The 57,671-nt window shown below is 42.4% G+C and carries 49 protein-coding genes and 1 other RNA gene (1 of these 50 running past the window's edge); 28 read left to right on the top strand and 22 right to left on the bottom strand.

What is annotated here, in order from left to right; genetic code table 11:
* Positions 1–651: 651 nt before the first annotated feature.
* Genes ACE3G9_RS06445 through ACE3G9_RS06460 form a run of 4 tightly spaced genes read right to left on the bottom strand, consistent with a single transcriptional unit; the run spans position 652 to position 4,164 of the window.
* A complete protein-coding gene (locus ACE3G9_RS06445) occupies positions 652–1,386 on the bottom strand; it encodes a BON domain-containing protein (RefSeq protein WP_449218731.1) in 735 nt (244 codons plus the stop codon).
* 5 nt (positions 1,387–1,391) lie between these two features.
* Positions 1,392–1,982 (bottom strand): phosphoheptose isomerase, encoded by a 591-nt coding sequence (locus ACE3G9_RS06450; protein ID WP_417880279.1) that lies wholly within the window; start codon positions 1,980–1,982, stop codon positions 1,392–1,394.
* A gap of 3 nt (positions 1,983–1,985) precedes the next feature.
* Positions 1,986–2,369 (bottom strand): YraN family protein, encoded by a 384-nt coding sequence (locus tag ACE3G9_RS06455; protein ID WP_417880278.1) that lies wholly within the window; start codon positions 2,367–2,369, stop codon positions 1,986–1,988.
* Entirely contained in the window at positions 2,338–4,164 is a 1,827-nt protein-coding gene (locus ACE3G9_RS06460) for a penicillin-binding protein activator (protein ID WP_417880277.1), read from the bottom strand. Before ACE3G9_RS06460 ends, ACE3G9_RS06455 begins: the two co-directional genes overlap by 32 nt.
* Before the next feature lie 61 nt (positions 4,165–4,225).
* On the opposite strand from ACE3G9_RS06460, the gene rsmI reads away from it, so the two are divergent.
* The 16 genes from rsmI to lpxC all read left to right on the top strand — a co-directional run bounded on the left by rsmI (position 4,226) and on the right by lpxC (position 22,479).
* Complete coding sequence (gene rsmI, locus ACE3G9_RS06465; RefSeq protein WP_417880276.1) at positions 4,226–5,092, top strand: 16S rRNA (cytidine(1402)-2'-O)-methyltransferase; 867 nt, start codon at positions 4,226–4,228, stop codon at positions 5,090–5,092.
* 60 nt (positions 5,093–5,152) lie between these two features.
* Positions 5,153–5,586: RNase P RNA component class A (gene rnpB / locus ACE3G9_RS06470), an RNA gene on the top strand.
* A 207-nt stretch (positions 5,587–5,793) separates the two neighbouring features.
* A complete protein-coding gene (rsmH, locus tag ACE3G9_RS06475; RefSeq protein ID WP_417880275.1) occupies positions 5,794–6,744 on the top strand; it encodes a 16S rRNA (cytosine(1402)-N(4))-methyltransferase RsmH in 951 nt (316 codons plus the stop codon).
* A gap of 13 nt (positions 6,745–6,757) precedes the next feature.
* On the top strand, positions 6,758–7,078 hold the full coding sequence (gene ftsL, locus ACE3G9_RS06480) for a cell division protein FtsL (protein ID WP_417880274.1): 321 nt from the start codon (positions 6,758–6,760) through the stop codon (positions 7,076–7,078).
* Positions 7,075–8,832: a penicillin-binding transpeptidase domain-containing protein gene (locus ACE3G9_RS06485; protein ID WP_417880273.1), complete on the top strand. Its 1,758-nt coding sequence runs from the start codon at positions 7,075–7,077 to the stop codon at positions 8,830–8,832. The genes ftsL and ACE3G9_RS06485 overlap by 4 nt, the downstream gene beginning before the upstream one ends.
* Positions 8,833–8,837: 5 nt before the next feature.
* The gene (gene murE / locus ACE3G9_RS06490) at positions 8,838–10,352 is read left to right on the top strand and encodes a UDP-N-acetylmuramoyl-L-alanyl-D-glutamate--2,6-diaminopimelate ligase (RefSeq protein ID WP_417880272.1); all 1,515 of its coding nucleotides are present in this window, start codon (positions 8,838–8,840) and stop codon (positions 10,350–10,352) included.
* On the top strand, positions 10,349–11,749 hold the full coding sequence (murF, locus tag ACE3G9_RS06495) for a UDP-N-acetylmuramoyl-tripeptide--D-alanyl-D-alanine ligase (protein ID WP_417880271.1): 1,401 nt from the start codon (positions 10,349–10,351) through the stop codon (positions 11,747–11,749). The genes murE and murF overlap by 4 nt, the downstream gene beginning before the upstream one ends.
* Positions 11,746–12,828: a phospho-N-acetylmuramoyl-pentapeptide-transferase gene (gene mraY / locus ACE3G9_RS06500; protein ID WP_417880270.1), complete on the top strand. Its 1,083-nt coding sequence runs from the start codon at positions 11,746–11,748 to the stop codon at positions 12,826–12,828. Before murF ends, mraY begins: the two co-directional genes overlap by 4 nt.
* 21 nt (positions 12,829–12,849) lie before the next feature.
* Positions 12,850–14,190 (top strand): UDP-N-acetylmuramoyl-L-alanine--D-glutamate ligase, encoded by a 1,341-nt coding sequence (gene murD / locus ACE3G9_RS06505; protein WP_417880269.1) that lies wholly within the window; start codon positions 12,850–12,852, stop codon positions 14,188–14,190.
* Positions 14,191–14,254: 64 nt separating this feature from the next.
* On the top strand, positions 14,255–15,481 hold the full coding sequence (gene ftsW, locus ACE3G9_RS06510; RefSeq protein ID WP_417880268.1) for a cell division protein FtsW: 1,227 nt from the start codon (positions 14,255–14,257) through the stop codon (positions 15,479–15,481).
* Entirely contained in the window at positions 15,468–16,532 is a 1,065-nt protein-coding gene (murG, locus tag ACE3G9_RS06515; RefSeq protein ID WP_417880267.1) for an undecaprenyldiphospho-muramoylpentapeptide beta-N-acetylglucosaminyltransferase, read from the top strand. The genes ftsW and murG overlap by 14 nt, the downstream gene beginning before the upstream one ends.
* 10 nt (positions 16,533–16,542) lie before the next feature.
* Positions 16,543–18,009 carry a UDP-N-acetylmuramate--L-alanine ligase gene (gene murC, locus ACE3G9_RS06520; RefSeq protein WP_417880266.1) on the top strand — a complete coding sequence of 489 codons (1,467 nt, stop codon included), beginning with the start codon at positions 16,543–16,545 and terminating at the stop codon, positions 18,007–18,009.
* 138 nt (positions 18,010–18,147) lie between these two features.
* Positions 18,148–18,924, top strand: a complete 777-nt coding sequence (locus tag ACE3G9_RS06525) for a cell division protein FtsQ/DivIB (protein WP_417880265.1) — start codon at positions 18,148–18,150, stop codon at positions 18,922–18,924.
* The gene (gene ftsA / locus ACE3G9_RS06530) at positions 18,921–20,198 is read left to right on the top strand and encodes a cell division protein FtsA (protein WP_417880264.1); all 1,278 of its coding nucleotides are present in this window, start codon (positions 18,921–18,923) and stop codon (positions 20,196–20,198) included. The genes ACE3G9_RS06525 and ftsA overlap by 4 nt, the downstream gene beginning before the upstream one ends.
* Positions 20,199–20,231: 33 nt before the next feature.
* Positions 20,232–21,449, top strand: a complete 1,218-nt coding sequence (ftsZ, locus tag ACE3G9_RS06535; protein WP_417880263.1) for a cell division protein FtsZ — start codon at positions 20,232–20,234, stop codon at positions 21,447–21,449.
* Between the two features lie 106 nt (positions 21,450–21,555).
* Complete coding sequence (gene lpxC, locus ACE3G9_RS06540) at positions 21,556–22,479, top strand: UDP-3-O-acyl-N-acetylglucosamine deacetylase (RefSeq protein ID WP_417880262.1); 924 nt, start codon at positions 21,556–21,558, stop codon at positions 22,477–22,479.
* Between the two features lie 78 nt (positions 22,480–22,557).
* Here the strand turns inward: lpxC and ACE3G9_RS06545 are convergent, their stop codons facing one another.
* Positions 22,558–23,019 (bottom strand): DUF721 domain-containing protein, encoded by a 462-nt coding sequence (locus ACE3G9_RS06545; protein WP_417880261.1) that lies wholly within the window; start codon positions 23,017–23,019, stop codon positions 22,558–22,560.
* Between the two features lie 358 nt (positions 23,020–23,377).
* Here ACE3G9_RS06545 and secA point away from each other — a divergent pair, with 358 nt between their 5' ends.
* Positions 23,378–26,113 (top strand): preprotein translocase subunit SecA, encoded by a 2,736-nt coding sequence (gene secA, locus ACE3G9_RS06550; protein WP_449218732.1) that lies wholly within the window; start codon positions 23,378–23,380, stop codon positions 26,111–26,113.
* 83 nt (positions 26,114–26,196) lie between these two features.
* A complete protein-coding gene (mutT, locus tag ACE3G9_RS06555; protein WP_417880259.1) occupies positions 26,197–26,595 on the top strand; it encodes an 8-oxo-dGTP diphosphatase MutT in 399 nt (132 codons plus the stop codon).
* Between the two features lie 346 nt (positions 26,596–26,941).
* Here mutT and yacG read toward each other — a convergent pair whose 3' ends face one another.
* From yacG to nadC, 8 genes are all read right to left on the bottom strand, one after another.
* Positions 26,942–27,145 carry a DNA gyrase inhibitor YacG gene (gene yacG, locus ACE3G9_RS06560; protein WP_449218733.1) on the bottom strand — a complete coding sequence of 68 codons (204 nt, stop codon included), beginning with the start codon at positions 27,143–27,145 and terminating at the stop codon, positions 26,942–26,944.
* A gap of 48 nt (positions 27,146–27,193) precedes the next feature.
* Positions 27,194–27,925 carry a cell division protein ZapD gene (gene zapD / locus ACE3G9_RS06565; protein ID WP_449218734.1) on the bottom strand — a complete coding sequence of 244 codons (732 nt, stop codon included), beginning with the start codon at positions 27,923–27,925 and terminating at the stop codon, positions 27,194–27,196.
* A gap of 35 nt (positions 27,926–27,960) precedes the next feature.
* On the bottom strand, positions 27,961–28,584 hold the full coding sequence (gene coaE / locus ACE3G9_RS06570) for a dephospho-CoA kinase (RefSeq protein WP_449218735.1): 624 nt from the start codon (positions 28,582–28,584) through the stop codon (positions 27,961–27,963).
* Between the two features lie 3 nt (positions 28,585–28,587).
* Entirely contained in the window at positions 28,588–29,481 is an 894-nt protein-coding gene (locus ACE3G9_RS06575; RefSeq protein WP_449218736.1) for a prepilin peptidase, read from the bottom strand.
* A gap of 42 nt (positions 29,482–29,523) precedes the next feature.
* Positions 29,524–30,756, bottom strand: coding sequence for a type II secretion system F family protein (locus tag ACE3G9_RS06580; protein ID WP_449218737.1), 1,233 nt, complete (start codon positions 30,754–30,756; stop codon positions 29,524–29,526).
* Between the two features lie 87 nt (positions 30,757–30,843).
* Positions 30,844–32,532: a type IV-A pilus assembly ATPase PilB gene (pilB, locus tag ACE3G9_RS06585; RefSeq protein ID WP_449218738.1), complete on the bottom strand. Its 1,689-nt coding sequence runs from the start codon at positions 32,530–32,532 to the stop codon at positions 30,844–30,846.
* 19 nt (positions 32,533–32,551) lie between these two features.
* The gene (locus ACE3G9_RS06590) at positions 32,552–33,022 is read right to left on the bottom strand and encodes a pilin (RefSeq protein WP_449218739.1); all 471 of its coding nucleotides are present in this window, start codon (positions 33,020–33,022) and stop codon (positions 32,552–32,554) included.
* A gap of 509 nt (positions 33,023–33,531) precedes the next feature.
* On the bottom strand, positions 33,532–34,452 hold the full coding sequence (nadC, locus tag ACE3G9_RS06595; protein WP_449218740.1) for a carboxylating nicotinate-nucleotide diphosphorylase: 921 nt from the start codon (positions 34,450–34,452) through the stop codon (positions 33,532–33,534).
* Positions 34,453–34,702: 250 nt separating this feature from the next.
* Here nadC and ampD point away from each other — a divergent pair, with 250 nt between their 5' ends.
* The 5 genes from ampD (at position 34,703) to lpdA (ending at position 42,869) form a co-directional block, all read left to right on the top strand.
* On the top strand, positions 34,703–35,251 hold the full coding sequence (gene ampD, locus ACE3G9_RS06600) for a 1,6-anhydro-N-acetylmuramyl-L-alanine amidase AmpD (RefSeq protein WP_417880249.1): 549 nt from the start codon (positions 34,703–34,705) through the stop codon (positions 35,249–35,251).
* Positions 35,252–35,718: 467 nt separating this feature from the next.
* Complete coding sequence (gene pdhR, locus ACE3G9_RS06605) at positions 35,719–36,486, top strand: pyruvate dehydrogenase complex transcriptional repressor PdhR (protein WP_417880248.1); 768 nt, start codon at positions 35,719–35,721, stop codon at positions 36,484–36,486.
* Between the two features lie 51 nt (positions 36,487–36,537).
* Complete coding sequence (aceE, locus tag ACE3G9_RS06610; RefSeq protein ID WP_449218741.1) at positions 36,538–39,201, top strand: pyruvate dehydrogenase (acetyl-transferring), homodimeric type; 2,664 nt, start codon at positions 36,538–36,540, stop codon at positions 39,199–39,201.
* Between the two features lie 80 nt (positions 39,202–39,281).
* A complete protein-coding gene (aceF, locus tag ACE3G9_RS06615) occupies positions 39,282–41,168 on the top strand; it encodes a pyruvate dehydrogenase complex dihydrolipoyllysine-residue acetyltransferase (protein WP_449218742.1) in 1,887 nt (628 codons plus the stop codon).
* A gap of 273 nt (positions 41,169–41,441) precedes the next feature.
* Positions 41,442–42,869, top strand: coding sequence for a dihydrolipoyl dehydrogenase (lpdA, locus tag ACE3G9_RS06620; RefSeq protein ID WP_237296008.1), 1,428 nt, complete (start codon positions 41,442–41,444; stop codon positions 42,867–42,869).
* 165 nt (positions 42,870–43,034) lie between these two features.
* On the opposite strand, the gene ACE3G9_RS06625 is transcribed toward lpdA, so the two are convergent.
* On the bottom strand, positions 43,035–43,643 hold the full coding sequence (locus ACE3G9_RS06625) for a TetR family transcriptional regulator (protein WP_449218743.1): 609 nt from the start codon (positions 43,641–43,643) through the stop codon (positions 43,035–43,037).
* 294 nt (positions 43,644–43,937) lie between these two features.
* Between ACE3G9_RS06625 and hpt the strand changes: the two genes are divergently transcribed.
* Positions 43,938–44,468 carry a hypoxanthine phosphoribosyltransferase gene (gene hpt / locus ACE3G9_RS06630; protein WP_417880243.1) on the top strand — a complete coding sequence of 177 codons (531 nt, stop codon included), beginning with the start codon at positions 43,938–43,940 and terminating at the stop codon, positions 44,466–44,468.
* Positions 44,469–44,619: 151 nt separating this feature from the next.
* Here hpt and can read toward each other — a convergent pair whose 3' ends face one another.
* Entirely contained in the window at positions 44,620–45,291 is a 672-nt protein-coding gene (gene can, locus ACE3G9_RS06635) for a carbonate dehydratase (RefSeq protein ID WP_417880242.1), read from the bottom strand.
* A 94-nt stretch (positions 45,292–45,385) separates the two neighbouring features.
* On the opposite strand from can, the gene ACE3G9_RS06640 reads away from it, so the two are divergent.
* Complete coding sequence (locus ACE3G9_RS06640) at positions 45,386–46,339, top strand: ABC transporter ATP-binding protein (RefSeq protein ID WP_449218744.1); 954 nt, start codon at positions 45,386–45,388, stop codon at positions 46,337–46,339.
* Positions 46,339–47,109 carry an ABC transporter permease gene (locus ACE3G9_RS06645; protein ID WP_417880240.1) on the top strand — a complete coding sequence of 257 codons (771 nt, stop codon included), beginning with the start codon at positions 46,339–46,341 and terminating at the stop codon, positions 47,107–47,109. Before ACE3G9_RS06640 ends, ACE3G9_RS06645 begins: the two co-directional genes overlap by 1 nt.
* A 111-nt stretch (positions 47,110–47,220) precedes the next feature.
* Here ACE3G9_RS06645 and panC read toward each other — a convergent pair whose 3' ends face one another.
* The 7 genes from panC to sfsA all read right to left on the bottom strand — a co-directional run bounded on the left by panC (position 47,221) and on the right by sfsA (position 53,260).
* A complete protein-coding gene (panC, locus tag ACE3G9_RS06650; protein WP_417880239.1) occupies positions 47,221–48,102 on the bottom strand; it encodes a pantoate--beta-alanine ligase in 882 nt (293 codons plus the stop codon).
* Positions 48,103–48,131: 29 nt separating this feature from the next.
* A complete protein-coding gene (gene panB / locus ACE3G9_RS06655) occupies positions 48,132–48,926 on the bottom strand; it encodes a 3-methyl-2-oxobutanoate hydroxymethyltransferase (RefSeq protein ID WP_417880238.1) in 795 nt (264 codons plus the stop codon).
* 35 nt (positions 48,927–48,961) lie between these two features.
* The gene (folK, locus tag ACE3G9_RS06660) at positions 48,962–49,447 is read right to left on the bottom strand and encodes a 2-amino-4-hydroxy-6-hydroxymethyldihydropteridine diphosphokinase (protein WP_417880237.1); all 486 of its coding nucleotides are present in this window, start codon (positions 49,445–49,447) and stop codon (positions 48,962–48,964) included.
* Positions 49,444–50,832: a polynucleotide adenylyltransferase PcnB gene (pcnB, locus tag ACE3G9_RS06665; protein WP_449218745.1), complete on the bottom strand. Its 1,389-nt coding sequence runs from the start codon at positions 50,830–50,832 to the stop codon at positions 49,444–49,446. The genes folK and pcnB overlap by 4 nt, the downstream gene beginning before the upstream one ends.
* 122 nt (positions 50,833–50,954) lie before the next feature.
* Positions 50,955–51,833 (bottom strand): tRNA glutamyl-Q(34) synthetase GluQRS, encoded by an 879-nt coding sequence (gene gluQRS / locus ACE3G9_RS06670; RefSeq protein ID WP_417880235.1) that lies wholly within the window; start codon positions 51,831–51,833, stop codon positions 50,955–50,957.
* Positions 51,834–51,930: 97 nt separating this feature from the next.
* Positions 51,931–52,380 (bottom strand): RNA polymerase-binding protein DksA, encoded by a 450-nt coding sequence (gene dksA / locus ACE3G9_RS06675; RefSeq protein ID WP_417880234.1) that lies wholly within the window; start codon positions 52,378–52,380, stop codon positions 51,931–51,933.
* A gap of 136 nt (positions 52,381–52,516) precedes the next feature.
* Positions 52,517–53,260 (bottom strand): DNA/RNA nuclease SfsA, encoded by a 744-nt coding sequence (gene sfsA, locus ACE3G9_RS06680; protein WP_449218746.1) that lies wholly within the window; start codon positions 53,258–53,260, stop codon positions 52,517–52,519.
* Positions 53,261–53,346: 86 nt separating this feature from the next.
* Here sfsA and hrpB point away from each other — a divergent pair, with 86 nt between their 5' ends.
* On the top strand, positions 53,347–55,881 hold the full coding sequence (hrpB, locus tag ACE3G9_RS06685; RefSeq protein ID WP_449218747.1) for an ATP-dependent helicase HrpB: 2,535 nt from the start codon (positions 53,347–53,349) through the stop codon (positions 55,879–55,881).
* Positions 55,882–55,976: 95 nt separating this feature from the next.
* On the top strand, positions 55,977–57,671 hold the 5' portion of the coding sequence (mrcB, locus tag ACE3G9_RS06690; RefSeq protein ID WP_449218748.1) for a penicillin-binding protein 1B. 678 nt of this gene lie beyond the right edge of the window; 1,695 of the gene's 2,373 nt are visible here — the first part of the coding sequence; the start codon lies at positions 55,977–55,979; its stop codon lies beyond the right edge, outside the window.

Below are 57,671 nucleotides of genomic sequence, written 5' to 3' on the forward strand. Positions count from 1 at the left end.
CCACTCCGCCACTTATATCTCTTAGATAAAGAGTAGAAACCTGATTCGAAAGAATCAGGTTTTTTTTCGTCTGTTGAAAATAAAATCTATAAGAGCCAATATTGAGAAGTGGTTATTCAGTTGGTAGTTGTTGGTTAAAGCAAGCTGGCTGTCAGTTTGCTTTAACCTAGTAAGGTATTAGGGAATGTTTAAAATTCTTCTATTCCGCCATGACTATTCTCTAATTCTAAAAAATACACAGACCAGATTCGAAAGAGTTAGTTGTCACAAAGAATGATTATTCTCTGGTTTAACTGCAACTCCAGAATTCATTGCCTAGATAGTACTACTAGGTGCTGATTTATTGCAGATCGTTTTTTGCTACTCAACTCTAACCTTTGACTATGAGAATTAAGTTATTAAGTGTTGATACAGAGGGCCGTATTTTATCTGTTCTACTCCTTGTGAATAGAGAGAATATCAAATAGCAGGATGACTTATTCATTAATAAATTCAGATACAGCGTTTAATATAGAACCACTTTTAAACAAGGGGTGAGATTATTAAAGGATTGACAGAGGGCTGGATAAATGAATATTTAACTCTAAAAAAGCAGAGTAATCAGTACTCTGCTTTCGTTATATGCGAATTAAACTTGTTTGAAGGGCTAATTTACGGCGTAGTTAACACATCCATTTCATTAATAGGCGTATCTACGTCTTCGATTATTGGTGTAGCTGCGCCATTACTATCGTTTATCGGATCTAATTCTGTTGTAGTACTCTTATCTGTTTCTAGCGTACTACTCGTCGCATCGGGCTCATTGCTATTTGAAGTTGGAGCGGGTTTAGATTCTATGAGTGGTGAGCTTACGTAATTGAACGCTTTGATTACTTTGGAAACATCTTCTATTTTACTGGCAACATCCGCCGCAATTTGAGCGTCTTCTTTCGATATGTTACCAATTAAAAATACTTCTTTATTTTCAGTGGTTACTTTTATGTTGTATTTATCTAGTCGGTCATCTGATAGAAGTGCACTTTTTACTTTAGTGGTTAACCAAATATCATGACTGATTTGCTGGAATGATAGAGGTTTTGCGATGCGAATTTGGTTATAAACTTTGTCTACATTTGGTAAGTTTTTTACGTAGCCTTCGATGGACTGTTTATTCTCTTCATCAATGGATTGCCCTAAAAGTAAGATGTGTCCTGTACTCGTGATTTCGGAAGTTACGCGAACCTTTCCTCTATACTGGGGGGCTCGATTTAATGCATTAATGTTTGATTGTATGTTTTTTTCTTGCCATTGCTGTTGCTGAGAAGGCTCAGAAGAACTACCTGTTGAGGCACAACTAGTAACTAAAAATAAGCTAATGAAGTATAAAATAACAATGTGTTTTTTCATATTACTTATCCGTCGTGAGAGGGAAATATTACTTGATCGATTAAGTCACATAAACAATGAAGCGTTAACATATGAACTTCGTGAATTCTTGCTGTTCTATGTGATGGAATACGTATTTCCACATCAGACTCACCAAGTAATCCTGCAAGTTCACCGCCATCTTTACCAGTAAATGCAATGATGGTCATATCCCGAGTGACAGCCGCTTCAACGGCTTTGATAATATTGCTGCTGTTTCCACTGGTAGAAATAGCAATCAACACATCACCGGCTTGGCCGAAAGCTCTTACCTGTTTAGAAAAGATCTCTTGATAGTGATAATCATTGGCTATAGCTGTTAGCGTCGAAGTATCTGTTGTTAAAGCCATTGCTGGAAGGCTTGGTCGTTCTGTTTCGAAACGATTCAGTAAACAAGAGACAAATTGTTGTGCGTTAGCTGCAGAGCCGCCATTACCACAACAAAGGATTTTATTACCGTTCAATAAGCTACTCACCATTGCTTGTGCTGCATGAGTGATGGCATCGGGGAGAGATTCTGCAGCAGCAATTTGAATCTGAATGCTTTCTTTAAAGCTATCATTAATGCTATCTAGCATGCTTTATCCTTGAGTAATTGCATTTTTTATCCAATTGATATCCTCACCATTTTTATGAATAGCAATGACATCAAAACGAAAGGAGGTTTTTTCGATTGGCAGTGATTGTTTCTTAAGCCACACCATAGCGGTTTTTATCAGCTTTTGAGATTTTTGGTAGGTTACCATTTCCGCTGCATGACCAAATGATGATGAGGCTCGATATTTAACTTCGACAAACACAATAGTTTGTCCATCTTTCATAATTAAGTCGATTTCGCCAAATCGGCAATTCATATTTCTTTCTAACACATGAAGCCCTTGGCCGATCAGATATTGATTGGCCAAGCTTTCATATTGAGAACCGATTTCTCGCTTATTTTTGATCTTCTGACTGAAAAGCTTCATGCTCAGCCCAACTTAGATCTCTTTGTACCACACATTGATCATCAATACTTAAAGTACCTGTTTGACCTTGGTACTGATAGCTTTGAATAACCTTCATTGTTTGAAGTTGAGTAAGCAAGCTATATGAGTCCATACCTAATGCATGTAGACGCTTTTCAGTGTTACTGCTTTTGGGCCATAAGTTATCGTACTCGGTCAATTCAGCATTATCTTTATTCAACAGCATTGGAATGTCGCTAAATATAATACCACTGACATCTTGATAGGCACGAGCTTTACCATTATTACTACTAGAGTTGGAGAACAGTTTAGGTGGCTTAGCATCTGGGTTAATAGCAACTTCAATAAATGGCTTTAGCAGCGTTAACTCTGAGCGGTTTGCTATAATGTAAACAGAATCAATATCTCTACGACTGCGAGCTTCGGTTTCCATTTCCATATTACTGATTTGTCTAATCTGGTTGATGCGAGCTTGGCTATCAGTTAGGCCAAACGCATCTTTAACATTTTTTTGCAATTCAGCACGATTACCAAATGGCGTTGATGCTACTGGCGTATTGCTTAATTCATTCCATTTTTCTGTAAATGCTTCAGTAATACGTTCACCAAGTTTCCCTTTAGGTGCCAGTACTAGTGGGTATTTAAAACCAGTTTCAAAAATGTGCTTAGCCGCTTGTGCCCCTTCTTGTTCTGGCGATAGCGTTAAGTAACAAACTTGAGAACCTTGCTCTAATTTATCTGGGAAGTTTAGCGCCAACATAGGAATATTGTTGTTATTGATATCTTGTAATTGCTCAATGTTATCTTTGATCAATGGGCCTACGATGAAATCAGTATTATTGGTTTTTAGCTGAGCATAAATATCTTGCAGGCTCTGTGTTGACGTATCGTAAACCGTCATCTTTAGAGAAGGGGCTTTATCTGCATCATCTGTCATTGCATGAATAAAGCCATCGCGGATTAACTTTGCAGGCATTTCATATTTACCAGAAAGAGGTAGGAGTACTGCGACATTTTCCGGCGTTGAAATATCGAGTTCTAAAATGCGTTGCACATCTTCAGGAGTGTGAGTCACGATTGGGTGGTTAATATTGATACTAAACCATTGCTGAAGTTCTGTTTTCAAACCACTTGGGTTGTTTAGCTGTGTCTTCATTTGAGTGGCGACATATAACCAACCTTGTAATTCAGTTTCACTTGGGTGAACTTCGAGTTGAACAATGGTCTCCTTAGAATATTTCTTTAAGTTTTCCCAAATTCTCTTATCGGTTGATTCTTGCTTATTGACAGGTTGAAACTCTTTGTAAGCAATCCATTCACGATCGGCATTGAAAAAATCTCGAATATCTTCAAACAGTTTAGCACGTTGCTGATGATAATTACGCCATTGAATGTCTGCTAATTGCCACTGCTGTTGGAAGTTTAATTCTTTTAATGCAGCCTCTGAGTCAACAGTCGCAGCTGTAATTTGCGATTTTGCTAATTGCCATTCTGCTTGCTGCATATCATTTAGAGGAAATTGAACGATGCGTTTTAGCAGGCTTTGGCCTTGGTTGTAATTTTTTTCAACTACAGAGGCTTTTAGCGCCATAATGTACAAATCAGTCTGCTCAGTAGATGGTTGAGTATCATTCGCCTCGTCAGTATAGCTGAGTGAGGTTTGTGCCGGTGGGGCGGTAATATCAACTTTATCTGACTCAGATGTAAGTGATGAACACGCTGATACTAATAACATCAAGGCGATAGAAGTAAATAAGCGTGGTACACTGAAGATCTTATGATTCATAATTTGCATGCGTTATATTCTTTATGTGAAAGATTGACTCTATATTAATCGCTCAAGTGACGGTAAACAAATGATAGATAACAAAACTGCTCTTTTAGATTCCCCAGCGCTATATATTGTTCCTACCCCAATTGGTAATTTAGGGGATATCACTCAACGATCATTAGATATTTTAAATCAAGTTGACCTGATTGCTGCTGAAGATACAAGGCATAGTGGTCGTTTATTCTCTCATTTTGGCATATCAACCAAAACTTATGCATTACATGATCATAATGAGCAACAAAAAGCACAAGTATTAGTTGAAAAAGTGTTAGCGGGAGAGTCGATCGCATTAGTTTCTGATGCGGGGACTCCTCTAATTAGTGATCCAGGGTATCACCTAGTGACTAAATGTCGTCAAGCGGGGGTTAAAGTTGTGCCATTACCAGGTGCTTGCGCCGTGATCACGGCTTTAAGTGCTTCAGGATTACCGTCGGATCGCTTTAGTTTTGAAGGCTTCTTACCGGCTAAAAGTAAAGGTCGTAAAGATAAGTTATTAGAAATTAGCAAAGCCGAGCGTACTTGTATCTTTTACGAATCGCCTCATCGAATTACAGATAGTTTGGACGATATGCTGGCAGTGTTAGGGCCTGAGCGTGAAGTCGTGCTTGCACGTGAATTAACCAAAGCATTTGAAACGATTCATGGTGCGCCGCTAAGTGAGTTGATCGAGTGGATCAATGAAGATGACAACCGTAAGCGCGGAGAAATGGTCATTCTTATTCATGGTTATCGAGAAGATAAATCTACCGATGCGCTTCCGGATGACGCTTTAAGAACCTTAAAAATTTTGACTCAAGAATTGCCACTGAAAAAAGCAGCAGCTTTAGTCGCGGAAATTCACAATTTGAAAAAGAATGCTCTATATAAGTGGGGACTGGATAACCTAGATTAATATATTTCTATATGTGCCGATTCGCTTGTCTTCTAAGGTGATGTGCGTATAATCCGCGTCGGAGTTGACTGGATAGTCGCTGCTTCGTTGATGTCCTTACTGGTTTTTGCCTAGGTAGAAACCAGTGGGAGACTGTCGGAGGGGAGGAAAGTCCGGGCTTCAAAGAGCAGGGTGCCAGGTAACGCCTGGGGAGCGTGAGCTCACGACAAGTGCAGCAGAGAGAAGACCGCCGATGACGCTATTCTTCATTTCTTCGGAAGTAAGAAGCGAACAGGTAAGGGTGAAAGGGTGCGGTAAGAGCGCACCGTGCGTCTGGCAACAGTTCGTAGCAGGGTAAACTCCACCCGAAGCAAGACCAAATAGGCCCTCACATTGCGTTGCTCGCGTAAGGGGGCGGGTAGGTTGCTCGAGCCAGTGAGCGATTGCTGGCCTAGACGAATGGCTATCACCGCGCAAGCGGAGACAGAACCCGGCTTATGATGTCAACTCCACCTATTTAAATAAACCCATCGCAGTTTACTGTGGTGGGTTTTTTTATGAATTTCTTCATTCGTTGTCTTCCTTTTGACGTGCTATTAACGATTCTAGTTAGAATTAGCTTAAACTAAGCCAAATAAGCGCAAATTTCCGCTGATTTCTTGCGTTGCGCGCCTGACATGAATATCCTAAGCCATTCATCTTAAATTGAGTTATTGAACCCTATGACCGACACCTTCCAACACGTTTCTGTACTCCTTAATGAATCTATTGAAGGATTGAATATAAAGCCAAATGGTATTTATATTGACGGCACATTTGGTCGAGGAGGTCATAGCCGTACGATTTTATCTCAACTCGGTCCTGAAGGGCGCTTATATAGTATCGATCGAGATCCTCAAGCGATTGAAGAAGCAAAAAAAATAGATGATCCCCGCTTTACCATTATTCATGGTCCTTTTTCTGGTATCCAATTTTATGCTGAGCAATATCAATTGGTTGGCAAGGTTGATGGCGTATTATTTGATCTTGGTGTCTCATCACCACAATTGGATGATGCTGATCGCGGCTTTAGTTTTATGAAAGACGGGCCATTAGATATGCGAATGGATCCGACAACTGGTCAATCAGCTGCAGAATGGCTAGCAGAAGCGGAGCTTGATGATATTACCTGGGTACTACGAGAGTTTGGTGAAGAAAAGCACGCCCGTCGTATTGCTCGTGGTTTAGTTGAATATCGCGAAAATCCGGAACATGAACCACTGATGAGAACTAGCCAATTGGCTAAGCTTATCTCAGATGTTGCACCAAAGAATTTTAAAGAAAAAAAGCACCCTGCAACGCGAAGTTTTCAAGCAATTCGGATTTATATTAATAGTGAATTGGAAGAAATCGACTTCGCTTTAAAAGGGGCGATGAATATCTTAGCGCCAGAAGGTCGTCTTTCTGTGATTAGTTTTCACTCTTTAGAAGACCGCATGGTGAAGCGATTTATGCGCCGTGAGAGCCAAGGTCCTCAAGTACCTCATGGTATTCCTATGACGGAAGATCAAATTAAAGCTTTAGGTTCTGCCAATATGAAAACGGTAGGTAAAGCAATTAAACCGTCTAAATCAGAAGTTGAAGTTAATACACGTTCACGCAGCTCAGTATTACGTATTGCTGAAAAACTATGATCATTAAAATACTATGAAAGATAAACAACCACCCACTCTAATTCGTAGTATCTGGACTGATCTTATTTCGGTAGGTCGAGTTCCATTGGTATTACTGCTGCTTATTTTTGTAAGCTCTATAGCGGTAGTGTTAACCACTTATAATACTCGTAATCAAATTACTCTGCGTGATGAATTATTAGAAAGTCGCGAGCAGCTTGATAGTGAGTGGCGTAACTTGATATTAGAAGAGAACGCTCTTGCTGAGCATACTCGAGTTCAGAAGGTCGCAATCAAAGATCTTGATATGAAACGTCCTGATTCGGATAAAGAAGTGGTTGTGAACCTTAAATGAAAAAGCCGACAAATAAAAAAACGGTAAAGAACAAGAAAACCGTTAATAAAAAGAAGTCATCTCAATCCTCCGATATTTTGATCCCTTGGCGATATAACCTAGTCATAGTCTTTATCGTATTAGCTTTATTTGTGCTGGTAGCGCGAACGGCGTATATCCAAGTGATCGAACCTGATCAACTTATTCAACAAGCTGATATGCGTTCAGTGCGCGTAAAAGCAATCGCAACCGCTCGTGGTATTATTTCTGACCGAAATGGTGAGCCGTTGGCGGTGAGTGTTCCTGTGCAAGCAGTTTGGGCGGATCCTGCCACTATAATTAAAGAAAATGGTCTTGATGAACTTGATCGTTGGTATGCACTTGCTAACGTACTTGGGCTCGAACAACAAGGCTTAGTGGATAAAATTCGCCAGAATAAACGTAAGCGCTTTATTTACTTACAGCGCCAAGTTAGTCCTGCAATGTCTAAATATGTTCGAGAATTGAAACTGCCAGGTATTGGCTTGAAAGATGAATCTCGTCGTTTTTACCCAGCCGGGGAAGTCAGCGCGCATGTCGTTGGCGTGACTGGTATTGACGGACATGGCCTTGAGGGTATGGAGCGGAGTTTTGATGATTGGTTAACGGGAGAAGCGGGTAAGCGAACCATTCGAAAAGACCGTTTTGGACGTGTTGTTGAAAATATTTCATTAAAAACACAAGAGCCTGGTAAACCTTTACAACTCACTATTGATCAACGTTTGCAGGCAATTGCCTATCGTGCGATTAAGCAAGCAGTAGCCGATTTTCGAGCCACTTCAGGAACCGCCGTTCTAGTCGATGTTAAAACCGGTAATGTACTCGCGATGGTCAATGCGCCTTCCTATAACCCGAATAACCGCGAACAATTGCAAAGTTTCCGCATGCGTAACCGTGCGCTTACCGATTCTATTGAACCGGGTTCAACTATGAAGCCATTTGTGATTTTGGCGGGCTTAGATAAAGGTATTATTGATGATAAAACGGTTATCGATACTGGCAATGGCATCATGCGAATTGGTGGCAGCCGAGTTCGAGATTCTGAGCGCGCGGGTAAAGCTGATTTAACCACTATCTTAAAGAAATCAAGTAACGTAGGTGTGGCAACCATTGCGTTAAAAATGGATGTGCGTGAAATTCTTGGTATGTATAGCGGAGTAGGCTTTGGTAATGTTTCTGGCCTACGCTTACCGGGCGAAGTAACCGGTATATTCCCAGATCGCCGTCGTTGGTCTCCATTTGAGCAAGCGACCTTAGCCTTTGGTTATGGTATTTCAGTCACACCATTACAGCTCGCGCATGCTTACGCGACGCTAGGTAATATGGGGGTGAATAAGCCGCTGCATATCTTAAAAGGAAGTACATCCGGTCGTACCTTTAGAGCGGCGGATGCAGATGCGGCTCGCAAAGTAGTCGATATGCTTGAGCAGGTTACTCATAAAGGTGGTACGGCGCGCTCGGCTAAAGTACCGGGGTATCGTGTTGGTGCGAAAACAGGTACATCACGTAAAGCAAAGGCGGGGGGATACAGTGATCAATACGTTGCCTTAACGGCTGGTCTTGCGCCAATTAGTGATCCTCGCCTTGCATTAGTTGTAGTCGTCAATGAGCCACAAGGTGATAAGTTCTATGGTGGTTCGGTTGCTGGGCCTGTTTTTGCAGAAATTATGAAAGGGGCGCTGCAAATTATGAATGTCACGCCAGATGCGACACCTGAATCTGAGGCTGGGGAATAAAATATATGGTTCGATTACTTTCTGATTTGTTGAAACCTTGGATTGCATTAGATTCTGAATTTGCCATTAATGTCGCGGAGTTGCAGCTTGACAGTCGTAAAGTGTCCGCTGGCGATATATTTGTTGCCATTCAAGGTCATGAGGTTGATGGCCGGGCCTTTATTGATAAAGCGATTTCTTCTGGTGCGGTTGCGGTTATTGCAGATGCTAGTCAGGAAAACCCTCATCAACATATTGAATGGCGTGCTAGTGTACCAGTTATTTACTTATCAGAAATTGGATCGCAGCTTTCACATCTTGCGACCTGTTTATATCAGTTTGAACCAATGCAATTAATCGGTATTACAGGCACCAATGGAAAAACCACTATTTCGCAGTTGATTGCCCAGTGGGTAGGCTTGCTTGGTAAAAAGGCTGCAGTGATGGGAACAACAGGCAATGGATTTTTGAATGATTTAAAACCTGCGGTCAACACTACGGGCAATGCAATTGAAATTCAGCAGACATTAAGCCAATTGCAACAACAAGGTGCTGAATATACGGCATTAGAAGTTTCCTCTCATGGTCTTGTGCAAGGACGTGTTAAAGCGCTGCCTTTCGCTGCTGCTGCATTTACTAACTTAAGCCGTGATCACCTTGATTATCACGGCAGCATGGAAGAATACGCAGAAGCCAAATTCAGTTTGTTTTCTCAACATGACTGCCAGCATCAAATTATTAATGCAGATGATGAGGTTGGCCAACAATGGCTTCAACGTTTACCGGATGCAATCGCCGTTTCTTTAATTAAGCCGCAGCTTTCTTCGAGAAGTCCAGATTCGACACATCCGGCTTCAACACATGATTGTTTGTGGGCCAATGAGGTTCACTACTCAGATGCTGGCATCAGCTTATCGATTGATGGTCATTGGGGAGCAGCCGATTTGCAAGTCCCGTTAATTGGTGCTTTCAATGCCAGTAATTTGCTGGTGGCGTTAGCAACCTTGCTGAGTCTAGGGTTTGAGTTAAATCAGTTAGTTCAAGTCGCACCTCAATTGAGGCCTGTAATCGGTCGTATGGAACTTTTTCAAGCGTCTAAACCGCAAGCTAAAGTTGTCGTAGACTACGCACACACACCAGATGCGTTAGAAAAAGCCTTGATGGCACTACGCGTACATTGCCAAGGAAAACTTTGGTCAATCTTTGGTTGTGGTGGGGAGCGTGATTCCGGTAAACGCCCAATGATGACGGAAATATCTGAGCGCCTTGCTGATGAGTCGATCATTACTGATGATAATCCACGCTCAGAAGATCCGGCTAAAATTGTCGCCGATATGTTGCAAGGGGCGATAAACCCAGAACAGATTCATGTGATCCACTCTCGTTATCTAGCGTGTCAATATGCTCTTCAACAAGCTGGTGAGGGCGATATTATTTTATTAGCAGGCAAAGGACATGAAGACTATCAAATCATTAATGGCCAAAACGTACATTATTCTGACCGCGAAACCGCACAAGTTTTATTAGGGTTACCTTTATGATCCCATTTTCTTTACAGCAACTTGCACTGATAACCTCGGGTTCTCTTCTCGGTAACAATACCGATATTACTTCGGTGACTACAGATACTCGCAACATTGAATCCGGTGCTTTATTTGTTGCCTTAGTTGGCGAGCGATTCGATGCTCATGATTTTTGTCAGCAAGCGGTAGATTCTGGTGCCAATGCTTTATTAGTTTCTAAGAAGCTCGATCTCGATATTCCACAAGTTGTTGTCGCGGAGACTCAAAAAGCACTCGGTCAACTTGGACAATGGATGCACCAACAATCAAAGGCGAAAACCTTAGCGCTGACAGGAAGCTGCGGAAAAACCACCGTCAAAGAAATGTTGGCCGCTATTTTAAAGCAAAAAGGCCAAGTACTTGCTACAGCGGGTAATTTTAATAATGAAATAGGTGTTCCGTTAACGCTGCTACGTACCCAAGAAAATGACGATTATGCGGTGATTGAATTAGGCGCGAACCATTTAGGTGAAATCGCTTATACCACTAGCTTGGTTCAACCTGATATTGCGTTAGTCAATAATGTTGCCGCCGCACACTTAGAAGGTTTTGGCTCAATTGATGGCGTGGCAAAAGCGAAAGGTGAGATATACCAAGGTCTATCAGCTGGTGGCGATGCTGTCGTTAATCTAGATAGCAATGGTTTATCTCATTGGCAATCTATCTTGGCTGATAAAAGCGTTATCACTTTTTCGGTCGATAATTCGGATGCAGATTTTTATTCACAACAAATTGAAGTTAACCAGCGTGGTGAAGCTTCATTTGTGTTGATGAGTCCTCTCGGTGAAAAGTTTGTGAGCTTACCTATGATCGGCAAACACAATATTAGCAATGCTTTGGCTGCTGCCGCGATGGCGATTCAAGCGGGAGCGACGTTAGATGAAGTGGTCAGTGGTTTACAAGTACCAAGCCATGTTAAAGGACGAGTGGAAGCGATGGATTTAACCGAGGAAGTACGTGTGATTGATGATAGCTATAATGCGAGCGTACCCGCGATGAAAGCCGCCGCCGATTTATTAGCAAACTATCAAGGCACCCGTTGGTTGATTCTTGGTTATATGGCAGAGCTTGGTGATGAAAGCCAAGCATTACACCGAGAAGTAGGCGAGCATGCGGCACAATATAATTTTGACTATGTCCTCACTTTTGGAGAGGATACCGCGATTATTAGCCAGCTTTGCCAACAAACCGATGATTTATCGACTTGTGGTAAACATTTTACTACCCATAGCGCTATGATTGATTTTATTAAGCAGCACTTACCTAACCCAAAACTAGAAATGCAAGCAGACCAAAAACATACTTTACTGATCAAAGGAGCACATAGCTCTAAAATGTGTCAGGTTGTTGCTGCTTTGAAGGAGAACTACGCATGATCATTTGGCTCGCAGAACTGTTACAGCCATATTTATCCTTTTTTCGATTGTTTGAATATCTCTCTTTTCGGGCTATTTTGAGCATTTTGACTGCTTTGGGGTTATCTCTTTGGATAGGACCTAAACTTATCCAGCGTTTACAGCTTTTACAAATTGGTCAAGTCGTGCGTAATGACGGTCCTGAATCTCACTTTAGTAAACGTGGCACCCCAACGATGGGCGGTGTGATGATACTAGCAGCGATCACTGTGACCGTTTTCCTATGGGCAGATTTATCTAACCCTTATGTTTGGGCGGTGATAGCAGTATTGCTTGGTTATGGTGTCGTTGGTTTTGTTGATGACTATCGTAAAGTTGTGCGCAAAAATACAGATGGCTTGATTGCTCGCTGGAAGTATTTTTGGCAATCAGTCATTGCACTAGGTATAGCGTTTGCTTTATATGCAATGGGCAAAGATACTTCAGCGACTCAACTAGTGGTTCCTTTCTTTAAAGATGTGATGCCACAACTTGGTTTGATGTATATCGTGCTGACTTACTTTGTAATTGTAGGTACCAGTAATGCGGTGAACTTAACCGATGGTCTAGATGGCTTAGCGATCATGCCTACGGTATTAGTTGCAGCAGGCTTTGGTGTTATCGCTTGGGCGACGGGTAACGTCAATTTCTCTGAATATTTGCACATTCCTTATATTCCTTATACCAGTGAGCTTGTGATTGTTTGTACTGCAATAGTTGGGGCTGGTTTAGGCTTTTTATGGTTTAACACCTATCCAGCACAAGTATTTATGGGCGATGTTGGTTCATTAGCGTTAGGTGGAGCTTTAGGGACGATTGCGGTTTTGGTTCGTCAAGAGTTTGTATTGGTGATCATGGGTGGGGTATTCGTGATGGAAACCCTATCGGTTATCTTGCAAGTCGGTTCTTATAAATTACGTGGCCAGCGTATTTTCCGTATGGCACCGATTCACCACCATTACGAATTAAAAGGCTGGCCGGAACCTCGCGTTATTGTGCGTTTTTGGATCATCTCTATCGTATTGGTATTAATTGGCTTAGCGACACTGAAAATACGTTAATTTTTTATAGGATATTACTTTATGTCACACTCATTATTAGCAAAATGGCAAGGGATACAACGTGTCGTTGTGGTTGGCTTGGGTGTGACGGGGTTATCCGTTATTCGATATTTACAAAAACTGCCACAGGATTTATCGATAAAGGTTATTGATACTCGTTCCGAACCACCTGGTGTGGAATTGTTGGATGCTAGCGTTGAAGTACATACTGGTAGTTGGCAGCTTGATTGGTTATTGGAAGCAGACTTAATTGTGACTAATCCGGGAATTGCATTAGCTACTCCAGAGATTCAACAAGCGCTGGCAAACAATATTCCGGTAGTTGGTGATATCGAGTTATTCGCATGGGCAGCCAATGCGCCAGTGGTGGCTATCACTGGTTCAAACGGCAAAAGTACGGTCACCGATTTAACAGGCGTTTTGGCAAAATCTGCCGGGTTAACGGTGGGTGTCGGTGGCAATATCGGCGTGCCAGCTTTGGATCTACTTGCAGATAATGTGGATTTGTATGTGTTGGAACTCTCTAGTTTTCAACTGGAAACTACATCGTCATTGAAATTGGCCGCGGCTGCTTATTTGAATCTTTCTGAAGATCATATGGATCGCTACCAAGGCATGGAAGACTATGCTGAGGCGAAGCAACGTATTTTCTTACATGCCGATAAAGCGATTGTTAATCGTGCTGAACCAGAAACCTATCCCAAAAATGATATCCCAGTTGTCAGTTTTGGCTTTGATGAGCAAGACTTTGGCTTGGTGTGGTTAGAAGCGCAAGAATATATTTCTAAGCAAGGTCAACCAATTGTCGCGGTTGAGGATTTAAAACTTGTCGGTAGACACAATGTCGCCAATAGCTTGGTCGCTTTAGCCTTGCTAGATAGTGTTGATGTTGAATTATCGAAGGTTGTGCCTGCGTTGAAAACTTACTCAGGGCTAACACATCGCTGTCAGTTAGTTGTGGATAATAATGGTATTAAATGGATCAATGATTCTAAAGCAACCAACGTAGCCAGTACGTTAGCGGCATTATCGGGGTTGCAATTAACAGGCAGTCTGCATCTGTTGGTTGGTGGCGTTGGAAAAGGCGCGGATTTTTCTGAATTAGCGCCAGTGTTGAAAAACTTAAATGTTCAATTGCATTGCTTTGGTCAAGATGGTGACTCGTTTGTTTCGTTGCACCCTTCGGCACAACGTTGGGAAACAATGGAGCAAGCAATAAACTCGTTTCATCATGAATTAAAAGCGGGTGATTTAGTGATGCTATCGCCTGCTTGTGCCAGTTTTGATCAATTTAAAAACTTTATGGCCAGAGGAGATGAATTCACTCGTTTGGCGCAACATTATATGAAATTATCGTCTTAATAATTTTCTCATTGCTCATTTATCGGATTGAAGGCTGACCGTGGTTAAAGCAAAAGTGCAAAATATGGGTAAAGGATTTCAAGGGTGGATGAGTCAACCTTCTCCTGATGTACTTTACGATCGTCAATTGGTTTGGTTAGCATTTAGTTTAATGTTAATTGGTCTGGTGATGGTCACGTCAGCATCTTTTCCTATTAGTACTCGTCTAACTGGTGAACCATTTCACTTTATGGTGCGACATGGCATATTTTTATTTCTCGCTTTAGGTGCCGCGACGATAGTGGTACAAATTCCGTTAGAACGTTGGATGAAGCATAGCATGCACTTACTTTTGCTCTCTATGTTCTTATTGTTGGTGGTATTGCTGGTTGGACATTCCGTTAATGGTGCGTCTCGTTGGATCCCATTAGGCTTATTTAATTTACAGCCTGCGGAAGTGGCGAAGCTATCATTATTTATTTTTATGTCTAGTTACTTAGTTCGTAAGCATGATGAAGTGAAAAGCTCATTTTTTGGTGGCTTTATCAAACCCATTATTGTATTTGGTTGTTTGGCGGTATTACTGCTCGCTCAGCCCGATTTAGGTACAGTGGTGGTCATGTTGGTGACGTTATTCGGTATGTTATTTATTGCGGGAGCAAAGCTAAAACAGTTTATCGCTCTGCTATTGGTCGGTATCGGCTCAGTAGCCTTATTGATTTTGGCTGAACCTTATCGTATGCGACGCGTAACCTCATTCATGAATCCATTTGAAGATCCTTTTGGTAGTGGTTATCAATTAACCCAATCCTTAATGGCATTTGGTCGTGGTGGTTTATTTGGTCAAGGGCTAGGTAACTCGATTCAGAAGCTAGAATATTTGCCTGAGGCACATACTGACTTTGTCTTTGCGGTGGTGGGAGAAGAGTTAGGCTTTATTGGCGTGACATTGGTCTTATTGATGATTTTTGCTTTGGTATATAAAGCATTATCGATTGGTAAGAGGTCGCTTGAATCGGGCCATTTATTTGGTGGTTTTTTAGCGACTAGTATTAGTATTTGGTTCGCGTTTCAAACCTTAGTTAACGTCGGTGCGGCGGCCGCGATTGTACCAACTAAAGGTTTAACATTACCTTTGATCAGTTATGGTGGTTCTAGTCTTATTATTATGATGACGGCGGTAGCACTGTTGTTACGTATTGATTATGAGCGTCGCTTGGCAGAGTTGTCAGCTAGAACTAAACCGGTGAGTGAAAAGAAACCCCAACCAGATCAAACCCAACAAGAATTAAGTGATAATGAAAAAGAATAAACGTTTATTAGTAATGGCTGGTGGTACTGGTGGACATGTCTTCCCTGGTTTGGCTGTAGCGAAAAAGTTGCAACAGCAAGGTTGGGAGATTCGCTGGTTAGGCACACCTGATCGTATGGAAGCAGATTTAGTACCAAAGCATGGTATTGAAATTGATTTTATTCATGTAAAAGGTCTGCGTGGTCAAGGGCTTGCTAAGCTAATTAAGGCACCTTTTCAAATTGTTAACGCCATTATGCAAGCGAAAAAACATATTAAAGCTTGGCAACCTGATGTGGTTTTAGGCATGGGCGGCTATGTAAGTGGCCCGGGTGGTGTTGCCGCTTGGATGTCTGGTATTCCAGTGGTTCTGCACGAGCAAAATGCCGTTGCCGGTTTAACCAATCAATGGTTATCTAAAATAGCCAAACGAGTGATGCAAGCATTCCCAGGTGCATTTCCCAATGCTGAAGTGGTGGGAAATCCTGTGCGCCAAGATGTCGTCGAGATTGCTGAGCCAAAACAACGCTTAGAACAACGTGATGGACCTATCCGTATTTTGGTTATGGGGGGGAGCCAAGGTGCTCGAATACTGAATACAACGTTACCTCCAGTGATGAGAGCTTTGGGTAATGATTACGAGATACGTCATCAAGCGGGTAAAGGGCAACAACCAATGGTTGAATCACTGTATCAAGAGAACCAAGTGATTAACGCTCAGGTTACCGAGTTTATTGATAATGTGGCACAAGCGTATGAGTGGGCGGATTTATTAGTATGTCGCTCAGGTGCTTTGACGGTTTCTGAAGTTTCTGCTGCTGGTGTTGGGGCTATTTTTATTCCTTTTATGCATAAAGATCGCCAACAAGCACTGAATGCTGATCATCTTGTTCAATGTGGAGCCGCTTTAATGATTGAACAGCCAGATTTGACTGAACAAGTTTTAATGGAACAAATACAACAACTGGATCGGGCTCAGTTACTTGCGATGGCAGAAAAAGCACGATCAGCTGCCATTACCGATGCTGACACACGAGTTGCTGAAGCGATTATCGCTGTAAGCCAAGATTGAGAAATAATTGATGTTAACAAAACAAAATCCCAACCTATCTGAACTGCGTTCTATCGTACCTGAAATGCGCCGAGTAAAGTGTATTCATTTCGTGGGTATTGGTGGTGCTGGCATGAGCGGTATTGCTGAAGTTTTACTTAATGAAGGTTATGACATTAGCGGTTCAGATTTGAATGAAAATACTGTAACTGAGCGTTTGAAGGCAAAAGGGGCGACAATATACATTGGTCATCAAGCAGCGAATATTGAAAAAGCTAGTGTAGTGGTGGTCTCGACTGCGATTTCAACTGATAATCCTGAATTGATTGCGGCTAAAGAGTTACGTATTCCGGTGGTACGTCGTGCCGAAATGCTTGCTGAATTGATGCGTTTTCGCCATGGTATTGCCGTTTCCGGTACTCATGGTAAAACTACAACTACAGCGCTTGTCACACAAATTTATTTTGAAGCGGGTCTCGATCCTACCTTTGTTAATGGCGGATTAGTGAAAAGTGCTGGAACTAACGCACGCTTAGGCTCTAGCCGTTACTTAATTGCTGAAGCTGATGAAAGTGATGCATCCTTCCTGCATTTACAACCAATGGTGAGTATTGTAACCAACATAGAAGCCGACCATATGGACACTTATGGTGGTGATTTTGAAACGTTGAAGCAAACGTTCATCGATTTCCTGCATAATTTACCTTTTTATGGTCAAGCGATCATGTGTATTGATGATCCTGTTGTCAGAGAGTTGATACCACGAGTCAGCCGCCAAGTGATTACTTATGGTTTCTCTGAAGATGCGGATGTTCGAATTGTTAACTATCATCAAAAAGGCCAGCAAGGTAAATTTACCGTAGTCCGTCAAGAGCGTGCTGATTTAGACATTACGTTAAATATTCCAGGTAAACATAATGCGTTAAATGCTGCTGCTGCTATTGCGGTAGCTACTGAAGATAATATTTCAGATGATGCGATTGTACGTGCTTTAGTGAGCACTCAAGGCACTGGTCGTCGATTTGATCATCTAGGTGAGTTTGATACGGGTAATGGTCAAGCTATGTTGGTGGATGACTATGGTCATCATCCCAGTGAGGTTGACGTTACTATTCAAGCGGCTCGCTCAGGTTGGCCAGATAAACGCTTAGTCATGATTTTTCAACCACATCGCTATAGCCGCACACGCGACTTATATGATGATTTCGCGAATGTTCTAGAAAAGGTTGATGTGTTGATTATGCTTGATGTTTATTCTGCAGGTGAAAAACCGATTGCAGGAGCAGATAGCCGTTCTTTATGTCGTACAATTCGCAGTCGTGGCAAAGTCGATCCAATTTTTGTGGATTCATCGAATAAACTCCCCTCAACCTTGGCTAGTTTATTAGAAGACAATGATTTGGTTTTAACTCAAGGGGCGGGTGATGTTGGCCGTGTCGCAAAAATCTTAGAGGATTTTCAACTGGATATTGACAAAATGAAAGTCATTAGTGAGTAAAATAGCTACAAGTTGTCTTGGCACTCAGGCCTTCGGTCAGTATAATCCCTGTTAATTGTCGTTATTTTCAGGGATGTACCATTAGTTAACCTCAGATTATGGGCATTTAATGAATATTTTAGAGTCTAACTGCTCATTATGAATATCACCGCGGAAGATTTGGTTGAAGGCAATACTCAATCATCATCGAAACAGCATTGGGTCGGTGGTGCTTTTTTATTATTAGTCGTGATTGGTATCGGTACTTTAATTTATTCAACTTTTAGCTGGATGACCGATGACCAGCGTTTACCTCTTTCGCGTTTAATGGTCGAAGGGGATTTGCATCACGTAAGTCCTAAACAGGTACAAGGTGCTTTAGCCAGGCTACCACATATGGGAACATTTATGACCCAAGATGTGGACCAGTTACAGCAAGCATTACAAACCTTACCTTGGGTTGCTCAAATTTCGATCAGAAAACAATGGCCTGACTTAGTTAAAGTCTATATTGTTGAATACCAAGCGATTGCGATTTGGAATGGTAATTCGCTATTAAGCCCGGAAGGTCATATTTTTAATGGTCACCCAGAAGACGCTCCTGAAAATACGGTGAATCTTTACGGACCAGAAGGTTCTAGTGAGCAAGTCTTGTCAGTTTGGCAAAAAAGCACGCAAAAATTAAAGCCGCTAGGTCGTACTATTACATCAGTTGTATTAAATGATAGACGTGCATGGCAATTAATATTAGATAACGGTATTCGTTTAGAGCTCGGAAAAGATGCTCGTGAAGATCGTTTGAATCGTTTTATTAAACTTTATGGTCGGTTGGGCGATAAAGTAGAGCAAATTAGCTACATTGATCTTCGATATGATACTGGGGCCGCCGTTGGTTGGATTCCAGATGATGATTCAGCACAAGAGAGAAATAAATGACGAAGACCGCAGAAGGTAACATAGTCGTTGGTCTTGATATTGGCACAGCTACTGTATCCGCGTTAGTAGGTGAAGTGCTTCCTGATGGACAAATTAACATCATAGGAGCCGGAACTAGCCCATCTCATGGTATGGACAAAGGTGGTGTTAACGATCTTGAATCGGTTGTAAAATCCGTTCAGCGCGCTATCGACCAAGCCGAATTAATGGCAGAATGCCAGATTACGAGTGTCTATCTTTCTCTTTCAGGTAAGCATATTGCTAGCCGTATAGAAAAAGGTATGGGGGCGATTTCAGAAGAAGAAGTTTCTCAAGAGGATATGGATCGTGTTATCCATACTGCTAAATCGATTAAAATCGGTGAAGAGCAGCGTATTTTGCACGTCATTCCTCAAGAGTTCACTATCGATTATCAAGAAGGAATTAAAAACCCTTTAGGTTTGTCTGGTGTTCGTATGGAAGCGAGTGTTCACTTGATTTCTTGTCATAATGACATGGCAAGAAATATCATCAAAGCGGTAGAACGCTGTAATTTAAAAGTGGAACAGCTGATATATTCAGGCTTAGCATCAAGTAATGCGGTTATCACTGACGATGAGCGTGAGCTTGGTGTCTGTGTGATCGATATCGGGGCGGGTACAATGGAGCTATCCATCTGGACTGGTGGTGCGCTACGTCACACAAAAGTATTTTCTTATGCTGGTAATGCCGTAACAAGTGATATTGCCTTTGCATTTGGTACACCTGTCAGCGATGCTGAAGAGATAAAAGTTAAGTTTGGTTGTGCGCTTAGCGAGCTAGTAAGCAAAGACGATACTGTTAACGTACCAAGTGTTGGTGGTCGTCCTTCTCGAAGTTTACAACGTCAAACTTTGGCAGAAGTGATAGAACCCCGATATACTGAGCTTATGGGCATGGTTAATCAAAGCATTGATTCTGTTCAAGCAAAGTTACGTGAAGATGGAATTAAACACCATTTAGCGGCAGGTATTGTGCTAACCGGTGGAGCATCACAGATTGAAGGATTAGTGGAGTGTGCAGAACGCGTATTCCGCAACCAAGTAAGAATTGGTAAACCCCTAGAAGTCAGAGGGTTAACTGACTACGTTAAAGAGCCATATCATGCAACAGCGGTTGGATTATTACATTACGCCAAAGACAGCCAGTTTTATGATGAGGGTGAATATCAACACACAGCACCAAAGCAGCGCTCTGGTAGCTCGTTTACGGATATCATTCAAAAGCTACGTAATTGGATACAAAAAGAGTTTTAACCTGAGGCGAACAGGAAGAAACGGAGAAAACACATGTTTGAACCGATGATGGAAATGTCTGACGATGCTGTAATTAAAGTCGTTGGAGTTGGAGGCGGCGGTGGCAATGCCGTAGAACACATGGTGCGAGAGTCCATCGAAGGGGTGGAGTTCATCAGTGTTAATACGGATGCCCAAGCGCTACGTAAAGTAAGTGTCAGCAATGTTATTCAAATTGGTGGCGATATCACTAAAGGTCTAGGTGCCGGAGCAAACCCTCAAGTAGGTCGTGACTCAGCATTAGAAGACCGTGAAGCAATTAAAGCGGTTTTAGCTGGCGCCGATATGGTGTTCATTGCAGCTGGTATGGGCGGTGGTACCGGTACCGGTGCAGCGCCTGTGATTGCAGAAGTAGCTAAAGAACTTGGTATCTTAACCGTAGCGGTCGTAACTAAACCGTTTAGCTTTGAAGGCAAAAAGCGTATGGCTTTTGCTGAGCAAGGTATTGAAGAGCTTTCAAAGCATGTTGATTCATTGATCACCATTCCAAATGAAAAGCTACTGAAAGTACTTGGCCGTGGTATTACATTGCTTGAAGCCTTTGCTAAAGCGAATGATGTATTACGTAATGCCGTTCAAGGTATTGCTGAGCTGATTACTCGTCCTGGTATGATGAATGTTGACTTCGCCGACGTACGTACGGTGATGTCTGAAATGGGGCATGCCATGATGGGGAGCGGTGTCGCTACTGGTGAAGACCGTGCAGAAGAAGCCGCTGAAATTGCTATCTCAAGCCCATTACTAGAAGACATCGATCTTGCTGGTGCGCGTGGTGTGTTAGTTAACATCACTGCTGGCCTAGACATGCGTTTAGAGGAATTCGAAACCGTAGGTAACACCGTTAAGGCATTTGCTTCAGATAATGCAACGGTTGTTATTGGTACTTCTCTTGATCCTGACATGAGTGATGAAATCCGCGTAACAGTTGTTGCAACGGGAATTGGTAACTCTCATCAACCTGATATCACTTTAGTTAAAGGTAGTTCAGCGAAACCAGTTTCAGCACCTCAACCTGCAGTTCAAGCGTCCGCTCAATCATCAGCTAAGACTGAGGAAGAAGTGCCACAGCCCATGCTTCGTACTAACAAAGCACCGGCGACAAGTTCCTCATCAAGCTCTTCGAATGAAAATTCAAATACGGTGAAGAAGCCAGATGAAAATGACAGTGGTTACCTTGATATCCCTGCATTTTTAAGACACCAAGCTGATTGAGTTTTGCACAATTAGTTGAAGTATGTCTAAAATGTGATAAGATATCTGACCAGTCAAATATTGGCTGTGATATGTAGCGTAAAAGCGTAAATTAGAGGCAAATTAGATGATCAGACAACGTACATTGAAAGAAATGGTGAAAACGACTGGTGTGGGTCTCCACTCTGGACGTAAAGTCACGCTTACGCTACGTCCTGCACCAGCTAATACCGGTATAATTTATCGTCGTACAGATATGAATCCCCCTGTGGATTTTCCTTCTGATCCAAACTCAGTACGTGACACTATGTTGTGTACTGCGTTAGTAAACGATGAAGGCATTCGTATTTCTACCGTTGAGCACTTAAATGCAGCTCTAGCCGGTATGGGAATCGACAACATTATCATCGAGGTTGATGCACCTGAAATTCCAATTATGGATGGCAGTGCTAGCCCGTTTGTATATCTGCTGCAATCAGCAGGTGTCGAAACTCTAAATGCACCAAAACGTTTTATTCGTATTAAAAAGCCAATTCGTATTGAAGATGGTGATAAGTGGGCAGAGCTTGTTCCTTATGACGGTTTCCGTATGGATTTTGAAATTGAGTTTGATCACCCTGCTATTGATTCTGAACAACAACATATGTTGTTTGATTTCTCTTCACAGGCGTTTATCAAAGATATTTCTCGTGCTCGTACCTTTGGTTTTATGCGCGATATCGAATATTTACAGTCACAGAATCTATGTTTAGGTGGTAGCTTTGACTGTGCAATCGTTCTTGATGAATACCGTATCTTGAATGAAGAAGGCTTACGTTTTAGTAATGAATTTGTTACGCACAAAGTATTAGATGCCATTGGTGACTTATACATGTGTGGCCATAGCATTGTTGGTGAGCTTCGTGCTTATAAAACAGGCCATGCTTTGAACAACCAGTTATTGCGTGCAGTTCTAGCTGACCAAGAAGCTTGGGAATGGGCTACGTTTGAAGAAGCTGCCGGTTCGCCAGTTGCATTTGGTGAAGTTATGCCGAATACAGTATTAGCTTAAGATCGAATTAAGTATTAAAAAAGCCAGACTGAAAGTCTGGCTTTTTTATTACCTAAAATTTATCAAAACAAAAAAGAGTTATTTGCTTTTTGGTTGAGCAAGTTTCGCTAGGCTTTCCATTCGATGCTTCAGCTTCGGTGGTGCTAAAGAGGCGGCCATTAGGATAGATTGAGCTGCTTCCTCACTTAAAGCATGTTGCTGATAAGTCACTTCTTTTTCTTTGAGAGATTCACTACGATATAACTCAGGGTTTACTTTAAACTCTATTCCAGCCAAACGAGAAAATCCTGCTGCTCTTAGCTCAGATAAAATTCTGATTCGCTCATAGTTGAGTTTCATTTGGAAAGAAGCATTCGCCACTTCGATCAGTAATTGATTTTGACGAACATTGGCCGCTCGACAATGAGCTAATAGGTTCTTCGGCAAGATACTTTTTAGTGTTTGGTTGATCGATAAAATTTCAGAAACATGCTGAGAAAAGGCCTTTAACTGGCTATCACCAATCAGATCTTGTGTTAGTTTTGGGCGGTGGTCTCGCATAAAATATCTCATCATATTAAAGCTTAATCATTATACTCAAGTCGCTTGAGTATATATTATGCGTTATGAAAAATTATTAATGTCAAAAAATATTATTTTTGATTAAAAATAATGAGGATGAACGCAAACAACAGTGTTTGTAGATAGAAGATAGGTGCATAATCCCATACTATATAACCAAGTGAATTCTGTATCTTGAAGTCACTTGGCTATATAACCACTTGTCTTTTAGTCTTGAAAATGGGCTTGATTGGCACCATATGACAAGTAGACCAAATTTATCTCAGTATTCTTAGAATTAAACTGTGAGAAGCTGAAAGCAGAGATCCGAAAGATCAGGAAGAGAGATTCGTAAATAATGTTAACTAAGTTACTGACTAGTGTCATCGGCAGCCGTAATGATAGAACGTTACGCCAGCTGAGAAAGATCGTAAATCAAATTAATAGCTTTGAACCAGAATATGAAGCATTAACTGATGAACAACTTCAACATAAGACCATTGAGTTTCGTGAACGTTACACCAATGGTGAATCATTAGATAAACTGTTACCTGAAGCTTTTGCAACGGTACGTGAAGCGTCAAAGCGTATTTATGGCATGCGTCATTTCGACGTTCAGCTTATCGGTGGTATGGTTCTTAACGCAGGTAAAATTGCAGAGATGCGTACCGGTGAAGGTAAAACGTTAACCGCGACTTTATCAGCTTATCTTAATGGGATTTCAGGCAAAGGCGTTCATGTTATTACTGTGAATGACTACTTAGCCAAACGTGATGCTGAGACTAACCGCGAGTTATTTGAATTCTTAGGTATGACGGTTGGTATTAATGTACCAAACATGATCCCATCTGAGAAAAAAGCCGCTTATCAATGTGATATTTTGTACGGAACGAACAACGAGTTCGGTTTCGATTACTTACGCGATAACATGGCGTTTCGTCCAGAAGACCGCGTACAACGCGAACGTTTTTTTGCGGTAATCGATGAAGTCGACTCCATCCTAATCGATGAAGCGCGTACTCCGCTGATTATTTCTGGTCCTGCAGAAGACAGCTCTGAATTATACACCCGCATTAATACTTTAATTCCATATCTAGAGCGTCAAGACGAAGAAGATACGGAAGAGTATCGCGGTGATAAGCACTACACCATTGATGAAAAAGCCAAGCAAGTACACATGACTGAAACTGGTCAAGAGTACGTTGAAGAGCTACTGATCAAAAATGGCTTAATGGAAGAAGGGGAGACGCTTTACTCTCCAGCTAATATCAGCTTGTTACATCACGTCAATGCGGCACTTCGTGCTCATGTGTTGTTTGAAAGAGACGTTGATTACATTGTAAAAGATGATGAAATTATCATTGTAGATGAACATACCGGCCGTACTATGCCGGGGCGTCGTTGGTCTGAAGGTCTTCATCAAGCGGTAGAAGCAAAAGAAGGCGTTAAGATTCAAAATGAAAACCAAACCTTAGCGTCGATTACCTTCCAGAACTACTTCCGTTTATATGAGAAGCTTTCTGGTATGACAGGTACTGCGGATACTGAAGCGTTCGAATTCCAATCCATTTACGGTCTTGATACGGTGGTTATTCCAACTAATCGTCCAATGATTCGTAATGATATGCCAGATGTTGTGTATCGCACCGAAAAAGAAAAATTTGATGCAATCATTGAAGACATCAAAGAGCGTGTTGCCAATGGTCAGCCGATCTTAGTTGGTACGGTTTCGATTGAAAAATCTGAACTACTTTCTAATGCGTTAAAAGCGGCAAAAATTAAGCATAACGTGTTGAATGCTAAGTTCCACGAACAAGAAGCTGAAATCGTTGCTCAAGCCGGTACACCTGGCGCGGTGACTATTGCAACCAATATGGCGGGTCGTGGTACCGATATCAAGTTAGGCGGTAGCTGGGAAAACCAAGTTGAGAAACTAGAAGAATCTCAAGGTACTCCAGCAACGGAAGAACAAATCGAGCAAGTGAAAGCCGAGTGGCGAAAAGTACATGATGCGGTTCTAGAGTCTGGTGGTTTACACATCATAGGTACAGAGCGTCATGAATCACGCCGTATTGATAACCAATTACGTGGTCGTTCTGGTCGCCAAGGTGACGCTGGTTCTTCACGTTTCTATCTATCAATGGAAGATTCACTACTACGTATCTTTACTTCTGAGCGTATGGCTGGCTTGATTCAGAGCGGAATGGAAGAAGGTGAAGCGATTGAAAGTCGTATGCTATCTCGCTCAATTGAAAAAGCGCAGCGTAAAGTAGAAGGTCGTAACTTTGATGTACGTAAGCAATTGCTTGATTACGATGATGTGGCCAATGATCAACGTAAAGTGGTGTATGAGCTTCGTGATGAGCTAATGGCATCAGAAGATATCAGTGAAATGCTTGAGCAGAACCGTACGGACGTTTTAAGTTCAGTATTTGAGCAGTACATTCCGCCGCAATCACTTGATGAAATGTGGGATGTAAAAGGCTTAGAAGAGCGTTTACACGCTGACTTCGATTTACCACTACCGATTCAAACTTGGTTAGATGAAGACGATAAGTTATATGAAGAAGTCTTGCTTGAGCGTGTGATCAGCGAAGCGAATACTATCTATAAGCAAAAAGAAGAAGCGGTTGGTGCGGAAGTACTACGTAATTTTGAACGTCAAGTAATGCTACAAACACTTGATAACTTATGGAAAGAACACTTAGCGGCGATGGATCATCTGCGTCAAGGTATCCATTTACGTGGTTATGCACAAAAAGATCCAAAGCAAGAGTTTAAGCGTGAATCGTTTGAGTTATTTGGTGAGTTATTAGATAGCTTGAAGTTTGATGTGATTTCTACCTTAAGCCGTGTTCGCGTACAACAACGTGAAGAAGTTGACCGTATGGAAGAGCAACGTCGCATTCAAGCAGAAGAGGCAGCACGTAATCAGCAGTTCCAACATGAATCAACTGAAGGCATAGAAGAAGAGGCCACCGACGCTGATTCTCCAAACCAACCAAGTGTTCGAGAAGAACGTAAAGTTGGTCGTAATGAGCCTTGTCCATGTGGTTCGGGTAAAAAGTACAAACAATGTTGTGGTAAGATCTAACCATTATATTGAGTAATGCAACAAGGCCGCAGCGATTGCGGCCTTTTTATTGCTCACTTTTTAAACTTATTTGGAGAATAGCAATGAAACGAGTTCACATTGTGGCCGCGATTATTTTAAATGCACAGCAAGACCAAATATTTATTACTAAGCGCCCTGAGAACCTGCATAAAGGTGGATATTGGGAATTTCCCGGGGGTAAGGTCGAGCTTGGGGAGTCAGCTGAGCAAGGCTTGATTCGCGAGCTACAAGAAGAAATTGATATTACCGCCACTGAGATGTCATTGTTTGAACATTTCGATTTTGATTACCCTGAAAAAAGCCTAACCTTTGATTTCTTTAGCGTGACGGATTTTGCAGGCCAGCCGTATGGTAAAGAAGGGCAGGAAGGCAAATGGGTCGCGATCAGTGATTTGAATGGATACAGCTTTCCAGAAGCTAATGAACCAGTGTTGGAAAAGGTTATTAAACGTTTTGGTTAATGATTCGAGCTTGTTCGAGTCTCGTTGCTCGGGAAAGAGCGAAAAGCGTGATCGTTTCTCGTAATCCGGCCGTTTCACCTCTCGTGGCTCGGAAAAGAAAGCGAGTACCTAGTTTCAAGAGAGTACATTAACAAAAAACGTCATCCTGAAAAGCGACGTAGGAGCGCAGTTCAGGATCTCCTACCACAGTTTGAGTCTCAACATACTGTAGCAGATTCCGTATCTTCTTCGCTTAGGCTCATGTACGGAATGACATTATTTATACATCGAGCAACGAAAAAGAGATCGCAGTACTCACCGCGATCTCTTCAAACCTAGAAACTAGGGACTAGAAACTTAATTCCTTTTAACCTTCCGACCACCCATCAGAATCCGACATATCAGGCGCGCCCGGAATGGCTTTTTCTTCATCGGCCCATTCACCAAAGTCAATCATTTGGCATTGCTTACTACAAAAAGGGCGGTAAGCACTCACTTCCCCCCAAACAACGTCAGTTTGGCAAGTTGGGCATTTAACTACAGTAATTTTCTTGGGTTGTACTTGTGTCATATTAATGAGTAACCTGAACTGCGAACATGAAATATTAGGCTATATATTCTAACAGACTGCCAACTTAAACTCGACGTCCTGACTATATGCCTTTGCTGTTTCAAAGCTCATGAATTTAACCACAAAACGGTTCTTATGGCCGGATATCATAGGGTAAATCCCCAATTCTGATGGTATTTCCAGGCGTAGAATATTGGCCTCATTGGCATCGCTTTGAAAAAATCCATTATGCGCAATCTGAGATTTAAAATGACCGTTGCCACGTAATAGCTTTAACAGTAATTCTAGTGCGTGATGCAGTGGCGTTAAGGTAGAAAGCCATTTATCGATATCTAGTAAACGTTTATCTAACGGCAGGTTTTGCCAATAGTGTAGTGAGGGTAAATCAAAGCAGCAGTGGCCACCGGGTAAATTAAAACGCTGTCGAATAGCACTTAAAAAGCGGTCCTCTTTTAGCGATTGCCCAAAACGTTCTGCGGCCATCACTTCACGGAAGCAAGAATCGAGTTGCGTTAGAATATTGTCTAATAGTCTTTGATCGACGCCGGGTACATTCGCCCAAGTCTTAACGGTGATTTTTTGTTTTTCGAGCTCTTTGGTGAGCTCAGATTTAACATGGATTTGTTCAAACAGATCCATCAAATTAAACAGTGAGCGAAATAAAATCTGATCATCTAGTGGGGATTCAAACTTAGCAGATTTATGCAACTGAGTCATAAGCGATTCGACTCTAAGATAAATTCGTACTTTTTCGGTTAACGGGTGTTCGAATTTAAGCATAATGCCTTCAGGTAATGGAGATACTTGTACTATTTTTACAGAAAGTGACTGGATAATGCTAGGTACTTTTTGTGTAAAACTGTGATTTGAGATAAAAGTTTTTGCTTTGCTTGCTCAGTGAGCGGAGCATCATTGTTAATGACATCATCGGCTGCTGAGAGACGTTGTTCACGAGATGCTTGAGAGGCCAAGATTGAATGAACTTGCACTTCTGACACACCATCACGTTGGCAAGTGCGAGCAATTTGCGTTTCTGGGGTAACATCCACGACTAGCAAACGGTCGATCATGGTTTGCCAGTTATTTTCCACCAATAGTGGCACTACCAATAAAGCATAGTCTGACGTTACTTCGGTTAGCTGTTGTTTAATACGCCGACGGATCATTGGATGGAGTAAATTATTGAGCCACTCTTTTTCATCGGGATGATTGAAAATACGCTCTCTTAATGCCGCGCGATTAAGTTCTCCATCAAGGGTTAATATCTCTTGACCAAAATGTTCAGCAATCGCTTGTAACCCAGGGCTTTGCGGCTCAACGACTTCTCTTGCCACAATATCAGCATCGACAATATTAATTCCAAATTGATCGTGGAATAGGTTAGCGACAGTGGTTTTACCGCTGCCAATGCCTCCCGTTAAGCCAACTATCATGGTCATGATTTACATTCCTAGTATATTAGTTAGGTACCAAGACGTTAAGTCATTACCCCAGATTAAACAAAACCAACCGGCAATTGCGAGGTAAGGGCCAAATGGAAAAGGTTTCTCTATGCCTTTCTTTTGTAAACGTAATTGGATAATACCAAAAATTAATCCAACGACCGAAGATAACAATATGAGTAAGGGGAGTTGTTGCCAACCTAGCCAAGCACCGAGCGCAGCTAATAATTTGAAATCACCGTAGCCCATACCTTCTTTGCCAGTGAGTAATTTAAATGCCCAGAAAATTGACCATAAACATAGATAACCAGCCATTGCGCCAATTATTGCATCTTGCAGTGAGATGGGACTAATCTCAAATAAAGACAGCGCTAAACCTGCCCACATTAAAGGTAGTGTCAGTGGATCGGGTAATAACATAGTATCAAGATCAATAAAAGTGGCTGACACTAGAGTAAAAGTGAAGAACAGTAACGCCAGGCTATACCAATCGGCAGCAAAATTAACGCCGATCACCACACATAAAATCGCGGTAAGGAGTTCGATGGCTGGATAGCGAAAGCTGATAGGGTTAGCGCATTTGTGGCATTTACCTTTGAGCATTAACCAGCTAATAACTGGGATATTATCGATGGCACGAATTTGCGTGTTACATTTTGGGCAACGTGAACGCGGTACATTGAGGTTAAATGGCTTATTGAGTTCGGCAAGCGCTTGTTTGATCTTTGGATCTTTTTTCAGTTGCGGAAAACACTCTATGCACTCTTGCTTCCACTCTCGTTCCATCATAATGGGTAGGCGATGGATCACCACATTTAAAAAACTGCCAATTAATAAACCAAAGATACCAGCTGCAATTGGAAAGAGAGCAGGGTAATAATCAAAGATCACCATGAGATACGATAATGTCCAATAATCAAATAAATAATATGGGCTCTAGAATACACTAACTAGCTTAAAGATTGGCAGATAAAGTGACACGACTAATCCACCGACGACCACGCCAAGGAAAACAATAATCATGGGCTCAATAATTTTACCTAGGTTATCGACGGTATTATCAACTTCAAATTCATAAATCGCCGCAACCTTGTTAAGCATATCATCGAGGTTACCGGATTCTTCGCCTATCATCACCATTTGCAAAACCATTTCTGGGAAAGCATCGGCATTACGCATCGCAATGTACATCGGCATCCCCGCGGCAGTATCTTTATGCACTTGCTCGATAGCCACTTGATAGTGCAAATTACCTGCGGTTTTCGCGGTGGTCAGTAGGCTTGTTAAAATTGGAATACCAGCGCTAAAGCTGGTGGCTAATGTACGACTAAATTTGGCAATGGCTGCCTTAGAAAATACCCCACCGAGAACGGGCATATTGAGTGCCAAACGACTGGTTTTAAGCTGAAAACTAAAAGAGCGTTTACGTGCTTCTTTTATTGTAAAGATAAAGCCAAATAACGTGAGGATCATGATAAATAAATAGCTCTGAATAAAGTGAGATAAATGGATCACTTGCTGGGTAAACCAAGGCAGTTCCGCCCCAAAACCTTTAAACATGGCTTCAAATTCTGGAATCACCATCGTTAGCATCAAAATTGATACGCTGGTGGCCACCAAAATAACCATCGTAGGGTAGATCATCGCCTTAATAACTTTCGATCTTAATTCTTCACTTTTTTCACGATAGGTCGCGAGGCGATCAAATACATCGGCCAAGTTACCGGTTTGCTCACCTGTGGCCACAAGATCACAATAGAACTCATCAAAGAAAGGACTACTGGCCAACATAGCTTTGGAGATTGGCGTACCGGCTTCTACCTGAGTACAGATCTGTGAGAGCACCGATTTCATTTCGGCTTTTCGTTGGCTATCTGAGATCAATTTAATTGCCTGAACAATCGGAACGCCGGTGCCGAGCATGGTGGCCAATTGTCTGGTGAGTACCGTAATATCTTTACGTTTTACCTTGTGGCTCATTTTGGCAAAGATCGACACACTGCGTCGTTTGAGTTTCTTTATTTGGACGCGTTGTTCCTTAAGTTTGGCGCGCACCTCAACTTCGTTGATCGCCAACATTTGGCCGGATACTTTTTTACCAGAGCTATTTACCCCACGCCATTGAAAGTTTTTTAGTGCGGGCGCTTTAAGAGTCGATGCTTGTGCCATGAGATTCTGTCCTTGTTTGGCATTCCAAATTTGTCGAAAGCTTTATTTATTAAAAGTTTTATTGGTCGAGTTTCTTGGTATAAAGGTTTAGAAGTACAGCACGCGCTGCAATTCGGCAAAACTAGTAACGCCTTGTTTTAAGTTCTCAATGCCCGATTGGCGTAGTGTCGCCATACCTTGTTTTACCGCGATCATTTCAATGTCATTAGCAGAAGATTTCTTGATCACCGCACTCGCTAATTCGGTGGTAAACGGCATTACTTCATAAATCCCCACTCGCCCTGAATAGCCGCCAGTGCATTCCGGACATCCTTGTTTAGAGGCTTTATAAATCACCACATCGTGCGAGATATGAAATTTTTCACGTAGCGCATCAGGAAAATCATCGGGCTTTTTGCAATGGTTGCATAAACGACGCGCCAGACGTTGAGCAATGATTAAACTTAGTGAGGAAGCCAAGTTAAATGCTTCAATTCCCATATTAGATAAACGCACGACGGTTTCAGCGGAAGAGTTAGTGTGTAGCGTCGAGAGAACTAAGTGACCAGTTTGTGCCGCTTTTACCGCAATTTCAGCAGTTTCTAGATCGCGGATCTCACCGACCATCACGATATCGGGATCTTGACGTAAGAAAGCGCGTAAGGCAGCCGCAAAGGTAAAGCCAATCTTAGGTTTGACTTGTACTTGATTGATGCCAGTTAAGTTGATTTCAACTGGATCTTCAGCGGTCGAAATATTTTTATCCGGAGTATTTAAAATCCGTAGGCCGGTATACAAAGAAACGGTTTTACCGCTCCCGGTTGGGCCGGTCATTAAGATCATGCCTTGCGGTTGTTGTAGGGCATCTAGATACAATTGCTTTTGCGCTTCGCTATAACCGAGCTTATCGATATTTAGGTTAGCAGCGCTGCTATCGAGCAAACGCAATACGATCTTTTCCCCCCACAAAGTTGGTAGAGTGGAGACTCGCATATCGATTGCGGTATCAGCATTAAGGCGGATCTTGATTCGTCCATCTTGCGGTAGGCGACGTTCAGCAATATCCAGTTTCGATAAGATCTTGATCCTAGCAGCAAGGCGTCGACCTAAATGCGGCGCAGGGCGGTTGGTTTCTACCAAGATCCCATCACAACGTAGACGAACTCGGTAGAGTTCTTCATAAGGTTCAAAGTGAATATCCGATGCGCCTTTACGTACCGCATCGAGTAAAATTTGGTTGATAAAACGGCTAACTGGCGCTTCATCTTGGCTAAGATCTTCCGTTTCTTGAATTTCATCACTGCCAACTTCAACCAAGTTCGCCAGCTCATCTTGGGTGATATCTTTGCCTTGCGTGGCATCCGAGTTAACCGCTCGACCATACAAACGGCGAATTGCCCCTTCGAGCTCTTTACAATCTGCGAGAATAAATTCGATTTGTTTACCGGTTGCAAAACGAAAATCGTCTTCAACATTGGTATTAGTCGGGTCGGCGACCGCAAGCAATAAACTGTGAGAATCTACCTGTAGTGGCAGCACTTGGTGATTAATGATTAAATCACGCATCCCCAGTTGTTCACATACTTGGGTAAAGCTGTAATGTTCGAGATTGGCTTGAGGTAGGGCAAATAAATGGCAAAGCTCGACTAGAAGTTGATCGCTAGAAATAAAACCGGCGTCCACGCAAGCCACGGGGACGCTTTTATTATCATTAAGAACACTGCTCACCACCATAAGCTCTTGATCGTTAGTCAAAAGCTCCGCTTGGCGTAATATGGAGGCGAGGTTGGTGTTCATGATATTTATGTTTGACTAATTAAATACCTTTGCAGTTTTTAGGTAAAATACCATCAGACTGTTTAATATTTGTAGAGGTACATGTCCATTCACCATCAGTTTTACGATTTAAAGTTAGATTTTGTTTTGCAGTTAAATTACTAGCCTCTGGTACATCTTTAAATGTAAATATAATACTGCCCGTAGCCCCACTTGTTGTTGCATCAGGGGAGAATGCAGCAGCCCCTAATGGTATAGATGATGGAATGCCTAAATCACTCTCTTTTCCAGCAGCAGGAAACTCTCCATAGGAAACTGCATAAGCTTCAACATTTGTTTTTGCTCCGGTAAGTGTAGCTAAAACAGAAGCTACTTCAGACTTAGCAACATATTTTTGGTATTGCGGCATAGCAATCGCCGCCAGCACACCGATAACCGCAACTACGATCATCAATTCAATTAGCGTAAAACCTTTTTGTGGTTTTTTCTTACCTTGTTGTAATTGTTTCATTTTCATCTCCATGAATAATTGAGTGGTATTACCACACCAAGGTTAGAGCGGTTGATAAAAAAGAAAATTATCCTGAGGAGCCTATTCGAGCCAGTTTGAAAACTGAGTCATTGATTACATTAGAAAAACAAATTATTGCGAGGAATATTGAATTATTGGGTGATGTGAGATGATTTTTTGACCATACCCTGACGTAAGGGAAATATGAATTTAGTATGAAATTGGGAAAGGAAGTGGGAGGGAGGTCACGGGATTTTTCGATGCTCGTGACTAGGACGTTTCACTTCTCGTGGCTCGATGAAGATAGTTTTGGGTCCCTAGTTCCTAGTTTCTAGGAAGAGCGGATAGGTATCGCATTGTTTTTATACGCAACAATCATTTCGAATTCACTTTTGCTTTTCCAAGCAACGAGAAGCGGAGCGCCCGAGAAACGAGACACGATACAAATCCAAAAACACCTCAATCGTGAAAGCGATCGAGGTGCTAAATTTTATGATGTCAGGATCGCGTTAGCTAATCACCCTCATCGACAAATCCATCGCCCTTACATGCTTAGTCAGTGCGCCGACTGAAATGTAATCCACACCAGTTTTGGCATATTCATTTAAGGTTTTAAGGGTTATATTACCAGAGTTTTCTAAGGCGGCTTGGCCGGTGGTTAAACCGTTTTCTTTACCGATTTGTTGGTTGATTTCCACTGCGGTAACCATCATTTCTTTAGTGAAGTTATCTAACATGATAATGTCCGCGCCAGCGCGAATGGCACGCTCTAATTCTTCTAAAGATTCGGTTTCCACTTCAACGGGTTTTCCTGGGTTTAACTGTTTAGCGGTTGCGATGGCTTTTTCGATACCGCCACATGCGATGATATGGTTTTCTTTAATTAGGTAGGCATCAAACACGCCGATACGGTGATTAAAGCCACCACCACAAGTTACCGCATATTTTAATGCACTACGAAGACCGGGAATGGTTTTACGAGTATCCAATAGGCGACATTCTGTTCCTGCCAACTCTTTAACGTATTCTGCCGTTAAGCTCGCACAGCCAGACAGGGTTTGAATGAAGTTCATCGCATTACGCTCGCCCGTTAGTAGCGCGCGAGATGGGCCGGTTAGTGTGCAAAGGGTTTGGTTGGGTTCTACCGTATCACCATCTGTCACATGCCAGTCGATTTGCACTTGGCCACCAAGTTGTTCGAATACTTCATCCGCCCACGCTTTGCCACAAAATACCCCGTGTTCACGAGTGATAATGGTTGCTGTATTGGTCGCTTCAGCCGGAATTAAACTAGCGGTAATATCCGCATTAGGATCGAGCGTGCCACCCAAGTCTTCTTTTAAAGCATCACTGACCATACGAGTGATTTCAGTTGGTAATTGTTGCTTTAGATATTCAAGGCGAGATTGAGAATCGTGAGTGGTTTTCATGAGGCAAGATCCGTTGAGGTTGTTAGAGGGGGTATGATACTGCAAGGGGAAACGATTTTCGAGCGCTTCGCTCTAGGACGTTCCACTTCTCGTTTCTCGAATTGTTTAATGAGATCTTACTTATAGGTAGAACCCGCTTTTATCTTTACCTAGCCACGAGACGCGTAGCGCCCGAGTTACGAGCTCCCTCGCTTGACTTAAACCTTGATTACTACAGAATAACGCCATCGAATAAATAAGGTTGCCGACTATGCACATCACTCCCGACTCTTGGCTGTCTGATACCAAACATGTGCCATCACCATTTTGTGACGCTCGCCCTGATCACACACCGATTTCTTTACTGGTGGTGCATAATATTAGCTTGCCGCCGGGGCAGTATGGCGGGCCTTATGTGGAGCAATTCTTTACTGGGAAGTTAGATCCTAATGAGCATCCGTTTTTTAACGTGATCCATAAAATGGGGGTGTCGGCGCATTGCTTTATTCGTCGTGATGGTGAAATCATTCAGTTTGTACCATTTAATGCTAGGGCTTGGCATGCGGGGAAATCGAGCTTTTCTGGAGTAGAGCGTTGTAATGATTATTCGATTGGCATTGAACTAGAAGGAACTGATTTAGATAGCTACAGCCAAGCGCAGTATCAATCTTTAGCAGCAATTACCAAGTTAATTATGCAGCAATATCCTGAGATTACCTTACCGAGAATAACGGGCCACCAATATATTGCTCCGTTAAGAAAGTCCGACCCGGGGCTAGGATTTGATTGGCGTTACTTTCGTCGCCTATTAAGGTATTGATTTCACTATTATTTATTAATAACTCATTACGCTTAGCGATTTTCCTACTTTTGATTATTTTCATATTTCTAATAAAATTATCAGCACGACAAAGTCTCTTTGATTTTGGGGGCTTGAGTGCTGGTGTTGTCATTTTCTAGTAATAAAATTTCGCTACAAACACATTCAACAATATTGATTTTCTTTTACCTCTAATGAGGTATTTTAATGGCGATCAACGTCACGCTTTTAACAAATTATTCCCATCTTACTTAATGAAATGACAATTTGAATGTCGACTATTTAAATGGTCTTACCAATCTTATTAGTGTTTTAGTGTGATTATGTTATGTGGTGGTTAACGCAGCTTGTATATTTGATGTGGGTCAATTTTGTCTGGACACTTGTGTTTGCATTCGGTAAAATTTTTGTTGCACATGGTAATTGGTCTTACCAATTTACAATAACGAGTGAGAAATGAATTAATCATGGCTTATCAAAGGATCCGTCAGCCAAAGCTTTCCGATGTCATTGAACAGGAAATCGAACGGCTGATTTTAGAAGGCACACTTTCTCCCGGGCAACAACTGCCTCCAGAGAGAGAACTAGCAAAACAATTTGATGTGTCTCGCCCCTCGATTCGTGAAGCGATTCAGCGTTTAGAAGCAAAACGTTTATTAACTCGTAAACAAGGTGGCGGTACGTTCGTCACTGATACTTTATGGACTTCTTTTTCCGATCCTTTGCTAGAGTTATTGTCGACGCATTCAGAAACACAACTCGATTTACTTGAATCTCGTCATGCAATGGAAGGTATTTCGGCTTATTTCGCTGCCTTACGTGGTACTGAAGAAGATTTTGAGCGCATATCTCAATGCCAAAAAGAAGTTGAAAAAGCGATTGAAAATAAAGATGTGGTGCAGGAATCAAGCGCAGTAATGGCAGTGTTAATTGCGATTTCTGAAGCGGCTCACAATGTTGTTTTATTGCATATTGTGCGTAGCCTAGCCCCTTTATTGCAGCAAAACGTATTACAGAATTTAGAATTACTTCATCGTCGTGATGAGGTGGTAGAAAAGGTGAGTCATCACCGTGCCAATATTGTGCAAGCGATTTTAGAACGTGAACCAGAAAAAGCACGTAAAGCCTCGCATGCCCATTTGGCTTATATCGAAGAGACCTTGTTGGATTTGACTCGAGAAGAGAGTCGCCGTGAGCGTTCACTGCGCCGAATTCAACAAGCTAACGAATCATAAGATTGGCTAAAAGCTAGTTAATCTGTCAAACCAACAAAAGGATAGATCGCCATGTCTGAAGTCATTAATAATGACGTTGATGCACTGGAAACTCAAGATTGGTTACAAGCCCTTGAATCAGTGGTACGTGAAGAAGGTGTCGAGCGCGCTCAATATCTATTAGAGCAAGTGTTAGATAAAGCCCGTTTAGACGGTGTAGATATGCCAACAGGCATCAACACTAACTATGTAAACACCATTCCGGCAGCACAAGAGCCGGCATATCCTGGTGATACTACGTTAGAGCGTCGCATCCGTGCGATCATCCGTTGGAATGCGGTAATGATCGTATTGCGCGCATCAAAGAAAGACTTAGAGTTAGGTGGTCACATGGCTTCTTACCAGTCTTCTGCTGCGTTCTACGAAGTATGTTTTAACCACTTCTTCCGTGCGCCAAATGAAAAAGATGGCGGCGATTTAGTTTACTATCAAGGTCACATTTCTCCAGGGATCTACGCACGTGCTTTCCTAGAAGGTCGTTTAACTGAAGAGCAACTTGATAACTTCCGTCAAGAAGTGGATGGTAAAGGTATCCCTTCATATCCTCACCCTAAACTAATGCCTGAATTCTGGCAGTTCCCAACGGTATCTATGGGGTTAGGCCCAATCGCCTCTATCTACCAAGCGCGCTTCTTGAAGTACCTTGAAGGTCGTGGTCTGAAAGATACTTCAGAGCAACGTGTTTATGCATTCTTAGGTGATGGTGAGATGGATGAGCCAGAATCACGCGGTGCGATTTCTTTCGCTGCTCGTGAAAAGCTGGACAATCTATGCTTCTTAATCAACTGTAATTTACAACGCCTAGATGGCCCGGTTATGGGTAATGGCAGCATCATTCAAGAACTTGAAGGTCTATTTAAAGGCGCAGGTTGGAATGTAGTTAAAGTGATCTGGGGTAACAATTGGGATTCACTACTGGCTAAAGATACTTCAGGTAAATTGCTGCAACTGATGAACGAAACCATCGATGGTGATTACCAAACATTCAAATCGAAAGATGGTGCTTACGTACGTGAACACTTCTTCGGTAAATACCCTGAAACTGCAGCACTTGTTGCCGATATGACGGATGACGAAATCTTCGCGCTTAAGCGTGGTGGTCACGAGTCTTCTAAGCTATATGCCGCTTACAAAAACGCGCAAGACACTAAAGGCCGTCCAACGGTTATCCTAGCTAAAACGGTTAAAGGTTACGGCATGGGTGATGCGGCTGAAGGTAAAAACATTGCACACCAAGTGAAGAAAATGGACATGACACATGTTCTTCACCTACGTGATCGTTTAGGTCTACAAGAACTTCTATCTGATGAGAAAGTGAAAGAGCTTCCTTACCTAACGCTAGAAGAAGGTTCGAAAGAGTACGAATACCTACACGCTCGCCGTAAAGCTCTACACGGTTACACTCCTCAGCGTCTACCGAACTTTACAGAAGAGTTGAAAATTCCAGAGTTGGGTGAATTTGACGCATTGCTTACTGAGCAAAAACGTGACATTTCAACCACAATGGCGTTTGTTCGTTCATTAAATATCTTGTTGAAAGACAAAGGTATTGGCAAAAACGTTGTACCAATTATTGCTGATGAAGCTCGTACTTTCGGTATGGAAGGTTTGTTCCGTCAAATCGGTATCTACAACCCGAATGGCCAAACTTATACTCCAGAAGACCGTGGCGTCGTGTCTTACTACAAAGAAGCGACTTCAGGTCAAGTTCTACAAGAAGGTATCAATGAGCTAGGTGCTATGTCTTCATGGGTTGCTGCGGCAACATCATACAGCACTAACAATTTGCCAATGATTCCATTCTACATCTACTACTCAATGTTCGGCTTCCAACGTGTGGGCGACATGGCGTGGATGGCAGGCGACCAACAAGCTCGTGGCTTCCTACTAGGTGCTACAGCAGGTCGTACAACGCTTAACGGTGAAGGTCTACAGCACGAAGATGGCCATTCGCACATTATGGCGAACACGGTTCCTAACTGTATTTCTTACGATCCTACTTTCGCTTATGAAGTGGCAGTTATCATGCAAGACGGTATTCGTCGCATGTACGGTGAGCAAGAGAACGTTTACTACTACCTAACCGTAATGAACGAGAACTACCACATGCCAGCAATGCCAGAAGGCGCTGAAGAAGGCATCCGTCGTGGTATCTACAAGCTAGAAACTTACGCTGGTAGCAAGTCGAAAGTTCAGTTAATGAGCTCAGGTACCATCATGAATGAAGTTCGTAAAGCAGCGCAGATCCTAAGCGATGACTACGGCGTAGCGTCTGATGTTTACTCAGTAACGTCTTTCAACGAACTGACTCGTGATGGTCAAGAAGTTGAGCGTTACAACATGCTTCACCCAGAAGCGGAGCAAAAAGTACCTTATATCTCAACAGTACTAGGTTCAGAACCTGCTATTGCTGCGACGGATTACATGAAGAACTACGCAGACCAAGTACGTGCATTCGTACCTGCTGAGTCTTACAAAGTATTGGGTACGGATGGCTTCGGTCGTTCTGATAGCCGTGAAAACCTACGTCGTCACTTCGAAGTGAACGCGCATTATGTTGTGGTTGCTGCTCTAACTGAGCTAGTTAAGCGTGGTGATATTGAAAAATCAGTGGTTGCTGAAGCCATTGCTAAATTCAACATCGATGCAGACAAAATCAACCCACTGCACGCTTAATTCACGAAACGCATAAGAATGAAGGTGCGTAGCATGACAAAATACATGCTGCGCACTTCAATCAAATAAAGGAAAGAATAATGACAATCGAAATTAATGTACCTGACATTGGTGCCGATGAGGTTGAAGTTACTGAGATTCTAGTAAACGTTGGTGACAAGGTTGAAGAAGAGCAGTCTCTTATTACTGTTGAAGGTGATAAAGCTTCAATGGAAGTCCCAGCACCACAAGCTGGTGTAGTCAAAGAAATTAAAATCAATGTAGGTGATTCAGTTTCAACTGGTTCATTTATTATGGTCTTTGAAGCCGAAGGTGCAGCAGCGGCTCCAGCAGCAGAAGCACCAAAAGCAGAAGCGGCTCCAGCGGCAGCACCTGCAACTTCTGAATTAAAAGAAGTACACGTTCCTGATATCGGCGGTGATGAAGTTGAAGTAACTGAGATCATGGTTGCTATCGGTGACAGCATTGAAGAAGAGCAATCTCTACTGACGGTTGAAGGCGACAAAGCTTCAATGGAAGTTCCGGCTCCTTTTGCGGGTGTTCTTAAAGAACTTAAAGTCAACACTGGCGATAAAGTGACAACTGGCTCACTTATTATGGTATTTGAGGTGGCTGGCACTGGTGCTCCAGCGGCACCGGCAGCAGAAGCCGCTCCACAAGAAACAGCAGCACCTGCGGCATCAGCAGCGAAAGAAGTGAACGTTCCTGATATTGGCGGTGATGAAGTTGAAGTGACTGAAGTAATGGTTGCGGTTGGTGATACTGTTGAAGAAGAGCAATCTTTGATCACAGTTGAAGGCGACAAAGCTTCTATGGAAGTTCCAGCACCATTTGCAGGCGTAGTAAAAGAAATCAAAATCAATACTGGTGATAAAGTATCAACGGGTTCATTGATTATGGTCTTTGAAGTCGCTGGCGCAACACCGGCACCACAAACGGCTGCTCCAGCTCAAGCTGCGGCACCTGCATCGGCTTCCACTCCAGCTCCAGCAGCGGCTCAAGCGCCAGCATCAACGGGAGATTTCCAAGAGAACAATGAGTACGCTCATGCTTCTCCTGTCGTTCGTCGTTTAGCGCGTGAGTTTGGTGTAAACCTAGCAAAAGTGAAAGGTACTGGTCGTAAGAGCCGTATCTTGAAAGAAGACGTACAAAACTTCGTAAAAGATGCGTTAAAACGTTTAGAGTCTGGTGCAGCAGCATCGGGCAATGGCGATGGCAGTGCACTTGGTCTTCTACCTTGGCCAAAAGTGGACTTCAGCAAGTTCGGTGAAACTGAAGTACAGAAACTGTCTAAGATTAAGAAAATCTCTGGTGCTAACCTACACCGTAACTGGGTAATGATCCCGCATGTTACACAATGGGATAACGCAGACATCACTGCTCTAGAAGCGTTCCGTAAAGAGCAAAATGCAATTGAAGCTAAGAAAGACACTGGCATGAAGATCACTCCACTTGTGTTCATCATGAAAGCCGTCGCTAAAGCACTAGAAGCATTCCCAGCGTTTAACTCTTCACTTTCTGAAGATGGCGAAAGCATCATTCTTAAGAAATACGTAAACGTTGGTATCGCAGTTGATACGCCAAACGGTCTTGTTGTTCCTGTATTTAAAGACGTGAACAAGAAAGGTATTTACGAGCTATCTGAAGAGCTGGCTGTGATTTCTAAGAAAGCACGTTCAGGTAAGCTGACTGCTTCTGATATGCAAGGTGGTTGTTTCACCATTTCAAGCCTTGGCGGTATTGGTGGTACAGCGTTTACTCCAATTGTTAACGCACCAGAAGTTGGTATCCTTGGGGTATCTAAATCTGAAATGAAGCCAGTATGGAATGGTAAAGAATTTGAACCACGCCTACAGCTTCCACTTTCTCTATCTTACGATCACCGCGTGATCGATGGTGCAGAAGGTGCACGTTTCATTACTTATCTAAATGCTTGTCTATCAGACATCCGCCGTTTGGTACTGTAATGAAATAAAATAGGGTGGCTCAGCGGCCACCTTATTTTTTGAACAAGATTTTACTGTTACGTGAATAAACGGTGTTTATTTTTCACGTAATATGACTCAAGTAAAAAAGAATGTTGTCTAGCTCACAGGCTAACGTGAATCACTTTTCAGACTGTTAACAAGTCGATAAACTGGCTGTAATTCTGAAATAGATAATTCACTCCCGTTTATTCATCGTTGTACAAATGGGAACCGTCAGCTTGTCAGGGATTAAATGACTATAACGAGGTCAAAATGAGCAAAGAAATTAAAGCACAAGTCGTGGTACTTGGTGCAGGTCCTGCTGGTTACTCAGCAGCATTCCGTTGTGCAGATTTAGGTTTAGAAACGGTTCTTGTTGAACGTTACAGCACATTAGGTGGCGTATGTCTAAACGTGGGTTGTATCCCATCAAAAGCATTACTTCACGTTTCTAAAGTAATTGAAGAAGCTAAAGCTATGGCGGAACACGGTGTAGTATTCGGTGAGCCTCAAACTGACATCGATAAAATCCGTGTATGGAAAGATAAAGTAATTACTCAGCTAACTGGTGGCCTTGCTGGTATGGCTAAACAACGTAAAGTAACCGTTGTGAATGGCTTTGGTAAATTCACAGGTCCTAACACGCTAGAAGTGGAAGGCGAAGAAAAAACAACGCTTACTTTTGATAACGCAATCATTGCAGCAGGCTCTCGTCCAATTAAACTGCCGTTTATCCCACATGATGACCCACGTATTTGGGACTCGACTGACGCGCTAGAATTAAAAGAAGTACCTAAGAAGCTTCTTGTCATGGGCGGTGGTATCATCGGTCTAGAAATGGGTACGGTGTACCATTCTCTAGGTTCTCAAATCGATGTAGTTGAAATGTTTGATCAGGTGATTCCAGCAGCGGATAAAGACGTTGTTAAAGTGTTCACTAAGCAAATCAAAGACAAATTCAACCTAATGCTTGAAACTAAAGTAACCGCGGTTGAAGCGAAAGAAGACGGTATCTACGTTTCAATGGAAGGCAAAAAAGCACCAGCAGAAGCTGAGCGTTACGATGCCGTGCTTGTTGCGATTGGCCGTGTTCCAAATGGTAAGTTAATGGACGCAGAAAAAGCTGGTATCGAAGTTGATGAGCGTGGCTTCATCAATGTGGATAAGCAAATGCGTACTAACGTTCCTCATATTCACGCGATCGGTGACATTGTAGGTCAACCAATGCTGGCTCACAAAGGTGTGCATGAAGGTCACGTAGCGGCTGAAGTAATTTCTGGTAAGAAGCATTACTTCGATCCGAAAGTGATTCCATCCATTGCTTACACTGAGCCAGAAGTAGCATGGGTTGGTAAGACTGAAAAAGAAGCAAAAGAAGAAGGTATTAAATACGAAACTGCTACCTTCCCTTGGGCTGCATCAGGCCGCGCCATCGCCTCTGATTGTGCTGAAGGTATGACTAAGCTTATCTTTGATAAAGAAACTCACCGCGTAATCGGTGGTGCAATTGTCGGTACTAACGGTGGTGAATTGCTAGGTGAAATCGGTCTTGCGATCGAGATGGGTTGTGATGCAGAAGATATCGCATTAACGATCCACGCTCACCCAACGCTACACGAATCTGTTGGCCTAGCGGCGGAAGTATTTGAAGGTACGATCACCGACCTTCCAAATGCAAAAGCAGTAAAGCGTAAGAAGTAATATATCCTGGCTCGATATTAAGTCGAGTTGAGATAAAGGAGAGCCGCACAGGTTAGACTGTGCGGCTCTTTTGTTTTTGTTAGCTTTTTATTACTTAGCCTTGAGCCTAGATAAACAAATAACCTAAACCAAATAATAGTCAGGTAGTCTTATTAACCAATACTTCTAGCGCTTATAAATACACAACATATCTAAGAAGCTAGTGATCAGCTTAGTTAAGTACTGTTTGTCTGGCGTGCGGTTGGCTTGAATAAAGAGGGAATAGCATAAGCCATGGAAAAGCTTAGCAATATTACCTGGGTTATGTTTTTCTTCTAATTCGCCATTTTTAATTGCGTTAGAGAAAAGGTCACGGAAATACTGTTGATGTTTTCCATGAGTTGCCACAAATAATGGCCAGACATCATCTCGAGTGGAAGTGCTCCATTCAAACCAAATCTTAATCCATTGAGTATCATTTAATACGGTATCAATTAATTGATGGCAAAGGTTGTCTAGATTTTGTCTTACTGGAAGTGAATGATCGATATTTTGATTTAAAAAATCGGCAAAGTGTTGTTCGACGTCGCTTAATACCGCTTCAACCAGATCTTCGCGAGTGGGGAAGTAATTAAAAACGGTGGCGACAGATACTTGAGCTATTTCGGCAATATCCGCATGTCCACCGCGGCCAATACCACGTCGCGCGAATACTTCTATACCAATTTCTAATAATTGTAATTTTCTTTTTTCTGGGTTTAATCGAGTCCTTGGGTGTTTTGTAATCATATCCATATTAAGTCCTAAAATGAGCCTATTCAAATGTTCCCCCACTTACTTGAGTCCGGTATCAAATGTGCGAGATAGCTCTATAAATAATTATCGTAATGGTTCTTATATTTATTATATGAATGAGTCTACCGTGGTTAAATAATGTGTCAATCTGATTAAAACATCATCAATAAAAAGATTGTCACGGGTAAAAGTTAACGTTAAGGACTGGTAGTGCTAGAATAGATAGCTTGACGTCAAAGTTTTGCTGATTGAGTAAAACTTATTTTGCTGCAAAATCTAAATATTGAGAAAAGTATGAAACACACTGTAGAAGTAATGATCTCTGAACAGGAAGTGCAAGATCGAGTGAAAGCGCTAGGCAAGTCTATTGCTGAGCATTATCAAGGATCCGAAAATTTGGTGATTATTGGCCTACTACGTGGTTCGTATGTATTTATGGCAGATTTGTCTCGTTCAATCGAAGTTAATCACCAAATCGATTTTATGACCGCTTCTAGCTATGGAAACGGTATGACTAGTACTCGTGATGTTCGAATTTTAAAAGATCTTGATGATGATATTAAAGGTAAAGATGTCCTTTTAGTTGAAGATATCATCGACACTGGCAATACGTTAAGTAAAGTGTGTGAAATTTTAGAAATTCGCGAACCAAACTCAATTGAGATATGTACTCTTCTAGATAAGCCATCGCGCCGTGAAGTGCACGTTGATGCAAAATGGATCGGCTTTGAAATCCCAGATGAGTTTGTAGTTGGTGTTGGTATCGATTATGCACAAAATTATCGTCACTTACCTTATATCGGTAAGGTAATACCACAAGAGTAATAGGAAGAATAAGTTGACTATTCTTGCCAGTGATTTTCACTATGAATCAAGATCATTGGTAGACTGAAACAAAAGTCGGTATTCTTGTTGTAACAAAAAAGAGCGGCCAAATCGGTCGCTCTTTTATTGAGTATTTACTCGTTTGATTGAGTTATATATTTAGTTTTTCTGGATTATCTTCATTTAATATTTTAGCCAGAGAAGCTTGGTGAGAGATCTCAAGTGATTCCCGACTGTGGCAGCGAACGCCTAAGTCATTAAGTACACCATCAGCAATACCGTATACCCAACCGTGAATTTGAATGTTTTGACCGCGTTCCCAAGCTTGTTGAAGCACGGTAGAGTTACCTAGGTTGTAAACTTGTTCAGCAACGTTGATTTCACACAGTTTATTGGCCCAGTCTTCTTTCGGGAATTGAGCAAGCCAGTTACGGTGTTTTAGGTATAAATCACGAATATGTAGCAACCAGTTGTTGATAAGGCCAAGTTTTGGATTATCGATAGAGGCTTGCACACCACCACAACCGTAGTGGCCACAAATGATGATATGTTTAACTTTTAGTACATCGACTGCATATTGAACGACTGATAAGCAGTTGAGGTCGGTATGTATAACTTGGTTTGCCACATTGCGGTGAACAAACAATTCACCCGAGTAGAGTCCAGTAAGACGTTCTGCGGGTACTCGACTATCTGAACAACCAATCCATAGGTATTCAGGGTGTTGTGATTCTTCTAATTTAGCAAAAAATTCAGGGCGTTCTGATTTTATCGACTGAGCCCAAGTCGAGTTATTATCAAATAACTGTTTAATGTCTGGCATGTTATCTTCCTCATTGATCTGCCTAACTATACACAAGACTGATAAAAATCAAATCCGATTTGTGATCAAATTATCAATTCAGGGTAAAAATATTATGTATGCATTAGAAATTCAATCGTTACGTAAAGTCTATGCGGGGGGTGTCGAAGCGCTAAAAGGGGTTTCACTCAACGTTGAGCAAGGCGATTTTTACGCACTACTAGGCCCAAATGGCGCAGGTAAATCGACTACCATCGGCGTGATCAGCTCGTTAGTTAATAAGACTTCAGGACAAGTAAAAGTGTTTGGTTACGACATTGACACCGATCTAGTCAAAGCTAAGCAACAACTCGGTTTAGTGCCACAAGAATTTAATTTCAACCCATTTGAAACGGTTGAGCAAATAGTGATGCAACAAGCGGGTTATTATGGCGTGTCACTCTCTTTAGCCAAAGAACGCGCTAAAAAGTACCTCTCGCAGCTTGATCTATGGGAAAAGCGTAATGAGCGTGCGCGTAACTTATCTGGCGGTATGAAGCGTCGCTTGATGATTACTCGCGCATTGATGCATGAGCCTAAATTGCTGATTCTCGATGAACCAACTGCTGGGGTAGATATTGAGTTGCGCCGTTCAATGTGGGAGTTCTTGAAAACAATCAACCAAGAGGGGGTGACGATTATTCTGACGACTCACTATCTAGAAGAAGCGGAAATGCTGTGTCGCAATATCGGCATTATTAACCGAGGTGAAGTGATAGAAAATACCTCGATGAAAGCTTTGTTAAATAAACTGCATGTCGAAACCTTTATTCTTGATCTGCAAGATTGCGAGCAAGTGCCTGTACTTAAAGATGTTAATATTACGCATTTTTCTCCCAATACCCTAGAAGTGGAAATTGATAAGGCTCAGGGCTTAAACCGAGTATTTGATCAACTGACGGCTCAAGGCGTACAGGTATTGTCGATGCGTAATAAAGCTAACCGATTAGAAGAATTATTTGTCACTATCGTACGTAATGGTGAAAAGACAAACGCTGAGAAAAAACAAGCACAAGGAGCAACCCTGTAATGGCAGAGTTATATTGGACGGCATTTAAAAGCTTAGTCACCAAAGAGGTTCGTCGTTTTATGCGTATCTGGGTACAAACTATTGTACCACCAGCGATTACGATGACCTTGTACTTTATTATTTTTGGTAACTTGATTGGCTCACGTATTGGTGAAATGAACGGCTTTAGTTATATGGAATATATTGTGCCAGGTCTGATCATGATGTCGGTAATTACCAACTCTTATTCTAATGTGGCTTCATCCTTCTTTAGTGCAAAATTTCAAAAGAACATTGAAGAGTTGCTGGTGGCACCTGTACCTCATCATATTATTATTTGTGGTTATGTAATGGGCGGGGTCACTCGTGGCTTAATGGTTGGTGTTATGGTGACCGCAGTATCGATGTTCTTTGTCGATTTACACATTCATCATTGGTTTATCATTATCTCGACGGTCTTTTTTACTTCAGTAGTGTTTGCATTAGGTGGACTGATTAATGCGGTATTTGCTGATAGTTTTGATGATATCTCGATTATTCCGACCTTTGTGTTAACACCACTGACGTATCTTGGTGGGGTGTTTTATTCGATTAGCTTACTACCTGAATTTTGGCAAGGCGTGTCGAAAATCAACCCAATCGTCTATATGGTCAATGCCTTCCGTTATGGTTTCCTAGGGGTTTCCGATGTTGGTATCTACACCTCATTTGGTGTATTAATGGTGTTTATCGTAGTCCTATATAGTGTTGCGTATTATCTAGTATCTCGCGGCATTGGGTTACGCAGTTAACTTGGCTAATGCCTCAAAAAGAAAAGCCAGATTCGAAGTTAAATCCGAATCTGGCTTTTTCATTTTACCGAGCCACGATCAGCAACGCACCGAGACTCGAAAAATGTACACTTACTCTTCTTCGTTGTCGCTTTCTTGGTTACTCTTTAGCTCAACAACTAGGTTATCAATTAAACGTGCTTTACCTAGAAATGCCGACATCAAAATAACAATTTGAGTGGTTTCTTCGCTTGGTAATTGCAAGCTTTCTGCATCACGAATAAAAATTTCATCCGGTTCTAAATCTGCAGCACGTAGTTGATCGTTCGCATCTTCTAGTAGTGAGGTATAATCATCACGCCCACCACGTATTTGACTACCAATCCAGCGCATGGTTCTTGCTAGTACTGGCGCTCTTTGACGCTCACTCAAACTTAATAGTCCGTTACGTGAACTCATCGCTAAGCCATCTAGTTCACGAACGGTTGGTACGCCAATAACCTCAATATCTAAAGCAAGATCTGTCACCATTTTTTTGATAACGGCTAGTTGTTGGAAATCTTTCTCGCCAAAGCAAACGACATCTGGCTGAACGATATTAAAAAGCTTCGTTACGATCGTACTTACGCCGCGGAAGTGTCCAGGGCGAGATGCGCCTTCTAACATGTGTGATAAACCAGGAACCTCAATAAAGGTTTGTTTATCTAAGCCTTCAGGGTAGATGATTTCTGGCGTTGGTGTGAACACAAAATCGACCCCTTCAGCATTGAGTTTACTTAGGTCATCATCAAGTGTTCTTGGGTAGTTATTTAAGTCATCAGAACGCTCAAACTGCATTGGATTGACAAAAATACTGACCACAACAAGATCGGCATTTTCATGGGCTTTTCGAACCAGTGTTAGATGGCCTTCGTGTAAGTTGCCCATTGTTGGGACAAAAGCGATACGACGACCATCGCGGCGTGCGCTTTTAAGCGGCTCTCTTAGAGAGTGAATATCGGCAAAAGTTTGCATACTTGTTCCTTACTTATATCAGCACAAAATTATTCAAAGCTATGTTCTGGGCCAGGAAATATCCCAGTTTCAACATCTTGAATATATTGCTGAACAGCGGCTTGCATGCTGCCGGTTTCGGTTAAAAAGTTTTTTGAAAATTTAGGCATGTAATTGGCTGAAATACCAAACATGTCATGCATCACTAGAATCTGGCCATCGGTGTCTTTACCTGCACCAATGCCGATCACTGGGATGTGTAGTTGTTGGGTAATTTGCTTGGCCAATTGACTAGGCACGCACTCTAATACCAGAATTTGCGCGCCGGCATTTTGTAGTGCGATCGCATCATCAATAATTTGTTGAGCTTTTTCTTGCTCACGACCTTGGATACGGAAACCGCCAAAAATATTGACTGATTGTGGGGTTAACCCAAGGTGCGCACAGACTGGAACTGAACGCTCTGTTAGTTGTTTTACCGTTTCAACTAGCCAGCTTCCACCTTCTAGTTTCACCATATTCGCACCTGCACGCATAAGAACCGCAGCATTTTCACAAGCTTGCTCTGGAGTGGCGTAGCTCATAAATGGCATGTCAGCTAATAATAAGCAATTAGGACTACCAGCGCGTACGCAGCGAGTGTGGTAAGCAATATCTTCAATGGTGACTGGTAAAGTGCTTTCTTCACCTTGCAGTACCATACCAAGTGAATCACCAACTAATAATAATGGCATTTCTTGTTGTTCAAACAACTGAGCAAAGCTAGCGTCATAAGCGGTTGATGTCGCAAACTTACGACCATCCTGTTTCCACTTGATTAAAGTGTTAATGGATACTTTTTTCATTATTTGGTCCTTATAACAACAAGCTCGATTGAGTATTAAGCTTGCCAAATAGAGAGCCCATTACGGTCGATGCTGTCGAGCAGTGACTTGAGCTCTGTCCCATCCGGGAGAGATAAATTCGGGGCAATTTCAAACAGCGGGTAGATAACAAACTCACGTATTTTCATGCCGTAATGAGGCACGGTTAAACGTTCGTTATTAATCACTTGATCGCCATAAAGCAGAATATCGAGATCTAAACTTCTTGGTCCCCAACGTTCTTCTTTGCGAACACGCCCTTGTTGTTGTTCGATAGCTTGGGTGTTATCGAGCAATTCAAGAGGTGATAATTCTGTTTGTATTTCAGCGACGGCATTGATGTAGTCAGGCTGATCTTGTGGGCCCATCGGAGTACTGGAATACAAGGACGAGCAAGCAATAAGCTCTATATGGGGATGATCACGCAACGCTTCAATAGCTCGTTTCGCTTGTTCTACTGGTTCGGCTAAATTACTACCGATGGCAATGTAGGCGGTGATCATTTTTGAGCCTTTGATTTAGTGCTTTTTTTCTTAGCGTGTGGACGTTTACGACGGCGACCAGTTGGTTTTGGTGCGCCTAAGGCTTGTACCATATTTTGACGATGAACCAGTGGCGCATCTTGGAACTCTTGCCACCATAAGGCTAATTCTTCGGTTTGGCCTTGTTCGACTTTGCCACGCATTTCGAGCATATCAAAGCCTGCACGGAACTTATTAAGCTCTAATATCTGGAAGGCGCGTTTACCGGTACGACGGGTGAGACGCAATTGTAGTTGCCAGATATCACGAATGGTCGCGCTATGACGACGTGGGATCGCTAAGTGACGAACTTGCTCATCGAGAATATGATTGCTGGCCATCATGATTGCATCGTAATGGCTCATTTTGCGAACTTCAGCTAATTCTTTGGCGTGTTTTTGTAGCGGATACCATAAGAATGCAGCAAACATAAAAGCAGGGTTAATACGCTTGCCCTCATTGATGCGCTTATCCGTTGACTTTAGCGCGATTTCGACCATTTGTTCGACATCAGAATCTTGCTCTGGCGTGAAGTATTGCGCCACTGTCGGGAATAGGCTCGAAAATAAATCAAATTCACGCAGTAGTTGGTAAGTTGCCCAACCTTGGCCAGATTGCAGGAGTTTCAGTGACTCTTCAAATAAACGCGCAGCTGGCACACCTGTCATTAAATGAGAAAGTTCTTTGATAGGAGCTGCTGTGTTTGGGTCTATTGTCATATCCAGTTTAGCGGCAAAGCGAATGGCACGGATCATGCGAACCGGATCTTCACGGTAACGGGTTTCTGGATCGCCAATCATGCGGACCACGCCAGCTTTTAGATCTTTCACGCCATTGGCGTAATCATGAATACTATAATCGGCAATGTTGTAATACATAGCGTTGATAGTGAAATCACGACGCTCGGCATCTTCTTCTACCGTGCCATAGACATTGTCACGTAACAGCATGCCTTCTTTTGATTGGGCTGATTGATTCTTTTCAGGTTCTTGATGGTGACCACGGAAAGTGGCGACTTCAATAATTTCGCGGCCAAACATGATGTGTGCCAAACGGAAGCGACGACCGATTAAGCGACAATTACGAAACAATTGCTTGATCTGCTCAGGGGTCGCATTAGTGGCAATATCAAAATCTTTTGGCTCTTTATCTAGCAGTAGGTCGCGTACACCGCCACCAACAAGAAAAGCATCGTAGCCATGATTGTGTAATCGATAGAGCACTTTCAGTGCGTTGTCACTAATGTGAGCGCGCGAAATCGTATGCTCTTGGCGAGTGATAATGTTCAGGTTAACGTCTCCATTTGAGCGGTTCTGCGCTGAGCTTGATTGGTCAGATTTTGTGTTGGTAAATAGTTTACGACACAAATTAGCAGCTTGAGTGAAAATAACCCACCTCAGTCATGTTGGTAATGCTGCGTTCTACAGCGAGAACTAATATTCAAAGCAAAGATAAAAATTTCGCCAATGATAGCCTAGCTGGCCTCATTTTAGAATGGCGAATCGACCTTTAATGAATTTGGCAGTTGAGCAAGCGTCCAATTTTGGCATCCCCATTGCAGTATTTTCTCTATGCTAGCGGACTCAAAATCACTTGGGATACTAAAACCAAGAAAGTGCATCACTTTAATTAAGGTGTGCTTAGGACTTTTGATATCCACTGCTGGCGCATGGTTTTGTTTGGATAATTTATTCCCTTGCGCATCCACCGCTAAAGGTAGATGGATATAGCTAACTTCTGTCTGTTGTAAAGTGCGATACAGGTTAATTTGCCGACCTGTTGGTTCAATTAAATCCGCACCTCTGACGACTTGTGTGACCCCTTGATCAATATCATCGAGCACCACTGCTAGATTATAGGCAAATAATCCATCTCGACGTTTGATAATAAAATCTTCTTGCGCTAATTGCTTAGGGATTTGAATGGTGCCATGTTTGTCATCGTAAAATTGCTGGATGGCCTCATCGACTTTAAGGCGAATAGAGCAGTTTTCTTGGCTTTGAATAGCTTGGTCTCGACAATTCCCTAGGTAAAAACCACCGGATTGCTTAATTTGCTTACGAGTGCATTGGCAGTAATAGGCATGGCCTGATTGTAGCCAAGTTTCGATTTGTTCTTGATAGCGTTGGTGGCGTTGGCTCTGATAAACCACGGATTGATCCCAGTGTAAACCATAACTTTCTAGAGTGGATAAAATTAAGCTTGCTGCGCCTGGCATTTCTCTTGGAGGATCGAGGTCTTCAATTCGAACTAGCCATTGGCCATTTTGAGATTTCGCTTGAAAATAGCTGCCAAGTGCGGCAACTAGTGAGCCAAAATGTAAGGGCCCTGAAGGGGATGGGGCAAAGCGACCGATATAGGTAGACATGTATATACCTAAGTAATATTAATAACGAGGACAAACAAAAATCGCCCCTAAACCCCAGATCAGAGACCGTGGTGTAAGGGCGACTTTGATGGTGTTATTAACCTTGCATTTGCTTTTCTTTAAGCTCAGCTAGGGTTTTACAGTCGATACAAAGATCAGCAGTTGGTCTTGCTTCTAAACGACGAATGCCGATTTCAATGCCGCAAGATTCACAGAAACCAAAGTCATCGTCTTCGATTTTGATCAGTGTTTTTTCAATTTTCTTGATAAGACGACGCTCGCGGTCACGGTTACGTAACTCTAAGCTGAACTCTTCTTCTTGTGATGCACGGTCTACCGGATCAGGGAAGTTGGCTGCTTCGTCTTTCATATGGCTCATAGTGCGGTTAACTTCTTCATGAAGCTGGTCACGCCATGCTTTTAAAATTTTTGTAAAGTGAGCCATTTGATCTGGTGACATGTACTCTTCACCGACTTTCTCTTGATATGGCCCAACACCCGCAATGGCTAGAATGCCTAGCGTTTTTTTCTTGTTTAGTTCTGGCATACAGCGCTCCTACTTGCTCTTTTTAACCAATCGCTGGTTAACAAGGGCGGTACATATAGCAGAAAGAATCTTGCTTGGCAAACAAATAGATTGTTGAATGTGAATTTGAATAACAAGATTGTGTTTTTTATAAAGTCTAGTCAATAAATTCAATGGGTGACGCCAATTCTATTCGCTCAGGTGAAAGATGTGCTTTATAGCAAATTACCTCAACACCAACTTCTTTTGCTTGCTTTAAAAGTTGTGAATAATTTGAGTCTATATGGTAGGCGCTGGAGACTTTTTCAATTCCCGAATGCAAAACAGCGAAAAATAGCATCGCTCTGTGTCCTGATTGCACCATTTCCATTAATTCTCGTAAATGTTTCTGTCCACGGGTGGTCACCGCATCGGGAAAGAAGCCACGCCCTACACCAAATTCATCTTGCAATAATGTCACGCTTTTGACTTCGATATAGCAATCTTTGTTGGCATGTTGAGCTTGAAGGTCGGTATTGGAATGAGGTTCCAGCAAAATATCAATACGACTGTTTTCACGACCGTATTTCACTTCAGTACGAAGGGTTTGATAGCCTACTAGTTCAGGAATTTTTTGCTGTTCTATCGCTTCAACCACTAAGGCATTGGCTTTGGCAGTATTAATGCAAATAATGTCGCCTTGTGGGGTGACCGATAATTCCCAACTATTGGGATATTTGCGCTTGGGATTGTCAGAAGTTGAGTACCACACTTGATTGCCAGGCTCGGCACAACCGGTCATGGCTCCAGTATTAGCACAATGCATGGTTTTGGTTTCACCATTTGGCAAAGTGACATCGGCAAGAAAGCGCTTATAACGTTTGATTAAAGTGGCAGATTGCAAAGGAGGAGAAAAAATCATGATGGTTTTCGATGGCCTTTATTTTGATGGTATTAAGCTTATTGGGTAGAATCAGCGTCAATTCATCATGACATAAGGATTTCCCCTTGTCACAACTTCCCATCGTTTCAGTTATCGCCGATTTGCTGTCGACGTTGCGTAGCTATTCGCAAGTGATTCTGAAAGCTGCCCCCGGAGCCGGTAAATCGACTTATCTTCCTAAAGTACTGCTGCAGTCTGGGGCGGATGATATTGGGCTACAAGGCAAGATCATCATGATGGAACCGCGTCGTTTAGCGGCTAGAAATATTGCTCATTACTTGGCAAAGCAACTAGGTGAAAGCGTCGGTCAAACAGTAGGTTTTCGTGTTAAAGGTGAATCGAAAGTCAGTGCCAATACACGTTTAGAAATCGTCACGGAAGGGGTGATGACTCGGATGATCCAGAACGATCCTGAACTTAGCGGGGTTGGCTTGGTGATTTTTGATGAGTTTCACGAGCGTAGTATTCATGCCGATACTGCACTGGCTTTTTGTTTGGAAGCTCAGCAAGCCTTACGTGATGATTTAAAGATTTTACTGATGTCGGCAACCTTAGATCAACAAGCGCTAAAAACCCTAATGCCTCAAGCGGGTTATATCGAATCTGAGGGGCGAGGTTTTCCGATTGAATATCACTATGCTCCTTTAGCCGCCAATCAATACTTAGTGCCGCGACTCACTCAACTTGTTCCATTATGGCTCGCAAAAGAGCCGGGCTCGATGTTGGTGTTTTTACCCGGTGCGCGAGAAATTCGTCAATTGGCCTCCAACCTTGAAGATCTAGGTTTATCTGAGCAGGGTATTGATATGTGTCCTTTGTACGGCCAACTGGATGCTAAAGCGCAGCAATCGGCTATCGCAGCCAGTGAATCAGGACGACGAAAAGTAGTGTTGGCAACCAATATTGCCGAGACCAGCTTAACCATTGAAGGCATTCGCATGGTAATGGACTCAGGCTTCGAGCGAGTGGCAAAGTTTGATCCGAAAACCGGTATCACTAGGCTTGAACAAGCCATGATCGCACAATCTTCGGCCGAGCAAAGGGCTGGACGAGCCGGGCGACTCGAAGCAGGCGTTTGTATTCGTTTATACAGCCAAGAAAACCTTAAGCAGCAACCGGTTGTGCCACAAGCGGAAATTCTGCATAGCGATTTAACTAGCCTACAAATGGAGTTGCTGTTTTGGGGAGCCAATGCTGCCGATGAGCTGTCTTGGCTTGATCTTCCTCCACAATCAAATCTACAACAAGCTAAAGGGTTGTTGAAATCACTAGGGTTATTGGAAAAACAAGAGGTATTGAGCTCTCAGGGACAATTGACCGCTTATGGTCAACACAGTCAAAAGTTAGGAGTAGAGCCTCGTTTCGCGGCGATGTTGCTCAGAGCGAAAGACTTGGGCGATGACTATTACCATACTGCATTAGCGACACTAGCAATGTTAGAGGAGCCGGAAAAGAACAGCCAAGATATCACTCAAGATTGGCATCGTTGGAACCAAGGTGCACATAAGAAGGCTGCTGTTTTAACGCGCCGTAGTCAGCAAGTCGGTAGAGCTTGTGACGTGCCATTTGATATTAAACAGGTGGATAGTCAGTTAATTGGCAGTTGTGTTGCATTGGCTTTTCCTGATCGCATCGCTCAGAGTCGAGGGAATAGGCAAGGTCAGTTTTTATTAGCTAATGGTCATGGTGCGACTATGGATGAGCGACATGGGTTGGCGAATTACTTTTTATCGAATAAGCCTCATCTTGAGAGTGATTTAATCGTGGCGATTGATTTAATGCGTTCTTCTCATTCGATGACCAGTCAAATCTTTCGTGCGGTGAGAGTCGCAAAGCAAGATATCGAACGGATCTTTACGGGGCAAATTGAAATTGTCGATCATGTTCAATGGCTAGAAACAAGAGGCTGTGTCAGCGCGGAAAAGCAACGCCGATTAGGAGCCTTAGTCTTAGAGAAACAAGTCATTCGCGATATCGATCCATTACTTAAGCAAGCGGCCATTCTTGATTATATTCGTCGCAAAGGTTTATCGGTATTGCCTTGGGATAAATCCAGTACTAACTTATTGAATCGAATTAGAAATGGTATTGAATGGCTGCCAGAGCAAGATTGGCCCGCGATGAGTGATGACATTCTTTTAGCAAAACTCGAACAATGGCTTGAGCCTTACATGGTAGGAATAGATAGCGTTGCCAAAATAAAGCAATTACCGTTATCGCAAGCGTTATTGTCGTACCTAGGTTGGCCGCTTAATCAAGAAATTGATAACTGGTTACCCACGCATTACCGTTTGCCTACTGGTACTAACAAAGCCATTCGTTATCAAGCGGGCGCGGAGCCAGTACTCTCGGTTCGCATGCAAGAGGTGTTTGGTGAGTCGGATTCACCATTAATTGCTCAAGGACGTAAAAAGCTCGTGCTAGAATTGCTTTCTCCGGCGCAGCGCCCTTTGCAGATCACTCAAGACTTAGCGGGATTTTGGCAAGGGGCATACAAAGAAGTACAAAAAGAAATGAAAGGGCGTTATCCCAAACATGTTTGGCCGGATGATCCTGCTAATCATGTCGCCACGACGAAAACAAAACGACATTTTTCGTAAATTGAGATGGCTCGGCCGTCATATCATGAATGTTGCACGTACTATACCTTGAAGTTAATTGGGGATATATGCGTCGCAAATAAAAAGGCAATACATTGAACACACCAAAGAAAACCACCACAACGCGCCGTAAACCTGCGGCAAAATCAACGGCTAAATCGACTCGTAAAGCAGGGCCTGCCCGAGGACGAAAAACGCCGCCGAAGAAAAAAACATGGTTGCAAAAGCTATGGAGCATCGGTTGGAAATTAGGCTTAGTGTTTATCGCCGTTATGGTGGCAGCAGGGTTTTATTTAAATGGTGTGGTGACGCAACGTTTTGCTGGGCAATTATTTGAACTGCCCACCGTGGTGTACGCTAGAGTGATGACGCTTGAGCCGGGGAGTAACCAGACGATCACCAAGGTACGTCAGGAGCTTGATGTACTGAATTATCGTAAAGTCGCGAATCCAATGCGTGAAGGGGAATATTCGGCCTCATCGACCAAAATTGAGTTATTCCGTCGTCCGTTTACTTTTGAAAATGGCCCGGAGCCTGCACGCCATGTGATGATTTATTTTGATAATAACGGCTTGAAGCGCATCCAATCATTAGAATCAAAAGCAGATTTAGGATTTTTACGCATTGAGCCGAAAATGCTCGGTATGCTAGAAGCGAAAAAGCAAGAAACCCGCTTATTCTTAAAACGTGAGCAATTTCCTGAAGCTATGGTAGCGGCGTTACTTTCAACCGAAGACCGTGATTTCTACCAGCATGGTGGGGTCGCGCCATTAGCGATTGCTCGTGCTTTTGTGGCCAACTTAAAAGCTGGTCGTGCGGTGCAAGGTGGTAGTACTTTAACTCAGCAATTGGCGAAAAACTTATTCTTAAGTAGCGAGAAGACCTTATGGCGTAAGTTTAAAGAAGCTTATATTGCGGTGATTTTAGATTATCGTTTTAGTAAAGATAAAATTTTAGAAGCGTACTTAAATGAAGTGTATTTAGGTCAAAATGGCGGAGAAGCGATCCATGGTTTTGCCTTGGCTTCGCGTTATTATTTTGGCCAGCCGCTACAAGAGTTACGTATCGATCAATTGGCTATGCTAGTTGGTATGGTGAAAGGGCCATCTTATTACAACCCAATTCGCCATCCTGAGCGTATTCAAGAACGTCGAAATTTAGTACTTGAGTTGATGATGACGCAAAATATTTTAACTGCGTCACAGTACAGCCAAGCGGTCAGTCGCGATCTTGATTTACAAAACAATCCACACTTAGGTAAACGTCAACCTGCTTATTTTGAGCAATTACAACGCGAGCTAAAAGATAAGGTTGGAGATAAATTTAAAACAGACATTGGGTTGCGTTTGTTTACGACGCTAGATCCGGTTTCACAAACCTACCTTGAGCAAGCAGTGACTAAGACGCTGCCACAATTGGAGCAACGATCGGGTAAAGGTTTACAAACTGCGGTGGTGGCCGTTGATCGCCAAACTGGTGAAATTCGCGCCATGATAGGCGGTCGTAATAGTGGCTTTGATGGCTTTAATCGTGCTTTAAGTGCTAGCCGTCAGATAGGTTCACTTGCTAAACCCTCAGTGTATTTAACCGCGTTAGAGCAACCAGAAAAATACAACCTAGGCACTACGATTGATGACAAACCAATCACCTTAACCAATAAGCAAGGCAAAACTTGGTCGCCGAAAAACTATGATCGTAAATTCCGTGGTGAAGTGCCTTTGTATCAAGCGATGGCACGTTCTCTTAACGTTCCTACCGTAAATTTAGGTATGCAATTAGGTATTCCAGAG

The sequence above is a fragment of the Vibrio sp. E150_018 genome, from assembly GCF_053544035.1.

What these genes read in the sequence shown, in the direction of transcription:
- ACE3G9_RS06580 (WP_449218737.1), bottom strand. Translation starts at nt 30,756, where the DNA reads ATGGCACAAGCATCGACTCTTAAAGCGCCCGCACTAAAAAACTTTCAA.
- ACE3G9_RS06640 (WP_449218744.1), top strand. Translation starts at nt 45,386, where the DNA reads ATGTATGCATTAGAAATTCAATCGTTACGTAAAGTCTATGCGGGGGGT.
- ACE3G9_RS06575 (WP_449218736.1), bottom strand. Translation starts at nt 29,481, where the DNA reads ATGGTGATCTTTGATTATTACCCTGCTCTCTTTCCAATTGCAGCTGGT.
- ACE3G9_RS06525 (WP_417880265.1), top strand. Translation starts at nt 18,148, where the DNA reads ATGAATATCACCGCGGAAGATTTGGTTGAAGGCAATACTCAATCATCA.
- aceF (WP_449218742.1), top strand. Translation starts at nt 39,282, where the DNA reads ATGACAATCGAAATTAATGTACCTGACATTGGTGCCGATGAGGTTGAA.
- ACE3G9_RS06455 (WP_417880278.1), bottom strand. Translation starts at nt 2,369, where the DNA reads ATGAAGCTTTTCAGTCAGAAGATCAAAAATAAGCGAGAAATCGGTTCT.
- ACE3G9_RS06485 (WP_417880273.1), top strand. Translation starts at nt 7,075, where the DNA reads ATGAAAAAGCCGACAAATAAAAAAACGGTAAAGAACAAGAAAACCGTT.
- sfsA (WP_449218746.1), bottom strand. Translation starts at nt 53,260, where the DNA reads ATGATTTTTTCTCCTCCTTTGCAATCTGCCACTTTAATCAAACGTTAT.
- murG (WP_417880267.1), top strand. Translation starts at nt 15,468, where the DNA reads ATGAAAAAGAATAAACGTTTATTAGTAATGGCTGGTGGTACTGGTGGA.
- ftsZ (WP_417880263.1), top strand. Translation starts at nt 20,232, where the DNA reads ATGTTTGAACCGATGATGGAAATGTCTGACGATGCTGTAATTAAAGTC.
- mraY (WP_417880270.1), top strand. Translation starts at nt 11,746, where the DNA reads ATGATCATTTGGCTCGCAGAACTGTTACAGCCATATTTATCCTTTTTT.
- lpdA (WP_237296008.1), top strand. Translation starts at nt 41,442, where the DNA reads ATGAGCAAAGAAATTAAAGCACAAGTCGTGGTACTTGGTGCAGGTCCT.
- zapD (WP_449218734.1), bottom strand. Translation starts at nt 27,925, where the DNA reads ATGCTTAAATTCGAACACCCGTTAACCGAAAAAGTACGAATTTATCTT.
- yacG (WP_449218733.1), bottom strand. Translation starts at nt 27,145, where the DNA reads ATGACACAAGTACAACCCAAGAAAATTACTGTAGTTAAATGCCCAACT.
- hpt (WP_417880243.1), top strand. Translation starts at nt 43,938, where the DNA reads ATGAAACACACTGTAGAAGTAATGATCTCTGAACAGGAAGTGCAAGAT.
- murF (WP_417880271.1), top strand. Translation starts at nt 10,349, where the DNA reads ATGATCCCATTTTCTTTACAGCAACTTGCACTGATAACCTCGGGTTCT.
- murD (WP_417880269.1), top strand. Translation starts at nt 12,850, where the DNA reads ATGTCACACTCATTATTAGCAAAATGGCAAGGGATACAACGTGTCGTT.
- ACE3G9_RS06545 (WP_417880261.1), bottom strand. Translation starts at nt 23,019, where the DNA reads ATGCGAGACCACCGCCCAAAACTAACACAAGATCTGATTGGTGATAGC.
- can (WP_417880242.1), bottom strand. Translation starts at nt 45,291, where the DNA reads ATGCCAGACATTAAACAGTTATTTGATAATAACTCGACTTGGGCTCAG.
- ACE3G9_RS06645 (WP_417880240.1), top strand. Translation starts at nt 46,339, where the DNA reads ATGGCAGAGTTATATTGGACGGCATTTAAAAGCTTAGTCACCAAAGAG.
- panC (WP_417880239.1), bottom strand. Translation starts at nt 48,102, where the DNA reads ATGCAAACTTTTGCCGATATTCACTCTCTAAGAGAGCCGCTTAAAAGC.
- ACE3G9_RS06450 (WP_417880279.1), bottom strand. Translation starts at nt 1,982, where the DNA reads ATGCTAGATAGCATTAATGATAGCTTTAAAGAAAGCATTCAGATTCAA.
- nadC (WP_449218740.1), bottom strand. Translation starts at nt 34,452, where the DNA reads ATGAAAACCACTCACGATTCTCAATCTCGCCTTGAATATCTAAAGCAA.
- pilB (WP_449218738.1), bottom strand. Translation starts at nt 32,532, where the DNA reads ATGAACACCAACCTCGCCTCCATATTACGCCAAGCGGAGCTTTTGACT.
- gluQRS (WP_417880235.1), bottom strand. Translation starts at nt 51,833, where the DNA reads ATGTCTACCTATATCGGTCGCTTTGCCCCATCCCCTTCAGGGCCCTTA.
- panB (WP_417880238.1), bottom strand. Translation starts at nt 48,926, where the DNA reads ATGAAAAAAGTATCCATTAACACTTTAATCAAGTGGAAACAGGATGGT.
- ftsA (WP_417880264.1), top strand. Translation starts at nt 18,921, where the DNA reads ATGACGAAGACCGCAGAAGGTAACATAGTCGTTGGTCTTGATATTGGC.
- rsmI (WP_417880276.1), top strand. Translation starts at nt 4,226, where the DNA reads ATGATAGATAACAAAACTGCTCTTTTAGATTCCCCAGCGCTATATATT.
- secA (WP_449218732.1), top strand. Translation starts at nt 23,378, where the DNA reads ATGTTAACTAAGTTACTGACTAGTGTCATCGGCAGCCGTAATGATAGA.
- lpxC (WP_417880262.1), top strand. Translation starts at nt 21,556, where the DNA reads ATGATCAGACAACGTACATTGAAAGAAATGGTGAAAACGACTGGTGTG.
- pdhR (WP_417880248.1), top strand. Translation starts at nt 35,719, where the DNA reads ATGGCTTATCAAAGGATCCGTCAGCCAAAGCTTTCCGATGTCATTGAA.
- ACE3G9_RS06590 (WP_449218739.1), bottom strand. Translation starts at nt 33,022, where the DNA reads ATGAAACAATTACAACAAGGTAAGAAAAAACCACAAAAAGGTTTTACG.
- mutT (WP_417880259.1), top strand. Translation starts at nt 26,197, where the DNA reads ATGAAACGAGTTCACATTGTGGCCGCGATTATTTTAAATGCACAGCAA.
- folK (WP_417880237.1), bottom strand. Translation starts at nt 49,447, where the DNA reads ATGATCACCGCCTACATTGCCATCGGTAGTAATTTAGCCGAACCAGTA.
- ampD (WP_417880249.1), top strand. Translation starts at nt 34,703, where the DNA reads ATGCACATCACTCCCGACTCTTGGCTGTCTGATACCAAACATGTGCCA.
- aceE (WP_449218741.1), top strand. Translation starts at nt 36,538, where the DNA reads ATGTCTGAAGTCATTAATAATGACGTTGATGCACTGGAAACTCAAGAT.
- murC (WP_417880266.1), top strand. Translation starts at nt 16,543, where the DNA reads ATGTTAACAAAACAAAATCCCAACCTATCTGAACTGCGTTCTATCGTA.
- ACE3G9_RS06445 (WP_449218731.1), bottom strand. Translation starts at nt 1,386, where the DNA reads ATGAAAAAACACATTGTTATTTTATACTTCATTAGCTTATTTTTAGTT.
- murE (WP_417880272.1), top strand. Translation starts at nt 8,838, where the DNA reads ATGGTTCGATTACTTTCTGATTTGTTGAAACCTTGGATTGCATTAGAT.
- ftsW (WP_417880268.1), top strand. Translation starts at nt 14,255, where the DNA reads ATGGGTAAAGGATTTCAAGGGTGGATGAGTCAACCTTCTCCTGATGTA.
- rsmH (WP_417880275.1), top strand. Translation starts at nt 5,794, where the DNA reads ATGACCGACACCTTCCAACACGTTTCTGTACTCCTTAATGAATCTATT.
- ftsL (WP_417880274.1), top strand. Translation starts at nt 6,758, where the DNA reads ATGAAAGATAAACAACCACCCACTCTAATTCGTAGTATCTGGACTGAT.
- ACE3G9_RS06625 (WP_449218743.1), bottom strand. Translation starts at nt 43,643, where the DNA reads ATGGATATGATTACAAAACACCCAAGGACTCGATTAAACCCAGAAAAA.
- ACE3G9_RS06460 (WP_417880277.1), bottom strand. Translation starts at nt 4,164, where the DNA reads ATGCAAATTATGAATCATAAGATCTTCAGTGTACCACGCTTATTTACT.
- coaE (WP_449218735.1), bottom strand. Translation starts at nt 28,584, where the DNA reads ATGACCATGATAGTTGGCTTAACGGGAGGCATTGGCAGCGGTAAAACC.
- dksA (WP_417880234.1), bottom strand. Translation starts at nt 52,380, where the DNA reads ATGCCAGAACTAAACAAGAAAAAAACGCTAGGCATTCTAGCCATTGCG.